37 protein-coding genes (1 of these 37 running past the window's edge) are annotated in these 52624 nt (G+C 42.8%); 30 read left to right on the top strand and 7 right to left on the bottom strand.

Annotation, left to right across the window (positions count from 1 at the left end):
• From G631_RS0110935 to pflB, 9 genes are all read left to right on the top strand, one after another.
• Positions 1 to 971: InlB B-repeat-containing protein (locus G631_RS0110935; RefSeq protein ID WP_026489484.1), on the top strand; the 971-nt coding region annotated here is incomplete at its 5' end.
• 146 nt (positions 972 to 1117) lie between these two features.
• Complete coding sequence (locus tag G631_RS0110930) at positions 1118 to 2014, top strand: GNAT family N-acetyltransferase (protein ID WP_026489483.1); 897 nt, start codon at positions 1118 to 1120, stop codon at positions 2012 to 2014.
• A gap of 48 nt (positions 2015 to 2062) precedes the next feature.
• Positions 2063 to 2596: a hypothetical protein gene (locus G631_RS0110925; RefSeq protein ID WP_026489482.1), complete on the top strand. Its 534-nt coding sequence runs from the start codon at positions 2063 to 2065 to the stop codon at positions 2594 to 2596.
• 139 nt (positions 2597 to 2735) lie between these two features.
• Positions 2736 to 4529: a Na/Pi cotransporter family protein gene (locus G631_RS0110920; RefSeq protein ID WP_026489481.1), complete on the top strand. Its 1794-nt coding sequence runs from the start codon at positions 2736 to 2738 to the stop codon at positions 4527 to 4529.
• Positions 4530 to 4732: 203 nt separating this feature from the next.
• A complete protein-coding gene (locus G631_RS18900) occupies positions 4733 to 5890 on the top strand; it encodes a serine hydrolase domain-containing protein (RefSeq protein ID WP_051197149.1) in 1158 nt (385 codons plus the stop codon).
• 105 nt (positions 5891 to 5995) lie between these two features.
• Positions 5996 to 6556 carry an NUDIX hydrolase gene (locus tag G631_RS0110910; RefSeq protein ID WP_026489480.1) on the top strand — a complete coding sequence of 187 codons (561 nt, stop codon included), beginning with the start codon at positions 5996 to 5998 and terminating at the stop codon, positions 6554 to 6556.
• Positions 6557 to 6634: 78 nt separating this feature from the next.
• Positions 6635 to 7417 (top strand): Crp/Fnr family transcriptional regulator, encoded by a 783-nt coding sequence (locus G631_RS0110905; protein ID WP_026489479.1) that lies wholly within the window; start codon positions 6635 to 6637, stop codon positions 7415 to 7417.
• Between the two features lie 18 nt (positions 7418 to 7435).
• The gene (gene pflA, locus G631_RS0110900) at positions 7436 to 8170 is read left to right on the top strand and encodes a pyruvate formate-lyase-activating protein (RefSeq protein ID WP_026489478.1); all 735 of its coding nucleotides are present in this window, start codon (positions 7436 to 7438) and stop codon (positions 8168 to 8170) included.
• A gap of 230 nt (positions 8171 to 8400) precedes the next feature.
• Complete coding sequence (gene pflB / locus G631_RS0110895) at positions 8401 to 10665, top strand: formate C-acetyltransferase (protein WP_026489477.1); 2265 nt, start codon at positions 8401 to 8403, stop codon at positions 10663 to 10665.
• A gap of 104 nt (positions 10666 to 10769) precedes the next feature.
• Here the strand turns inward: pflB and G631_RS0110890 are convergent, their stop codons facing one another.
• Positions 10770 to 12791 carry a right-handed parallel beta-helix repeat-containing protein gene (locus tag G631_RS0110890; RefSeq protein WP_026489476.1) on the bottom strand — a complete coding sequence of 674 codons (2022 nt, stop codon included), beginning with the start codon at positions 12789 to 12791 and terminating at the stop codon, positions 10770 to 10772.
• Positions 12792 to 13143: 352 nt separating this feature from the next.
• Here G631_RS0110890 and G631_RS0110880 point away from each other — a divergent pair, with 352 nt between their 5' ends.
• From G631_RS0110880 to G631_RS0110865, 4 genes are all read left to right on the top strand, one after another.
• On the top strand, positions 13144 to 14199 hold the full coding sequence (locus G631_RS0110880) for a LacI family DNA-binding transcriptional regulator (protein ID WP_026489474.1): 1056 nt from the start codon (positions 13144 to 13146) through the stop codon (positions 14197 to 14199).
• A 53-nt stretch (positions 14200 to 14252) separates the two neighbouring features.
• Positions 14253 to 15161 carry an ABC transporter permease subunit gene (locus G631_RS0110875; protein WP_026489473.1) on the top strand — a complete coding sequence of 303 codons (909 nt, stop codon included), beginning with the start codon at positions 14253 to 14255 and terminating at the stop codon, positions 15159 to 15161.
• On the top strand, positions 15158 to 16138 hold the full coding sequence (locus G631_RS0110870; RefSeq protein WP_330365699.1) for a carbohydrate ABC transporter permease: 981 nt from the start codon (positions 15158 to 15160) through the stop codon (positions 16136 to 16138). Before G631_RS0110875 ends, G631_RS0110870 begins: the two co-directional genes overlap by 4 nt.
• Before the next feature lie 168 nt (positions 16139 to 16306).
• The gene (locus tag G631_RS0110865) at positions 16307 to 18094 is read left to right on the top strand and encodes a sugar ABC transporter substrate-binding protein (protein WP_026489471.1); all 1788 of its coding nucleotides are present in this window, start codon (positions 16307 to 16309) and stop codon (positions 18092 to 18094) included.
• A gap of 92 nt (positions 18095 to 18186) precedes the next feature.
• Here G631_RS0110865 and G631_RS0110860 read toward each other — a convergent pair whose 3' ends face one another.
• Both G631_RS0110860 and G631_RS18895 read right to left on the bottom strand, forming a co-directional pair.
• A complete protein-coding gene (locus G631_RS0110860; RefSeq protein WP_026489470.1) occupies positions 18187 to 20037 on the bottom strand; it encodes a cellulase family glycosylhydrolase in 1851 nt (616 codons plus the stop codon).
• A 98-nt stretch (positions 20038 to 20135) separates the two neighbouring features.
• Complete coding sequence (locus G631_RS18895; RefSeq protein WP_051197147.1) at positions 20136 to 22580, bottom strand: glycoside hydrolase family 9 protein; 2445 nt, start codon at positions 22578 to 22580, stop codon at positions 20136 to 20138.
• Positions 22581 to 23013: 433 nt separating this feature from the next.
• Between G631_RS18895 and G631_RS0110850 the strand changes: the two genes are divergently transcribed.
• The 8 genes from G631_RS0110850 to G631_RS0110815 all read left to right on the top strand — a co-directional run bounded on the left by G631_RS0110850 (position 23014) and on the right by G631_RS0110815 (position 38004).
• Complete coding sequence (locus tag G631_RS0110850) at positions 23014 to 24360, top strand: MATE family efflux transporter (protein WP_026489469.1); 1347 nt, start codon at positions 23014 to 23016, stop codon at positions 24358 to 24360.
• A gap of 256 nt (positions 24361 to 24616) precedes the next feature.
• Positions 24617 to 26386, top strand: a complete 1770-nt coding sequence (locus G631_RS0110845; protein ID WP_026489468.1) for an ammonium transporter — start codon at positions 24617 to 24619, stop codon at positions 26384 to 26386.
• Between the two features lie 204 nt (positions 26387 to 26590).
• Complete coding sequence (gene asnB / locus G631_RS0110840) at positions 26591 to 28210, top strand: asparagine synthase B (protein WP_026489467.1); 1620 nt, start codon at positions 26591 to 26593, stop codon at positions 28208 to 28210.
• 100 nt (positions 28211 to 28310) lie between these two features.
• Positions 28311 to 30419, top strand: a complete 2109-nt coding sequence (locus G631_RS0110835; protein WP_035789704.1) for a glutamine synthetase III family protein — start codon at positions 28311 to 28313, stop codon at positions 30417 to 30419.
• 41 nt (positions 30420 to 30460) lie between these two features.
• Positions 30461 to 35020, top strand: coding sequence for a glutamate synthase large subunit (gene gltB / locus G631_RS0110830; protein ID WP_051197150.1), 4560 nt, complete (start codon positions 30461 to 30463; stop codon positions 35018 to 35020).
• Positions 35021 to 35031: 11 nt separating this feature from the next.
• Positions 35032 to 36621, top strand: coding sequence for a glutamate synthase subunit beta (locus G631_RS0110825; protein ID WP_026489464.1), 1590 nt, complete (start codon positions 35032 to 35034; stop codon positions 36619 to 36621).
• A gap of 122 nt (positions 36622 to 36743) precedes the next feature.
• Complete coding sequence (locus G631_RS0110820; RefSeq protein WP_026489463.1) at positions 36744 to 37052, top strand: DUF4870 domain-containing protein; 309 nt, start codon at positions 36744 to 36746, stop codon at positions 37050 to 37052.
• Between the two features lie 133 nt (positions 37053 to 37185).
• Positions 37186 to 38004 carry a TrmH family RNA methyltransferase gene (locus tag G631_RS0110815; protein ID WP_026489462.1) on the top strand — a complete coding sequence of 273 codons (819 nt, stop codon included), beginning with the start codon at positions 37186 to 37188 and terminating at the stop codon, positions 38002 to 38004.
• Between the two features lie 14 nt (positions 38005 to 38018).
• Here the strand turns inward: G631_RS0110815 and G631_RS18890 are convergent, their stop codons facing one another.
• Positions 38019 to 38828, bottom strand: a complete 810-nt coding sequence (locus tag G631_RS18890; protein ID WP_051197145.1) for a PHP domain-containing protein — start codon at positions 38826 to 38828, stop codon at positions 38019 to 38021.
• Between the two features lie 426 nt (positions 38829 to 39254).
• On the opposite strand from G631_RS18890, the gene G631_RS0110805 reads away from it, so the two are divergent.
• From G631_RS0110805 to mgtE, 8 genes are all read left to right on the top strand, one after another.
• Positions 39255 to 40646: a GntP family permease gene (locus tag G631_RS0110805; RefSeq protein ID WP_026489461.1), complete on the top strand. Its 1392-nt coding sequence runs from the start codon at positions 39255 to 39257 to the stop codon at positions 40644 to 40646.
• A 170-nt stretch (positions 40647 to 40816) separates the two neighbouring features.
• Positions 40817 to 42052: a glycerate kinase type-2 family protein gene (locus tag G631_RS0110800; protein WP_026489460.1), complete on the top strand. Its 1236-nt coding sequence runs from the start codon at positions 40817 to 40819 to the stop codon at positions 42050 to 42052.
• A gap of 215 nt (positions 42053 to 42267) precedes the next feature.
• Complete coding sequence (locus G631_RS0110795) at positions 42268 to 43002, top strand: ion transporter (protein WP_026489459.1); 735 nt, start codon at positions 42268 to 42270, stop codon at positions 43000 to 43002.
• A gap of 88 nt (positions 43003 to 43090) precedes the next feature.
• A complete protein-coding gene (locus tag G631_RS0110790) occupies positions 43091 to 43597 on the top strand; it encodes a gamma carbonic anhydrase family protein (RefSeq protein WP_026489458.1) in 507 nt (168 codons plus the stop codon).
• Between the two features lie 27 nt (positions 43598 to 43624).
• Positions 43625 to 44707: a 16S rRNA (cytosine(1402)-N(4))-methyltransferase RsmH gene (gene rsmH, locus G631_RS0110785; RefSeq protein WP_026489457.1), complete on the top strand. Its 1083-nt coding sequence runs from the start codon at positions 43625 to 43627 to the stop codon at positions 44705 to 44707.
• Positions 44708 to 44722: 15 nt separating this feature from the next.
• Entirely contained in the window at positions 44723 to 45481 is a 759-nt protein-coding gene (locus G631_RS0110780) for a hypothetical protein (RefSeq protein WP_026489456.1), read from the top strand.
• A 216-nt stretch (positions 45482 to 45697) separates the two neighbouring features.
• Complete coding sequence (locus tag G631_RS21465) at positions 45698 to 45832, top strand: hypothetical protein (RefSeq protein ID WP_255345410.1); 135 nt, start codon at positions 45698 to 45700, stop codon at positions 45830 to 45832.
• Entirely contained in the window at positions 45801 to 47165 is a 1365-nt protein-coding gene (gene mgtE / locus G631_RS0110775; protein WP_026489455.1) for a magnesium transporter, read from the top strand. Before G631_RS21465 ends, mgtE begins: the two co-directional genes overlap by 32 nt.
• Positions 47166 to 47283: 118 nt before the next feature.
• Here mgtE and G631_RS0110770 read toward each other — a convergent pair whose 3' ends face one another.
• The 3 genes from G631_RS0110770 to G631_RS18885 are packed head-to-tail and all read right to left on the bottom strand — an operon-like array spanning position 47284 to position 52225.
• Positions 47284 to 48924 carry an RsiV family protein gene (locus tag G631_RS0110770; protein WP_026489454.1) on the bottom strand — a complete coding sequence of 547 codons (1641 nt, stop codon included), beginning with the start codon at positions 48922 to 48924 and terminating at the stop codon, positions 47284 to 47286.
• 43 nt (positions 48925 to 48967) lie between these two features.
• Entirely contained in the window at positions 48968 to 50695 is a 1728-nt protein-coding gene (locus tag G631_RS0110765; RefSeq protein WP_051197143.1) for an alpha-glucosidase, read from the bottom strand.
• Between the two features lie 57 nt (positions 50696 to 50752).
• Complete coding sequence (locus tag G631_RS18885; protein ID WP_051197141.1) at positions 50753 to 52225, bottom strand: glycosyltransferase; 1473 nt, start codon at positions 52223 to 52225, stop codon at positions 50753 to 50755.
• A 207-nt stretch (positions 52226 to 52432) separates the two neighbouring features.
• On the opposite strand from G631_RS18885, the gene G631_RS0110755 reads away from it, so the two are divergent.
• Positions 52433 to 52624: the beginning of a glycoside hydrolase family 3 protein gene (locus G631_RS0110755; protein ID WP_026489452.1), read on the top strand. It continues 2358 nt past the right edge of the window; the window shows 192 of its 2550 coding nt (coding positions 1-192); its start codon is at positions 52433 to 52435; its stop codon lies off the right edge, out of view.

Below are 52624 nucleotides of genomic sequence, written 5' to 3'. Positions count from 1 at the left end.
TAGACGGCTTTGAGTATGTCGAAGATGGAAATCAGTACTTTGCAGGAGAAGATGAGCTTGATGCAGCAATAGTACAGGGAGATGGAAGTCTTGTAATAAAGCTCTACTATGACAGAGAAGAGTATGAGGTTAAGTACACATTAGATGATAATGCTATTCCAGAAGGCGTAGAGGTTCCGGAAGCTAAATCTTACAAATATGGAGAAGAAGTAACTGTAGAAGCAGATCTGATAGCAAGCGGATATGTATTTAGCGGATGGGCAACAGCTGCAGATATAGCTATCGAAGACAATAAGTTTGAGATGCCAGCTGATGACGTAGAGTTTATTGGCGTATTTGAAGAAATAACATACATTGTAACCTTTGAATACAGATTAGCAAGCGGCGTAACAGCACCTGCAAATTGGGATAGCCTGTTAGAAGAACTTAAGACTCATAATGGAGAATTCCATGCAGGAGACATACTTGCACTTCCAGAAAGACCTAGTATTTCCGGTTATGTATTTGGAGCATGGCAGATAGAGAAGGTAGAGAATGCAGAAGGAGAAACTCCTTTTGACAGAGCACTGGCAAAAGCAAAAGAGCTTCTGGCATTAAAGGTAAGTGCGGCAGACAATGAAACAATTGAGGTTCCGGAGTACGATACAGTAGTATATTGCATCGTGGATAACGCGCCTACACCACCTACACCTCCAACACCTCCAACACCTACACCAGATCCTACACCAACAACACCAGTAACAATTCCTGATGCACCAGCTCCTACAGCACCTACACCAGCTGCACAGGCAGTACTTGGCGCTAGAAGAGAAGAGCCTACAAGTGGACAGGCAGTTCTCGGAGCAAGAAGAGCAAGGACAGAGGATACAACAAACGAGGCAACAAGAGTATTCGCAATCATTCTTGCTGCTGCTACAGCAGTAACTCTTTTACTCACTGGAAAAAAGAAAAAAGAGGAAGAAGAGGGCTGATATAGCAGAAAAGATAAATAATTAAACTTTAAGGGCGACAAGTCAGTAAATCTGGCTTGCCGCCCTTTAACATTTGTCATTATAATAAAGTTATGTTAAAAAACATTATTTTTTCAATAACTAAATCTGCAATAGAGGAAAAAGAGGTGCTGGCGCAAATAGTAAGCTGCGCCCAGTATCTGGAGGACTCTGGCTATAACATAAAGCTTCTTGAGATGGGAGAGGAGTCCTACTCTAAGATAAAGGCCGCAGGGAAAAAGAACACACTGATAATCTGCGACAGCTCAGAGGATGCGAAAACTCTTTCTGCAAAGGGCTATTACTGCATAGGAATGCTCCATGACCTTAATAGAGATGAGAAGTTTGACGGCCTTAAGTATATCTTTGATGATATAGATCAGGTTGAAGCTGATTCTTTTACCAAGGTTTACCAGAGATATGCAGGCGAGCCCTGGGAAGTCATCCGCACAGACAGACTCATTATCAGAGAGAGCACTGTGGATGATGTGGACGAGTTTTACAGACTATACAAAGAGCCTGAGATGACCAAGTACATGGAAGGCCTTTTCGAAAATCCTGAGGATGAGAAGCGCTACCAGAAGGATTATATCGAGAAAGTCTATGGCCTTATGGGCTTTGGAATATGGACAGTAGTAAGGAAGAGCGATGGCGAAGTCATTGGAAGAGCCGGGTATTCTATACGAAACGGCTTTGAAAATATAGAACTTGGATTCCTCATAGGAAAGGCCTATCAGGGACAAGGGTACGCTTATGAGGCGTGCGATGCCATCCTTAAATATGGCAAGGAAGTCCTGGGGCTTGAGACAGTTCAGACCCTGGTGAAAAAAGAAAACGAAGTGTCCATAAGACTTTGCGAAAAGCTGGGATTTATCAGGAACAAAACAGTATCCATAGAAGAAAATATATACGGACAAAAGTATCCTGGGGCTGACGATGCAGAAGCAGAGTCTGATGACCCAAGACAGGTACGAGTAAACAAATCCCACTTTGGGGAGTATATAAGGTTCGATAAAAAACTATAAGAAGACAATAGGAAGAAGACAAGACTATTATCAGGGAGGATTGGGGAAATGGCAGAGAATATTTTTCCGCTTGTAACAACGCATTTTAATATAACACCAGAGGACATAGAGAAGCTCTTTGACAGCGAATGGAAGGTTACTTTAAAAGAGGGGAGCGATGACAAGGTAGGCAGCATCCGCTTTGAGGAGGGCATGTTTCAGGACAATGTGAAAATGACTGTGGATTTAGAGCCAGCCTATGAGAAGACCAAGATCATTTCCGAAATATATTATTCCATGGCAGCTTTTGCCTTCCGCTTTAAGAACATAAGAGAGATCAGCACAGAGTGCAGACATGAGAATGATCATCGCGTGAAAGGCCTTGAAAAGGCTGGTTACGTCTATAGAGAAAACAAAGACGGTTCTGACTATTATTCAATTAAAAAGCAAAAGACTTCCTGGACAGGATTTTACATTTTTGTGGGACTTATTGCAGGTTTTATCATGGGTATAACCTTTTCAAACCTGTGGATGGGGACTCTTGCCGGAGTGCTGATAGGCGCGTTGATAGGTGTACTTCTTGATGGAAAAGAGAAAAAATAGGCCGGAAATTAAGTCTAAATCTTTTTTATGGCATTTTTTAAGTAAATACTGTAATATTATAGCTGTAACAAAAGAGTTTTTTAATTATAGGCATTGATAGCGCGCAGCTATCAGGGGAGAAATGCCTACAGGAGGAAAAATGAGTTCATTAGAAATGTTCAGCCTAGTTGCGGGATTGATCGGCGGTCTGGCGATGTTCCTTTATGGAATGAATGTCATGAGCGGCGGCCTTACCAAAATGGCAGGAGGCAAACTTGAAAGCGTCCTTGCCAAAGTGACCAAACATCCCGTGATAGCGTATCTCTTCGGAGTGGGTGTAACCGCTCTGGTCCAGTCTTCATCTGCATCAACCGTTATGGTTGTCGGCCTTGTTAACTCAGGTATCATGACCTTGAAGCAGGCAGTAAGCGTTATCCTTGGTGCTAACCTGGGAACAACCTTTACAGCATGGCTTTTGTCTTTAAATGCAATCAGCAGTGATAACTTTATAATAAACCTTTTAAAGCCAGCATCTTTTACACCATTTCTGGCTCTTATCGGTATCGCGCTTTACATGTTTGCTAAGACCGAGAAAAAGAAAAATGTAGGAACAATCCTTCTTGGATTCTCAGTTCTTATGTTTGGTATGCAGTCAATGTCCAGCGCAGTATCACCTCTTAAGGACGTTGATTCCTTCAAGGCAATTCTTACAACCTTCAGCAATCCTGTCATCGGATTTTTGGTAGGCATCATATTTACAATGGTAATCCAGAGCTCAGCCGGAACAATCGGTGTACTTCAGGCTCTTTCCCTTTCAGTTATGATCAACTATAGCATTGCAATCCCAGTAGTCATCGGTGCTGAGGTTGGTACCTGTATCACAGCAATCCTCTCATCCCTTGGAGCCAACAAGAATGGTAAGAGAACGGCTCTGATGCACCTTTATTTCAACGTGATCAAGGCATTATCCTTCATGATCATCTTCTATGCAGTTAATGCAATAGTTCATTTTAGTTTTATGGATGACAAGGCAGGAATGGTAGGCATTGCCGGAATCCACACACTGGTCAATCTTGTGGCTACACCACTTATGCTTCCATTTGCCCAGCTCCTTGTTAACCTTGCACTCAAGACAATTCCTATCGATGAGAAAGAGAAAAAGGAGCAGGAAGAACAGCAGGGTATCCGTACACTGGATCCAAGATTTCTTTCAAACCCTCCATTTGCTCTTGAGCAGGCCCGTCAGGCTGCGATCACTATGGCTCAGATGGCCCAGGATGGACTTAATAAAGCTATTGGCCTTATTACAGAATATGACAAGGAAGTTTCAGAGGAGGTTGAACATATAGAGCGTCAGATTGACAAATATGAAGACCAGCTTGGAACCTACCTCATGAAGATAAATAACCACCACCTCTCACCAGAGGATAGCCATACATTGTCACTTCTTCTTCACTGTATCACTGACTATGAGCGTATTTCAGACCATGCTCTCAACATTGCCCAGAAGGCTCAGAACATGGCAGATAATAAGAGAGAATTTTCTCCAAAGGCACAGTCAGAGATGGAGATCTTTGCAGCAGCGGTTAAAGAGATCATGGATCTTGCAATTAGATCTTTTACCCAGCAGGATGTGGACCTTGCCAAGACTATTGAACCTCTTGAAGAGACAATCGACGGAATCAACATGGAAGTTAAGCGCCGCCATGTCAGAAGACTTCGCAAGGGTAAATGTACTATTGAGCAAGGCTTTGACCTGAGCGATATCGGTACAGATTTCGAGAGAATAGCTGACCACTGCAGCAATATAGCTGTTGGTATCATAGAGGTTGAAGATGATCTTTATGAAGCACATGAGTATATTGAAACACTCAAGCACGAAAAGGCAGATGGTTTCGAGAAGGCTGTGGACTTCTATCAGAGAAAGTACATGCTGCCATCTGTAAAGTTCTAAGATAAAAAGAATATCATAAACAATGCTAAGGGCCGGAGCTGTCAAAGTTTCGGCCCTTTAATCACCTTATAAGTTAACGCTGTAAAGTGCAAAAAAATATAGTATACTAAAGGGGTTAGATAAATAATAGATGATCAGAATGCATGTATAGGATTAAGACCAGTACATGTTTTAATAAGTTTATATTGGACAGGAAGGATATTATGAACATTAGGAAACTTGGAAGGCTCGATACACTTATAGAGAGCCAGCGTGAAAAAGGCTTATTACAGGGTGCCACAATAGTTGTTGAGCACAATGGAAAAAGAGTATACGAAAATCACTATGAACCAGATAGAGAAGACAGCATTTATAAGATATTCAGTATGACCAAGCCAATTACAGCTATGGCAGCCATGATTTTATATGAGCGCGGCGAACTTGATCTTATGAGTAAGGTTTCAGATTATCTGCCAGCCTTTGCTGATTGCAAGGTGGCTTCACCAGAGGGAATTACCAAGGCTAGAAACCCTATCACAGTCAAGGACCTTCTCAATATGACCTCAGGAATCGTCTATTCAGGGGATTTCGGCGAGGCAGAAAGGTCTATGACCAAGATTTACAAAGAGGCCAAGACTCAGAGACAGTCTGGCATTCTTAGAAGCAACGTTGATGTCTGTAACAAGCTGGCAGAGGGATATCTTGCCTTTGAACCTGGAACAGGCTTTAGATACGGCCATTCTGCAGATATCTTGGCTGGTGTTATAGAAGTGATCACAGGCAAGAGATACTCAGACTTTTTGAAAAAGGAGATCTTTACTCCTCTCAACATGGAGGATACAGGTTTCTGGATTGATGAGAGCAAGGCTTTCAGACAGGCTGTTCTTTACAGACGTGACAAGACAGGCAAGGTAGTTCGCGCTGAGGACGATGTAAAGCGCCGCATGGAGATGGAGAACCCCACAGAAATGCCTTGGCTTGAAATGGGCGGATCTGGCCTTTATACCACAGCCAACGATTATGCTCACTTTGCCCAGATGCTCCTCAACAAGGGTGCATACCATGGCAAAGAGCTCATCGGCAAGAGAACCCTTGCCTTCATGACTTCTCCACAGCTTTCTGGAGATATACATGATCAGTTCCACGACATGAATGGCTGTCTTGGCTACAACTATGGCAACTACTTCCGCATTCTCACAGACCCGGCACAGGCATGCTCAAACGGCAGCATCGGTGAGTACGGCTGGGATGGCAAGGCAGGAACCTACTTCTTTGTAGATCCTAACGAGGAACTAATCGTAATCTACATGCAGCAGATCGAGGGCGGCCTTGATTACAGCTTCATCCGCGGCATCAGACAAATCGTATACGGAGCGTGCTGAGAATGGGGCAGCGATAATGGAATATTTATGGATAAATGGTGAATAGATAGAATAAAACCAGCGAAGGTGATTGCATTTAAAATAATAACAGGAGTAATACCATAAATGAAATTTGAATATTTAGAAAAGAAGGAGCAGGGCAAATTTATAACAAGATATGACCTGCACTACAGAACAGAAGATGACAAGGAAAAGACCTATGAGATCATCAGTAGAAATCCAGATCTCAAGGACTTTGGCGATATACATAATAAGAAACCGGATGCGGTGGTTCTTATCATGCATGATATGAGTGGTGAGAAGATACTCATAAATAAGGAATTCAGGATGGCTCCGGGAGCATGGGTTTATAACTTCCCGGCAGGTCTTATAGATCCGGGAGAAGTTCCGGAAGAAAGCGCAAGGCGCGAACTCAAGGAAGAGACAGGATTGGATCTCATTGCAATAGATGATTGGATTGGTGAGAGTTATAGCGCAGTGGGCTTTTCTAATGAAAAGAATGTGTGCTGTGTAGGAAGAGCAGATGGTTCTTTTGCCAAGAGCTCATCAACTCTCGAAGAGATAGAGCCAGGCTGGTATACAAAAGAGCAGGTAAGGGAACTGCTAAAAACTCAGCCCTTTGCGGCCAGAACTCAGGCATATTGTTATCTGTGGTCTCGTCAGTAAATGATCAATAACTATGAGTGATGCACGACACACATAGTAATCAGCAGCGATAAATACGGCATTCGTGGGTGAAATAATATGAAGGATAATAAAGAACAGACAAAGACAACTTCATATAAAGGAAAGGGTGTCTACCAGAATCAGGAAAGGGCAGAAGAACTAAAAAGAGGCATTATAGGCCTCAATATTTGTGAGGAGTGCGGCGGATTTTGCACTGAAAGCGTTCCTCTTATCGAGGGCCTTCCAGTAAATGCCCAGGTCAGCCTGATGGAGCACTCCAAGCATGCCAATCTCAAAAAAGGGAGCTATCTCTTTAACGAGGGTGAAGTGGTGGATTCGATCTGTATCATCAGGAAGGGCAGGGTTAAATTATGTCGCTACGATTCTCTTGGAAGAGAGCAGATCATAACAATCCTGGCAGATCATGATATCATCTGGGAAGGAATGTTTCTGGATGGCAGTGTTTATCCGTATTCTGCAGTTTGCCTGTCCAACGCATCCATTTGTCAGATCCACAGGGATGATTTCATCAAGGTGGTAAAAGATCCAACCGCTGCTATGAATATCATTATTATGCTTAGTAAAAAACTCCATGATGCCAATGAGAGAAACATGCTTCTTTCTACAAAGGACCCAATGGCACGTCTGGCGGGCTTTTTGATGTATAGGGTAGACAGAAGCCCATCAGATGATATAGTATTGAAACTCGATGACATTGCGGCGAGTGTAAGTCTTCGAATGGAAACAGTCAGTCGCAAGCTTCGGGAACTGGAGAAAATGGGCCTTATCGAGAGGCGTGGTCACGCCAAGATCAAGGTTATTGACAGAGATGCACTTAGAGAGATATATGTATCTCAGTAAGATTAAAAGAGGTATTAAATGTTAAAAGGAGCAATTCATTCCGTAGAAACTTTTGGTTCAGTCGATGGACCAGGAATCAGATTCATAGTATTTTTGAAAGGCTGCAAGCTTCGCTGCAAGTATTGCCACAACGCAGATACCTGGGATCCTCATTCAGATGATATGAGAACACCGCAGGAACTTCTGGACTTTGCAGAGAGATATCGTGGTTACTGGGGCGAAGATGGAGGAATAACTGTAAGTGGAGGAGAGCCACTTCTGCAGATAGATTTCCTTATCGAGTTTTTCAAGATGGCCAAGGAGCGTGGCATCAACACTTGTATAGATACAGCACTTCAGCCTTTTGATCCTGATAGGAACAGCGAATTCTTTGGCAAGTTCCAGGAACTTATGAAGTATACAGATCTTTTGCTGGTTGATATCAAGCATATAGATTGCAAGGAACATATAGAGCTCACAGGACTTCCAAATGACAACATTATCGAGGGAATGAAATATTTATCTGAGATTGGCAAGCCAATCTGGATCAGACACGTTTTAGTACCTGGAATTACAGATAATGATGATTATCTTCATCAGACAAGAGCCTTTATTGAGACCCTTTCAAATGTCCAGAAGATAGAGGTGCTTCCATATCACACCATGGGACAGCACAAATTTGAGGCACTTGGAATTCCTTATAAGCTTGAGGGTGTTCAGTCTCCAACAGCAGATCGTGTTCAGAACGCCACTAGAATTTTAAGAGGCGAGTGAGAAATATTTTCAAAACAGAGATAAAATGCTTAGAAACGAGATACCGAGTACGTTTGTACTTGATACCTCGTTTTTTTATCGAAAAAATATGTGTAGAAATTGTGAATTATTTACCAAATTTGATTACAATCAAGGTTTAGACTTTTCTATTTTGCTAATATACTCAACGGTAAATATAAGTGACAATATTTTAACAATTCATGTTAAATATTTGAGAAGGAGTTTATATTATGAACGAAGCATGGAGAGGGTTTAAAGGAACCCACTGGCTGGATGATGTAAACGTAAGAGATTTCATCCAGAACAACTACACACCATATGATGGAGATGAGAGCTTCCTTGCTGATGCTACAGATGCTACTAACAAGCTCTGGGGCAAGCTTCAGGAGCTTCAGAAGCAGGAGCGTGAAAAGGGCGGTGTCCTTGAGTGCGAGACAGAAGTTGTTTCTAGTCTTACAGCTTACGGTCCTGGATATATTGATGAGTCTATGAAGGATCTTGAGCAGATCGTTGGTCTTCAGACAGACAAGCCTCTTAAGAGAGCATTCATGCCTTACGGCGGAATCAAGATGGCTGAGGAAGCTGCTGAGACATACGGCTACAAGGTTAATGAGAAGTTCCACAAGATCTTCACAGAGTACCACAAGACACACAACCAGGCAGTATTTGATGCTTACACACCTGAGATGAGAGCTGCTAGACACAGCCACATCGTAACAGGTCTTCCAGATACATACGGACGTGGACGTATCGTAGGCGACTACAGAAGAGTTGCTCTTTACGGTATCGACTACCTCATTGCCAAGAAGCAGGAAGATTACAACAACTGCGGCGATGGAACAATGCTTGACCACATCATTCGTCAGAGAGAAGAGATCTCAGAGCAGATCAGAGCTCTTAAGGGAATGAAGGAAATGGCAGCTGTTTACGGCTTCGACATTTCACAGCCAGCTAAGAACGCTAAAGAGGCTGTTCAGTGGCTTTACTTTGGATATCTTGCAGCTATCAAGACTCAGAACGGTGCTGCTATGTCTGTTGGACGTGTTTCAACATTCCTTGATATCTATATTGAGAGAGATATTAAAGAGGGAACTCTTACAGAGTCAGAGGCTCAGGAGCTTATCGACCACATGACAATGAAGTTCAGAATGGTTAAGTTCGCTCGTATTCCTTCATACAACAACCTCTTCTCAGGTGACCCAGTATGGGCTACTCTTGAGGTTGGTGGACTTGGTATGGACGGACGTCACATGGTAACCAAGAACGACTTCAGATTCCTTCATACACTTGAGAACATGGGACCTTCACCAGAGCCTAACCTTACAGTTCTTTATACTTCAAAGCTTCCAGCTACATTCAAGAAGTATGCTGCTAAGATCTCTGTTACAACATCTTCAATCCAGTACGAGAACGATGATGTTATGAGACCTATCTGGGGCGATGACTACAGCATCTGCTGCTGCGTATCTGCTACACAGACTGGTAAAGAGATGCAGTTCTTCGGAGCTAGAGCAAACCTTGCTAAGTGTCTTCTTTACGCTATCAACGGTGGTAAGGATGAGAAGTTCCTTACAAAGGATGGCAAGCACATGCAGGTTGGACCTGAGATGGCACCTATTACATCAGAAGTTCTTGATTATAACGAAGTTATGCACAAGTATGACATCATGATGGATTGGCTTGCAGGACTTTATGTAAATATCCTCAACCTTATCCAGTACATGCATGACAAGTACTACTACGAAGCAGCTGAGATGGCTCTTATCGATACAAACGTAAGACGTACATTCGCTACTGGTATTGCTGGTTTCTCACACGTTGTAGATTCACTTTCAGCTATTAAATATGCTAAGGTTACAACAGTTCGTGATGAGTCAGGCCTTGTTGTTGATTACAAGGTAGAGGGAGACTTCCCAAGATATGGTAACGATGATGAGAGAGCTGATGAAATCGCTGTATGGCTTCTTAAGACATTCATGAAGAAGATTGAGAAGCATCACACATACCGTGATTCAGAGCCTACAACATCTATCCTTACAATCACATCAAACGTTGTTTATGGTAAGGCTACAGGTGCTACACCTGATGGAAGACCTGCTTACGCTTCATTCGCACCTGGTGCATCACCATCTTACGGTGCTGAGAAGAACGGCCTTCTTGCTTCACTTAACTCTGTTGCTAAGATTCCTTACGAGTACGCTCTCGACGGAATTTCAAATACACAGACAATGAACCCTAACGCTCTTGGTCATGACGACGAGGAGAGAGCTAACAAGCTCGTTAGCGTACTTGATGGTTACTTCAACCAGGGTTCACACCACCTTAACGTTAACGTATTTGGTAAGGAGAAGCTTATCGACGCTATGGAGCATCCTGATAAGCCTGAGTATGCTAACTTCACTATCCGTGTATCAGGATATGCTGTTAAGTTCATCAACCTTACTAAGGAGCAGCAGCTTGACGTTATCGCTCGTACATGCCACGAGGCACTTTGATCGATAATATCTATATATATTGATTTAATACTTCTACTAAAGAAAGAGATGAGACATTTGCATATTTGCAAATGTACTCATCTCTTTTTTTCTACTTTATTTGATCATTTAATTTCAAGCTTTTTGAAAACAAGGAATTCCTTGCTTCCTACTGATGACAGTGGCCCTGGAATTGTGTCAGATGATCTGTGATTGCCATAGAAATCCCTATCAAACGTGATTGGAGTTCCGTCTGTATTTTCAAATCTCTGCTCTGGCTCAAAGGCTTTTCCAAGGGTGTCAGTTGTGATGATGCCATCAAGTAGATCTCCAAGAGCTTTCTCGTAGTTGGTCTTCAGATACCAGTCTCCATCCTTTTCCTTGATTTCTACAGTGACCTTTGTTTTCTTATCTTCCAGATGATTCTTTTTCTTTTCATGCTTGGAAACAGTAGCGCCGCCAAAGTAAGCATTTCCTTCAATCCATACAGGGAGATGTCCAAAGTGTGCCTCTGCCAGGCCTCCCATATCAGGGTTCTTGGTAAAGTCAAACTGACTAATCCATTCCTCGTAGGAAGGGAATATGTCAAAAGGCTTGGTTCCAACTACTTCATATTCGGAGTCGGCTGGAGTTTTCTTCTTGTCTGTTATTGGATGCTGCTGAATAAACACATTGTTGTAAATTCTGTCATCACCGTGGAGGATTGTCATAAAGCCGGCAACCTCAGTCCTGTGGCGGATGTGGTAAGGAGTATAGCGAGGCTCTCTTTGACCGTTAACAACGCTGTCTACACCTGAGTTTACAAGAGCAAAGCCACCAAGGATCAGATTGTGGATAACTGCAATGCCTTCACTTGGAATAGTTACTGCTGTAGGTGACAGAAGTATGTTGTTATCAATAAGTGTAGGGCCATGGCCAACTTCAATGAATATGTCAGTTGAGAACATAGCGCCTTGTGCCTGTTTAAGGCCGCCATGTCTATAGTTGTCGTGCATAAGGTTCTGGCTGATGCGTGCTCCCTGAGCTTCCCAGTCGAGCCATACACCCTCTATACAGTGGTGAATGTGATTTCTTCTTATGGTTACATCAATTGCAGCATGGAGCTTGATTCCGGCGGTCTCTGCTCCGCCAAGCTGTTGTGAAGTGCAGATATCGTGAATCTCGCAATCCTCGATTGTTGAGAAAACACCACCCATTCGACCTACAATACCTGTCTGCTCGCAGTGATGTACATGACAGCGACGAATGATATGGTGGCCAACTTTTTCTTTTAACCAGCCGTGATACTGGCCTCTGCAGACAGCGTCACGCTCCATCTGAGTAGGGCTCTTTACATGGTTCTTGGTAAAATACATATCATTTTCAGGGTCCAGATATTTGCCAAGAGAAATTCCACAGCATCTGCTTCCATAAACTTCGCAGTCCTCGATTATCCACCCCATGCTCCAGTGAGGACCGATCATTCCGTCCTGATAAGCAGCGGGAGGAGCCCAGGTTGTAGCAGCTTTATTGATGTTAAAGCCGCTTACAGTGATGTAGTTGACGTGATTCTTGGTAGGCATAAAGACATTGCGCCTTACACTGATCTCGACCTTCTCCTTGTTTGGATCAAGCCCCTGGAAATTGGCATAAAGAACTGTCTCATTTGTCTTTTCATCCTGCTCTGTGTACCAGAGATATTTACAAGCTTCCTGATCCCAGGCAAGAGGATCACCCTTTCCCTTCTGGCATTCTTCCAGGGAAGAAGCTTCATACATCATGTTGTCATTAACAAAAACTGAGCCTGTATGTCTGATGATAGGAGAGAAGTACCAGTCGCCATAAACTCTTTCAACATATGGGTTGTAGGAACCAAACATTGTATTGCTAACGCGTGCAGTCCAGGTATTTCCCTTAACCTTCTTCCAGCCAGAAACAAGTTCTGCACCTGTGATAACAGCTCCCAAAGGCTCTTCTGAGCGGTAAACAATAGGGCTTTCCTTGGTGCCGGCATTAACAGGGATAACGTGCTCTCTGTACACACCTGGCTTAACTATGACTTCATCACCGGCTACAGCGATCTTTGCAGCATCGTTGATATGCTTAAAAGGCCTTTTTTCGCTTCCATCGCCATCTCTAAAAGCTGCGGAATCTACGTAATAAATCATGATGGTCCTCCGAAAATGTGCTTGGGTCCATAGGAATGTAGAGAATGAAGCCTGCACATATTAGTTTAACGATAAACATCACGTATTTAAGCACATTTGTTTATTATTATTGCAATATTTACGTGTTTATCGCTGTTATTAGTAACTTATTTCATATTATTGTTTTATTATTTTTGTGTCAAAGTCAAATTGCACAAAAGTTTCTGGCGAAAATTGTATTTGCTGTACAAATTGATAAAATGTATTGACAATTATGGCCCGAGGAAACTATAGTAAAATTAGTTTAACGATTTACCATTCATAACTAAACAACGCCGTTAATTTATATACGGCACAGTTTCAAGGAGAACTAATGGTAACCCTAAAAGAAATTGCAGAAGCATGCGGTGTTTCTGCAACTACAGTATCCAACGTAATAAACGGGAAAGCTAAGACTAGCGAGGAAACCAGACAGAGGATATTGGAAGTCATTAAGGAAACTGGATATAAGCCCAATATCATGGCAAAGGGCCTTAGGATCAAAAGAAGCAGAACTATTGCTCTTATTGCCGAAGATATTGCACAGTTCACATCTCCAGCCATTATCGAGAGCATAATGGAAACCTGCGAGAAAATGGACTACAGGGTTGTTGTTCACAATCTGCGATTGTATGACAGATGGCAGGATACCTGGTATGGGCGAGATGACGAGTATCATTCAGTTATTGATCCTGTCATCAAGGATGTAATGTCGGCTCAGGTTGACGGAATCATCTATGTGGCTGGACATGCCAGAATTATCAAGACTTTCAATAAAACCACTGAGCTGCCTGTTGTGATGTGCTATGCATACTCAGAAAGCCCAATGATTCCTTCGGTAGTCATAGACGATGAGCAGAGTGCCTATGAAATGGTGTCATATCTTATAAGACATGGACATGAGAAGATAGGCTTTGTTGGAGGCCGCATTGATAACATCCACACTGCTCAGAGACTTATGGGTTATCAGAAAGCTGTCTTTGAAAAAGGACTTTTGTTCGACCCTAAGTATATCTACTACGGGGACTGGTCTAGAAAGTCAGGTTATGAAGGTGCAGAGAAACTTGTACCGCAGGGGGTTACAGCTCTTTTTGGAATATCTGACATGATGACAGGCGGAATATATGACTACCTGTATGAGAAGGGGATCTCTATAGGAAAAGATATATCTGTAGTCGGATTTGATAATGAGAGTATATCAGCATTCTTCAGGCCACAGCTGACAACTACAGAACTTCCACTAAGAGAGATTGGCAAAAAGTCTGCGGAGCTACTTCTGGATAAACTAGAAAGTCATGCAAAAGGGGAATTGCATAATGGAGACAAGCCAGAGGTTTACAAGATTCCATGCAAAATGGTGATCAGACAATCCGTGTGTGAAAAAAAGTAAGAGCAATATTTTTTACCTGTTTAGTTTAACGTTAAACCAAAGGAGGAGTAAGGGTGTCAAAGAAAAAGGCGTATTCAATTCAGTTATTCTTAATGGTTTTACCATTCATTATTTTAGTTCTTTTATTCTGTTATTATCCTCTGTACGGATGGTTGTATGCATTCTATGATTACAAGCCACCAAAGACGCTGGCAAACAGCCCATTTGTAGGCTTTAAGTGGTTCGCATCACTTGTTAGCAGCCCTGTAAAAGTACAGCAGATCATTCAGGTTCTCAAAAACACATTTGCGATGAGCGGCATTACCCTTGGAACCAGCTGGCTTCCTATGATATTTGCGGTCTTTCTCAATGAGATCAGAGGTGTCAAGTTCCGCAAATTTGTTCAGACAGTAACCACACTTCCTAACTTTGTAAGCTGGGTAATGGTTTACTCAATTGCTTTTGCTCTTTTTAGCAGCACAGGTATGATGAATTCCCTTTTGATCAAGGCTGGATGGGTTGAGCAGCCAATTCTCTTTTTACAGCAATCAGAACATGTGTGGTTTACACAGTGGCTGTGGCTTACCTGGAAGAACCTGGGCTGGGCAGCAATCATGTATATCGCGGCAATTTCCAGCATTGATGATGAACTCCTTCAGGCAGCCAGAGTTGATGGCGCCAACAGAATGCAGATAATCTGGCATATTACAATACCAAGTCTTTTGCCTACATACTTTGTACTTCTGGTCATCAATGTAGCAAACTTCCTAAACAACGGTATGGAGCAATACTACGTATTCCAGAACGCTTTCAACAAAGAATTTATCCAGGTTCTGGACCTTTATGTTTACAACATGGCCATGGGCAGCGGCGGATATTCAGTTTCAGTAGCAATCAGTATGCTAAAGAGCCTTGTCAGTGTTGTTCTTCTGGTAATCGTCAACGGAGCATCTAAGTCAATCAGAGGGGAGAGCATCCTATGATTCTGAGAAAAGATTTAGAAATTCCAAAGGTAGTTACGGAGAAAAGAGCCATGAAAAAAGAAATAGAGCAGAAAACAAAAATAAAGGTTAGCGCAGGTGACAGAACCCTTGAGATCATATGCTACATAGTATTTACGATAGCTGCATTCCTGTGCCTTTATCCTTTTTACTATATCGTTATCAACACAATAAGTGCAAATGACCTGAGCGCAAAGGGAGATATCCTCTTTTGGCCACAGGGAATACACTTCCATAATTATTTATCAGCCTTTAGGATTGATGGCCTTTTTCAGGCCCTTAAGATATCACTTCTTCGTACAGTTCTAGGTACTGGCTTTACAGTATTTGCATCAGCTTACTTGGGATTTATGTTCACTCAGGAAAAGATGTGGCTTAGGAAGGTATGGTACAGGCTGATCGTAGCAACAATGTATTTCAATGCAGGAATTATTCCCTGGTATCTGGTCATGAAGAGCATGCACCTTACCAACAACTTCTGGGGATATATTCTGCCAGCAATTGTATCACCCTTTAACCTGATCCTGACCAAGACCTTCGTTGAGTCTGTGCCAAAAGAGCTGCAGGAAGCAGCAGAGATGGACGGCGCCGGAGTGCTTACAGTGTTCTTTAGGGTAATCATTCCAGTAATAAAGCCAATCATGGCTACAGTTGCTATCTTCTCAGCTGTAAATCAGTGGAATGCCTTTCAGGATACACTGCTACTTATGACAGATACAAAGCTCTATCCACTGCAGTTCGTGTTATACCAGTACCTGAATCAGGCCAGCTCCCTTGCATCCCTGGCTCAGAGTAATACAAGTACCTCTTCACTGGCGGCTGCAGCAGCAACCACTCAGACTACGACCAGTGTAAGAATGACAATTACAGTTATCGTAGTACTTCCTATCATGCTAGTGTACCCGATCTTCCAGAAATACTTCGTAAAGGGAATTATGATCGGAGCTGTAAAGGGCTGAGAACACTTGCCGAGGTATTATCGAGGCTAGTGTGAACGTCTACCGGATCACATGCTTGCATGTGATAGCGGTAGGTTCCTTGTAAAGAATCTCAGCCAAGTAAATCAAATGCGCACAAACCGGTGGCGACCGGTATTAAGTGTTTTAAAAGAAAAGGAGGAAATGAAAATGAAGTTTAAGAAAATTGCATCTCTTGCTCTTTCTACACTCATGGCAGCATCTATGCTGGCAGGCTGTGGTGAAACTGGCACAGAGAGCACAGGAGGGGCTGCTCAGACTGAAACTAAGACTGAAACAAATACAGAGACAGCTTCTACAGAGACAGCAGGAGGCGACACAGCCGCTGCTCCAGCTGCAGCTGACCACTCATCAGAATACACCGTAGATTTCTACGATGTAGCAGCTAATTTCCAGGGCGTTCAGTCCGGATGGTATGGAAAGATTGTAAAAGATAAGTTCAACATGGATCTTAACATTATCGCACCACAGGTTTCTGGTGATGGCGCAGCTCTTTATCAGACACGTTGCGCTGCTGGTGCTCTTGGAGATCTTATTATTCTCGACAATGCAGATGCTCAGGAGTGCGTAGAGTCAGGACTTATCCATGACCTTACAGATGTTATCGAGCAGTATCCAAATCTTTCAAAGTTTATGCCTCAGATTAAGCAGTTCAATTCAATGATGGGAGACGGAACCAAGATTTATGCTATTCCTCTTGAGATGAACAACAATGGCCCTACAGCATACAAACAGCTTCATGTTTATTCATATCCTCGTATCGGATGGGATATGTACAAAGAAGCTGGTTCACCAAAGCTTAATAACCTTGATGACCTTCTGAGCGTACTTAAGGACATTCAGACAGCACATCCAAAGAATGATAAGGGTGATCCTGCATTTGCTATCAGCCTTTGGAAAGACTGGGATAGTCAGTATATGGAGTGTGTAGCTCAGCTTACAAAGTGGTATGGACAGGAAGTTAACGGATCAGTTCTTATTGGAACAGATAATTCTATCACTCCTCTTACAGACAAGAACGGCGCATACTACAAGATGCTTAAATTCTTCTATCAGGCTAACCAGATGGGACTTGTAGATCCTGACTCAGCTACACAGGACTGGAACTCAATGGTTTCCAAGATGCAGGATAAGAGAGTATACCTGTATTGGTACAGCTGGCAGTATGGTTTCTGGAACACACCAGCAAAGGGTAACGAAGGAACAAACTACATCGAGATTCCTGTAGCAGATACAAACCTTTACCAGGCTTCTGACACATACTACGGCGATGGTCGTGTTCTCTGTGTTGGTTCACAGGTTTCAGATGAGAACTTTGCAAGACTTATGGAGTTCCTTGACTGGTACGCTTCTCCAGAGGGAGTTCAGATCCAGCATGGCGGTACAGAAGGACTTATCTACACAGTAGAAAATGGTAAGTACAAACTTACAGAAGATGGTATCAACAGATTCTCAGCAGAAGTTGCTGTTCCTGAAGATCAGGGCGGCGGAAACTGGAATGATGGTAACAACCAGATCAACCAGTGGATCGTAGCTTCTTGTGATGTTAACCCAGATACAAACGAGCCTTATGGAACAGATATGTGGTCATCAACAATCGAGATGAACCAGACAACAACCACCAAGGAGTGGACAGAAATGTATGGCGCAGCAGATGATGTTGAGTATCTTCTAAGCAACAAGATGATGACTGTTGTTCCTAGTATCAACATCGCTCTTGCTATCGATACAACAGATATCAGCCTTATCCGTAAGCAGTGCGGCGATACAATCAAGGATGCTTCCTGGAGAATGGTATTTGCCAAGGATGATGCTGATTTCGAAGCTCAGTGGGATGCTATGACAGCTCAGCTTGAAGGACTTGGATGGGCAGACCTTACAGCTTTCGATACAGAAAAGTATCAGCCAATGCTTGAGGCTAGAAAAGCAGCTCAGTAATATAAAAAGGACATTATAAACAGACATAATAAAGGGCAACTACGTGTGATGCGTAGTTGCCCTTTTAAAATATATATTAACTAAGGGGTATTTTATCTATAATAAGCAGTTACTGTTTCGCCCTTTGATCCAAGAGGAATTTCGTGATCAAGACCTACAAACTTGCCAGTCTTTGAATCGGACCAAAGAGTCTTTTTCATCATGTTGTACTTGGCGCTATCCCATGTTACCCAGTCGCCTTCAAGAAGTCCGCCTGTATCACCTGAGTTAGGATTGATGCACCAGAAGGTGTGGTTAATATGGTTCTTTGCGATGAATTCTGACATGATATTAAGGTATTTTTCATTGCTGCCGCCATCCATGAAGCCGCCCCACTCACCGATGAGAATAGGAGCGATTTCCTGATCCTGAAGGTAGAACCAGTTGTCATACCATACATCATCAAGAAGAGTCTTTTCTGAGAAGTCTTTCTTGAACCAGGACTGCTCATATACAAGTGGGCCGTAGTCATGAGGTGAATATACAAGCTGACTCTGATATCTGCCAAGATCTACTGGAAGGTCTCCGGCAAGTCTTAAGTTTCCGCCCCACCAGTCGCCATAGTACTTGAGCTGATCTTCTGTAGCGTTAGGATCCTGTGTGCCTGAGTTATAGTCATATCCAGGTCTTGGAGTCTCTTCAATACCTTCTACCATGATAAGGAGATTTGGATTCACATCAAGGATTGCCTTGCCGCAACGGCTTGCTGCGTATCTCCAGTTGTTTTCATCTGTTGAATCATCCCATTTTGCAGAAACCTTCTCTGACTGAGAAAATTTGCCATGAGGCTCGTTCTTAAGATCGCAGGCAACGATTGTATCATCGTTTTTGTATTCGCCTACAAACCAGGTCCATCCTTCAATCCAGTCTTCTGTTGTAAAGCCCTTAGGACCGTACCATACATTGTAGTTATGACCTGAGTTGTTAGCATCTGCGCTGTGGCAGTCAACCATAACTTTTATACCGTTTTCTTTGCACAGAGCAAGGAATACATCAAATACTTCTCTAGAACCCATATCTGAACCGTCAGCTCTCTTAAGCTCTGGGTTAGCATAGGAATTGATGTTTACTTTAACATTTTTTCCTGCCTTCCACTCTAAGAGAAGTTCAGTAGAAACCGGTACACGAACAAGGTTAATACCGTGATCAGCCATGCTCTCAACGGTTTCTTTCATGTTAGCACTCCAAAGGCCATGGAATACTTTTTCTGAACAGTTAAATCCAAACCAGTTAGCACCAGTCAAATATACTTCGTGGCCATATTTATCATATATTCTACCGCCTGAAGTATGGAGCCAGTCATCACCGACTACAGCCTCTGAATCTCCGGTGTGTGGATCTGGAGTAGGAGTTGGCTCAGGATCAGGCTGTGGTTCTGGATCAGGCTGTGGCTGTGGATCTGGTTGTGGCTGAGGGTCTGGCTGAGGCTCAGGATCTGGAGTAGGAGTTGGATCCTGCTGACCGCCGCTGGTAGAACCGCTTGTGATGATCTCAATTGTATTACCAACGTGACCAGTACCCTGGATACCAAATTCTACAGCCTGTCCGGCTTCTATTGTTTTATTCCAATCCATTGGAGTGATCTCGTAGTAACTGCCGCTTTCTACGATCTTCACATTCCAGCTAGAATCAATTCCAACATCATTTTTATTGATCTTAAGGGCCCATGAATCAGCTCTTTTACCGGTTTCGTTTTTAACCTTTATAAGAACCTGATAACCAGATCCCCAGTTATTTATTGTGTATTCAGTTGTTAAGCTTGTAGCAAGAGCAGAGCTGGCAGTTGTGCTATTATTTGCCGCATGAACATTAAGCGTTGCAAGGCCAGACCCTGTTAGGATCATAGCAGCTGATAATGTTCCAATAAGTGCTTTGCTACAAAGAAATCTTGTGGCTTTACGCATATTATTCTCCTAGAAAAACCTCTATTAGTTAAAACAATCCACAGCCTAAGTTGCAGTAGACTGTGGATCGTCCAGGTTTTGTGATTTTTTTATACTAATTATTTGCCTTCTGCAATGATTTCAATTGTATTTTCGATGTGGCTTGAGCCCTGAACACCGAATTCTGTGCTGCCAGATGCTTCAAGAGAAGCGTTCCATGACATTGGAGTAATTACATAGTAGTTACCCTCTTCCTTGACATTTACGCACCAGCTTGAATCGATACCAACATCGTTCTTGTTAACCTTAAGTGTCCAGCTGTTGATTCTGGAATCAGAATCGTTCTTAACCTTTATAAGAACCTGATAGCCTGAACCCCAGTTATTGATTGAATATTCAGCCTTAACTTCGCCTGATACTACAGGAGTTGGGTCTGGATCTACAGGAGTAGGATCAGGATCTACAGGAGTAGGATCTGGGTCAACAGGAGTTGGGTCTGGATCTACAGGGGTAGGATCTGGGTCAACAGGAGTAGGATCTGGATCAACAGGTGTAGGATCAACTACTGGATCTGGAGCAACAAAGCCTTCTCCAAGAACAAGTGTTGAGCCCTCAAAGAGCTGCATTCCACTTGGAGCTGTCATCTGATTGTTGCTTGTTCCGCCAAGACCCTTTACGCATGGGCTGTTTGAGAAATCCCACTTGCCAGGAGCTGTGAATCTGAGCTGAAGTTCGCACTTGCATTCGCTCTGTCCACCAGGATAGATGTTTGCGCCTGCGAGGTTAACGTCTACATAGTAGATACCAGCCTTATCAGACTCCTTGAACTCAGAAATCTGAGCCTTGTGCTGCTGATATGTTGTAGAAATCTTCATATCTGATGCACTGTATCCCTGTGCAAGAACATCACTAAGGTCAAAGAAGAGACGAAGTGTTAAGTTATCTGTTACTCTTGCTGGCCAAGCTGTGTGGTTCTCGATTACGGCCTTGATCTCAACGAAGTTGATCTTGTTGTTGCTGTCCTGAGCATTGATGCCAGCCTTGAGAACGAACTCAGCACCGTCTGTCTGCTCGATTGCTGTAGGAGTTGTAACAGCTCCAAAGCCTGTCTTTTCATACATGTAAGCGCAAGCGCCTGTGAATCCAGCGTTGTAGTCACAAGCTACTTCGTTTGCAATGTAATCACTACGATCATCCTTGTAGCTGTCGTTAGCTGCATTTGGTCCGCCTACAACAGCACCTACAAGTGTATGTCTTGATGTAGCTGGTTCTGCATTGAGGTTGTTTGACCAGCAACCATGAGCTGCTCTGTGATGAGGATTCTTTGGAGACTGTGCATTGTAGCCAACCATGAAGTTCTGGCCTGAGCTACCAAGTGTATAGTTAACAGTTCTCTCAATGTACTTATTAGCTTCTGCGATGTGCTGTGCATCAGCCTTCTCAAGTCCAACATAGATTGCATCTATGAAAGCCTGGTTGTTAGCATAACGAACTGAACCCCACTGACTGAGGAATGAAAGTCCGCCAGGGCTGATTGTTATAGGATTTGAACCAGGAAGTTTGCCATTCCAGCAGTCGATACTGTTCTCAATTGCTGTATAGTATTTATCTTTTCCTGTAAGCTCTGCAAGAAGAAGGCATGCGCCCATGTGAGTGTCATCCCATGACATTGTCCATGAATAAGCCATCTCTGTGCCGCCCTGGAACTCTGTTCCAAAGTTCTCAGCAAACTGCTCAGCCTTTTCAAGATAAGTCTCATCGCCTGTTGCCTTATAGAGCCAGCATCCAGCAAGCGCAAGTTCATCATAGAATCCGCTGTAAGATGTATAGAATCCGCTAGCTGCTGTATATCCAGCGTCACTCTTAGCTCTTTCTGCCATTCCGAAAAGAGTCTTGGCATGTGAAAGATATGTAGCGCTTCTTGCAGGATCTGTATCCTTTAATACGATAGAAGCAACTGCAAGAGAAGCAGCAGCTTCACCTGTAACACATGAACCACCATTTGCAGATGTGTCATCAACCTTGAAGGAAGGTCTGTCCATCTTGGCTTCTACAAGCTCAGGAGCGCCCCAGAAACCGTGATCCTTGCCGCCGTCACCTACCTGATAATAGTAGGTTCTTGAGTCAGGATTACATTTTACGAAATAGTCGTTTGCCCACTTGATATCGTGGAGCATCCACTTAGACTGGCCAGACTGGCTATAAGCCTGTGGATTATTAAGATATGACCATCCAAGGATCATTGAAGAATAAGCCATTGGAAGGTTGAACTTAACGTTGTCGCCTGCGTCATACCATCCGCCTGTAAGGTCGAGACCATTGTCCTGACCATCTTTAAGGCCTGAATCAGCTCTCCAGTTTGTTCTTGAAAGTGTTTCTTCTGAAAGCTTTCCAGATTCCTGAAGCTGATAGAACAAAAGAGATTTAGCAAGCGCATCACCATAATTATAGTTACCAGCTGCCTCAGCTGTTACTGAAGGAAAACTTAAGCCAGATACTACAAGCAGAGTAGAAAGTGCCCCCACAACCACTCTTTTGCAAAAAGATTTTGTACCTTTATGCATTTTTACACGTTCCTCCTTAAGAAAGATTAGTTATTTAAACGATATCGGCGCGCACGACATCGTAAAAAACCATTTAAAAGTTATCGTAGTTTCCTCAAGAATGGCTTTATTACGCATGATTACAAGTTTTGTAATATTTTGTAGTTTTCTGAATATATTGGATAATAGCTAGACAAAAGCTAAAAAAATCATGAATTGTCAGTTAATTCACTTATAATCATAGCTTAAACGTTTTAGTTTGTAAACATAATTTTAACAAAGATTTTATTTTTTATTATTTTTTTAATGGAATTGTGTCAAAAGATATTACGAGAAACTTAATAAATAGAAGGCTATCTTTTTACCTATATTGATGATAGAGTGAGAATTAGATAAGTACATGGCGTAGCGCCATCTATCAATAGAAATATGGATGATCAGGAAGGATTATCACATGGAAAAAAGATATGTAACCGATATGACAAAGGGCAATGAAATTGCTCTTTTGATCAAATTCACAGTCCCAATGCTTTTAGGAAACCTGTTCCAGCAGTTTTACAATCTGGCAGACAGCATTATTATAGGTCGATTTGGCAACGAATATAGTTTGCCGTCAATAGGCGCAGTAGGAAGTGTCAACTTTCTTTTCTTTTCCCTGTGCCTTGGTATGAGCGCTGGTGTCGGCATCATGATTTCTCAGAACTTTGGTGCAGGCAAGGATGATTATGTAAAAAAGATAGTAGGAAATGCCATCTACATCACATTGGCAGCAGGCATACTTATGAGCTTTGTCAGCGTCGTATTTGCAAGGCCTATTCTTACTCTTATGAAGACTCCGGCAGAATGTATGCCAGAGGCGCTTCTATATATGAGAATAGTATGCGGTGCCACTTTCCTTGTAGCGGGCTACAACATGATATCTTCAATCTTAAGGGCCCTTGGAGATAGTAAAACTCCGCTTGTTTTCCTGGTTGTAGCATGCCTTATCAATGTTGTTCTTGATATTGTCACTGTAGTTTTGCTTCACTGGGGAGTAGCAGGAGTTGCCGTAGCTACAGTCTTTTCCCAGACCATAGCGATGATAGGTTCTATCCTTGTGGGAGTAAAAAGAAATCCCTATCTACAGCTAAAGAAATATCATATGGACCTTAATACTGACATTGTGGATAAGGCAGTAAGACTCGGTATACCACTTGCCCTTCAGAACGCTCTTATTGCATTTTCCTGTCTGGCTCTCCAGACCGTTGTTAACAGCTTTGGAAGTGATGTAATGACAGCATATACAGTTACTGGAAGAGTTGAGCAGTTTGTTCAGCAGCCCTTTGGCTCACTTGGAACTGCTGTATCTACCTTTGCCGGACAGAATGCCGGTGCCAAGAAACTTGACAGGGTAAAGAGTGGATGCATAAAGAGTGTTATGCTGGTGGCTGTATTTAGTGTGATCATGATAGCTGTAATGTTTGCTTTTGGCGAAAATATTGTCTGGATATTTACCAAGAATGAGAAAGCGATTGAGATTGGAGCTGCAGGACTTAGGATCACCAGCATGTTCTATTTCTTCCTGGGACTTATCTATGTATTTAGGGGAATGCTAAATGGTGTAGGAGATGCGGCTTTTGCTCTTATCAACGGAATCATAGAAGTTGTAGGACGAATAGGTTTTGCAACAATTCTTATGGCAATTCCCGGAGTTGGTCTGTGGGGATGCTGGTATACAAACGGACTTACCTGGGCTATTACTGGAATAGGATGTGTAGTCAGATACATGCGTGGAAAGTGGAGAAAAAAGATTTTTGTATAATTTTGTATTATTGTATACAAAAAGTTCTTGACATGTTTTTTTATCTGTCTTAGAATTCATTAACATAAAGACAAGGGCGTCTTAGAGAATACTCTCTAAGGCGCTTTTTGTGTATATCAATATTTATGACCAGTAAGTCTCGGTCATACTTTCGTGCGCGATGCAATGGGGCATTAAACAGTCTTATTGCGTCGTTTTTTTTACATATTTTTACATTGGCCGTGTAAAGAAATCAAAAACTGGAGGAGAAAAGTGTATGAGTGGAGAAATCTTGAGTGAAATAAATGCAAGTGTGTTTGGCGTTTGGTTTCTAATAGGCGCGGCTTTGGTGTTCTGGATGCAGGCCGGCTTTGCAATGTGTGAGGCTGGCTTTACCAGGGCCAAGAATACAGGAAATATCATAATGAAAAACCTTATGGATTTCTGTATTGGAACTGTAGTTTTTATCCTGATCGGATTCGGGCTTTTACTTGGGGAAGATCTTGCAGGTGTGATCGGTAAGCCTGGGTTTGATATCTTTACAGGTTATGCAAATTTTGATTGGTCTAACTTTGTTTTTAACCTTGTGTTCTGTGCAACAACAGCAACAATAGTTTCAGGATCAATGGCTGAGAGAACTAAATTCATTTCTTATTGTGTGTACTCGGCAGTTATCTCAGCAGTCATTTATCCAATCGAAGCTCACTGGATCTGGGGCGGCGGATTTCTCTCACAGATAGGCTTCCATGATTTTGCAGGTTCTACAGCAATTCACATGGTTGGCGGTATCTCAGCCCTCATTGGTGCAGCATTCCTTGGACCACGTATTGGTAAGTTTGAAAAAGATAAGTCTGGCAAGGTTGTAAAGGTAAATGCTTTCCCTGGACACAATCTTGTAGCTGCAGCTCTTGGAGTTTTCATCCTCTGGCTTGGCTGGTATGGCTTCAACGGTGCCGCTGCAACCTCTATTGAGCAGCTTGGAAGCATCTTTGTAACTACAACTATTGCTCCAGCTCTTGCTACAGTAACCTGTATGATCTTTACATGGCTTAAGTATGGCAAGCCTGACGTTTCAATGTGTCTCAATGCTTCTCTTGCAGGACTTGTAGCTATCACAGCTCCCTGCGACGTAACAGATGCTTTTGGCGCAATTGTGATTGGTATTGTTGCAGGTCTTCTTGTTTGCTTTGGCGTATGGTTCCTTGATTACAAGCTTCATGTTGATGATCCTGTTGGAGCAGTTGCAGTTCACTGCCTCAATGGTATCTGGGGTACTTTTGCAGTAGGTCTTTTTGCTACAAATTCAGCTCCTGGTTATTCAATCGCAGATAGTACTGGAGCTGAGATGACAGGTCTTTTCTACGGCGGCGGATTTAAACTTCTTGGAATACAGCTTGTTGGTTTCCTTGCTGTAGCTGCATGGACAGTAGTTACCATCACAATTACATTCTTTGTAATAAAGAAAGTACTGGGACTTAGAGTTTCAGAGGAAGAGGAAATTCTTGGCCTTGATTCTACAGAGCACGGCCTTGCATCAGCTTATTCAGGATTTGCCATCATGGATGTTTCAAATACACTTCAGATGTCCGTTAACGAAAATACCGACCTTGGTGTAAGTGATTATGAAGAAGCTTCAGTATTTCAGAAGAATGCTGCAGTTCCAGTTGTATCTGCACCAGTTCATACAGAAACAGGTATTCATAAAGTTGTTATTATCGCCAAGTTATCCCGCTACGACAAGCTTAGAAAAGCTATGAACGAGCTTGGAGTTACCGGAATGACTGTTACTCAAGTCATGGGATGTGGCGTCCAGAAAGGTTCTGGAGATATGTATCGAGGAGTCGAGATGGATGCCACTCTCCTTCCCAAGATAAAGCTTGAGGTAGTAGTAAGTAAGATTCCTGTTGAGGATGTGATAGAGGCTGCCAAGAAGACTCTTTACACTGGTCACATCGGCGATGGAAAAATCTTTGTATACACACTTGATAACGTAGTTAAGATTCGTACCGGTGAAGAAGGTGCGGCTGCTTTGGCGGATGTTGAGTGATATAGGGACGAAAAGTGACATTTATGACTGCTTGCAGGCATATATATGTCACCTTGAGGACCGAACATACATAAGGAAAAAAGATGTACGAAAGAATTGAGTACATCGATTTCCGAATGTATGTAGGATTGTGAGAGTACGAAGTACGGAACAATCCGTATATCACGGAGTAAATATTTGGAGTAAATATTTGGAGGAAAAAACATGTGCGCAATCCTTACATATGCACGGAGCGATCTCTCCCAAAGCTTTTTTGAAGAGATGCTTGCAAAAACAATATCCAGGGGCCCTGACATGAGCAGGGTCCAAAAAGTGAGAGGCGGCTATATAGGCTTTAACCGCCTCTCGATAATGGGCCTTACTGAAAGCGGAATGCAGCCCTTTAACCTTAATGGAAATACAGTGGTGTGCAATGGGGAGCTATATGGTTTTAAGGCATTAAAAAAATATCTGGAAGGCCTTGGATATTCTTTTAAAAGTGAAAGTGATTGCGAAATCCTTCTTCCTTTATATGAAAAGCTTGGCACGAAAATGTTTGCCCTTCTCGATGCAGAATTTGCCTGCGTCATATATGACGGAGAAAAAGATAAATTCATTGCCGCAAGAGACCCTATAGGAATAAGGCCTCTGTACTATGGCTATGACAGTGATAGTTATATTGTTTTTGCCTCTGAGCCCAAGAATCTTGTAGGCGTTTGCCAAAAGATAATGCCCTTTCCACCGGGACACTACTACGAGGATGGCAAGTTTATCTGCTACAGGGACGTGACAAAAACTAAAGATTTATCTATGAGTGATGCGCAAAACTCAGAACACACTTACAAAAAAGAGTCTCTCGAAGACATCACAAAGAACATTCACGACAAGCTATTTAGAGGAATACAAAAGCGTCTAGATGCAGATGCGCCTGTGGGATTTCTTTTGTCAGGAGGTCTTGATTCATCGCTTGTATGCGGAGTCGCTGCAAAGCTTTCAGATAAGCCGATAGAGACATTTGCCATAGGGATGGACATTGATGCTATTGATCTTAAATATGCAAGAGAAGTAGCAGATTACATTCACAGTAATCACCATGAGGTGATAATCACAAAAGATGATGTAGTAAACGCATTGGAGCCAGTAATTGAGGCGCTTGGTACATATGACATAACCACTATAAGGGCATCCATTGGAATGTATCTTTTGTGCAAATGGATCCATGAAAATACCGACATCAAGGTAATTCTCACAGGAGAAATATCAGATGAACTCCTGGGATATAAGTACACTGATTTTGCACCAAACGCTGAGGCTTTTCAGCAGGAAGCAGTAAAAAGAATCAGTGAGATCCACATGTACGATGTGCTCAGGGCAGACAGATGTATAAGCGTTAACTCCTTAGAAGCTAGAGTTCCATTTGGAGATCTGGATTTTGCTTCTTATGTTATGGGCATAGATCCTGAAAGGAAGCTAAATACCTACGGCATTGGCAAATTTCTTTTGCGAAAGGCCTTTGAGGAGGATCAGGTAATACCACATTCAATCCTGATGAGAGAAAAGGCGGCCTTCTCAGATGCAGTTGGACACTCCCTTAGAGATGACCTTATGGATCATGCAGACAAGACTTATACCTATGCAGAATATGAAATAGCCAGAAAAAAGTATACTCATGCGACACCTTTTACCAAAGAGTCGCTTTTATATAGAGAGATTTTTGAAAAGTATTACCCAGGGCAGTCAGAAATGGTTGTGGATTTCTGGATGCCAAATAAGAGCTGGAAGGGCTGTAACGTAACAGATCCTTCAGCGAGAGTACTTAGTAATTACGGGGCTTCGGGAGAGTGAGTGCTTAGCGAGGTATTTTCGAGTCTAGTGAGAGTCCCAAGAGTAGAGTACTTAGAACAAATACAAGATTCAGAATATAAAGAAATCGGAGGAAAAAAGTATGATAGAAGCAAGTAAGCTTACAGAAGAATTTGGAAGCCTTGTCTTTAACGACAAGATCATGAGAGAGCGCCTTCCCAAGGATATCTACAAGGCAGTACATAAGACAATTGAAAAAGGAACACATCTTGAGCTTGAGGTTGCAAACTGCGTCGCAGCAACCATGAAAGAATGGGCTGTGGAAAACGGTGCTACACATTTTACACACTGGTTCCAGCCAATGACAGGACTTACAGCTGAAAAGCATGATAGCTTCATTTCACCAACAGGTGATGGCAGAGTGATCATGGAATTTTCAGGAAAAGAGCTGGTAAAGGGCGAGCCTGATGCATCAAGCTTCCCAAGTGGTGGCCTTAGAGCAACCTTTGAGGCAAGAGGCTATACAGCCTGGGATCCGTCATCACCAGCTTTCATCAAGGATGGTTCACTTTACATTCCGACAGCCTTCTGCTCATATGGCGGAGAGGCACTTGATAAAAAGACACCCCTTTTAAGATCGATGGAGGCTCTTTCAAATGAGGCTGTTAAGCTCATGCATCTTCTGGGATATGAGGATGTAAACAGAGTAAATACCACTATAGGTTCAGAACAGGAATATTTCCTTATCGACAAGGATTTCTACAAAAAGAGAAAGGATCTTCTTTTTACAGGAAGAACACTTATTGGTGCTCCTGCATCCAAGGGTCAGGAGATGGAAGATCACTATTTTGGCGTGATCAAACCCAAGGTATCTGCTTACATGCATGATCTTGATGAAGAACTCTGGAAGCTTGGAATCCCAGCCAAGACCAAGCACAACGAGGTTGCTCCTTCACAGCATGAGCTTGCACCAGTGTTTGAGACAGCAAATATAGCAGTAGACCACAATCAGCTCACTATGGAAGTTATGAAAAAAGTTGCTGACAAGCACAACTTTGCATGTCTTCTTCATGAGAAGCCATTTGAAGGAATCAATGGATCAGGTAAGCACAACAACTGGTCAATCTGCACAGATACAGGAATCAACCTTCTTGATCCAGGCAAGAACCCTGGGGAGAACCTTCCTTTTCTTGTGTTCCTTATGGCTGTTATTGCAGCAGTTGATGAGTATGCACCAATCCTCAGACTTTCAGTAGCTTCTGCTGGAAACGATCACAGACTTGGTGGTAATGAGGCACCTCCAGCAATCATCTCAATTTTCGTTGGTGATGAGCTTGCTGAGGTTCTAAAGGGAGTAGAGGCAGGATCAGCTTATAAGAGCACAGGCAAGGTTCAGATGACTATGGGTGCTACAGTTCTTCCTCACTTTACCAAGGATAACACCGACAGAAACAGAACATCACCATTTGCTTTCACAGGAAACAAGTTTGAATTCCGTATGCCAGGCAGTGCAGTTTCAGTAGCTAACGCCAACATCGTTCTCAATACAGCAGTAGCAGAAGAGGTGGCAAGGATTTATGACAAGCTTTCTTCCTACAAGGGTAAAGACCTTAAGGGAGAGGTTATGAAGCTTCTTAAAAAGATACTTGCAGACCATAAGAGAGTTCTCTTTAACGGAAACGGATATACAGACGAGTGGGTAGAAGAAGCTGCAAAGCGCGGTCTTCCAAATCTTAAGTCACTTCCAGATGCTATGCCATATTGGATTTCCAAGGAGTCTATAGATCTTTTCACCAAGCATCAGATCTTTACCAAGGAAGAAATCCATTCAAGATATGAGATCCTCCTTGAGAACTACTCCAAGTCAATTCATATTGAAGCTCTGACTTTGCAGGAGATGATCAGAAAAGACTTAACAGAAGGACTTGTAGCATATCAGAAGGACCTTAGCAGAGAAGCTTCTCAGAAGATGAGCCTTCTTGATAAGAATAGCTGCAAGCTTGAGATTGGAATACTTAAATCACTTGATAAGTCCAGCGAAGCAATGGACAAGGCCCTTGATAAACTCGATAAAGATACCAAGAAGGCCGAGAAGATGACAGAAGCTTTAAAGACAGCAGCTTTCTATCAGAAGACAGTTCTTTCTGATATGGATGAAGTGAGAAAATATGCGGATGAGGCAGAGGCACTTATTCCTGAGAAGTATCTCAGCTATCCAACTTATGGAGAGATGCTGTTCTCACTTAGATAACTTTTTTTAAAGGGGAAGGAGAACCAAACGTGGACCAGTGGATGAGGGAAAGAGACGCCTGCGGAATAGGCGCAGTTATAAACATAGATGGCAGACCAGATAACAAGGTTTTAGACGATGCCCTGAGTATTGTGGAAAAGTTAGAGCACAGGGCGGGAAAAGATGCTACAGGAAAAGTTGGAGATGGTGTAGGAATACTCACACAGGTTTCTCACAAATTCTTTAAAAAGGCAGCAGCAAAGTGTGGAATAAGTCTTGGAAATGCAGGGGACTATGGCATTGGTATGTTTTTTTTGCCACAGGATTCCATGAAGCGCATGTTTGCAAAAAGACTTCTTGAGGTTATTGCCGGCAAGGAAAACTTAAAGGTCCTGGGGTGGAGAGAGGTAGAAATTCATCCGGAGATCCTGGGCGAAGTAGCAAGAAACTGCATGCCCTATATTGCTCAGTGCTTTATCGAAAGACCAGAAGAAGTATCTCGTGGTATCGAATTTGACAGGCGCCTTTACTGCCTTAGAAGAGAGTATGAGAAATCTTCAGAAGATACCTACATCTGCTCTTTTTCATCCAGAACTATTGTATATAAGGGGATGTTTTTGGTAGGACAGCTTCGAAAGTTCTATCAGGACCTGCTTTCTCCTGAATACACTACGGCTATTGCCATGGTCCACAGTAGATTCTCCACAAATACAACACCATCCTGGCAAAGGGCTCATCCTTACAGGATGATAGCTCACAACGGTGAGATCAATACTATCCGCGGTAACAGCGACAGAATGCTTGCTAGAGAAGAAACCATGTCTTCAGATGTGCTAGGTGATGACCTTTTAAAGGTATATCCTGTCATTTCTTCCTCTGGCTCAGATTCTGCAATGCTTGATAATACCCTGGAATTTCTTTATATGAATGGCATGGACCTTCCTCTTGCCATGATGTTGACAATTCCTGAGCCCTGGAAGCATAACGACTTCATGGCCCAGGGACGCAAAGACTTCTATCATTACTACGCTACAATGATGGAACCATGGGACGGCCCGGCAGCAGTTCTTTTTACTGATGGAGAGGTATTTGGGGCAACCCTTGATAGAAACGGCCTTCGTCCATCCAGATATTATGTGACCAAGGACAATAAGCTCATCCTCTCATCAGAGGTGGGCGTTCTTGATATCCCTGAGGAGAATATTAAAAAGAAATCCCGTCTTTCACCAGGACATATGCTCCTTGTTGATACTAGAGAAGGACGCATTATTTCAGATGATGAGTGTAAGGAAAAATATTCATCCTCAAAGCCTTATGGAGAGTGGCTTGACAGATATCTTTTGCATCTAGGAGAGCTTGCGATTCCTAATAAAAAGATTCCTACTAACACCCAGGAAATGCGTGATAAGCTCTACAAAGTATTTGGATACTCCTATGAGGATGTCAAGGATCAGATCATGCCCATGGCAACAAGCGGCATAGAGCCTACGGTTTCCATGGGTACTGATGTACCTCTTGCCATGCTCTCAACTCACCACCAGCTCCTTTTTTGTTATTTCAAGCAGCTCTTTGCCCAGGTTACAAATCCGCCTATTGACTCGCTTAGAGAGAAGGTTGTAACCGATACAACAGTTTATATCGGATCTGATGGTAATCTGTTAAAAGAAAAAAGCGACAACTGCAGGGTTTTGGAGATCAACAACCCAATTCTTACAGGGGTTGATCTAATGAAGATAGAGGCTCTTGATCAGCCTGGATTTAAAGTAAGAAAGATTTCTCTTTTGTATTATAAGAACACATCAGTTGAAAAGGCCCTTGAACAGCTGGATGTGTCTGTGGACAAAGCAGTAGCAGATGGTGTGAACATCATCATTTTGTCCGACAGAGGAGTTGATGAAAACCATATGCCAATCCCATCTCTCTTGGCTGTATCTTCTGTAGAGCAGCACCTGGTCAGAACCAAGAGACGCACCGCAGTATCTATTATTCTTGAAAGCGGTGAGCCAAGGGATGTTCATCAGATAGCAACCCTCCTGGGCTTTGGCGCACGCGCCATCCACCCTTACCTGGCCCAGGAGTGTATTGCTGAACTTATAGATATTGGAATCCTTGATAAGGACTATCACACTGCAATTGCAGATTATAACAAGGCACTTCTCGGCGGTGTAGTCAAGATTGCGGCAAAAATGGGCATTTCAACTCTTCAGTCCTATCAGTCTGCAAGAATATTTGAGGCTATAGGTCTGTCTAAAGAGTTTGTGGATAAGTATTTTACTGGAACAACAAGCAGAGTAGGCGGAATTGGAATAGAGGAAATTGGAAGAGACGTTGAGCTTAGGCATAACAAGGCTTTTGATCCTCTTGGACTTTCTGCAGATACAAGCCTTGACTCAATAGGTTTCCACTCTCTTAGAAGCGGAGCGGACAAAGAAGATCACATGTATAATCCAAAGACCATCGTGACTCTCCAACGAGCAGTACGAGAGGGAGATTACGAGAGATTTAAGGAATACACCCAGATGGTGGATGACGAGGACAGGCCCCATACCTTGAGAGCTCTTTTATCCTTCGTTCCAGCCAAAGAGCCTGTGCCACTTTCAGAAGTTGAAAGTGAGGAGGAAATTGTAAAGCGCTTCCAGACTGGTGCTATGAGCTATGGCTCACTTTCAAAGGAAGCCCATGAGACTCTTGCTATTGCCATGAACAGACTTGGAGGAAAGTCCAATACTGGTGAGGGTGGCGAAAATATAGCCCGTTTTGGAACTGAAAGAAATAGTGCAGTCAAGCAGGTTGCCTCAGGAAGGTTTGGCGTTACAAGCCAGTATCTTTTGAGTGCACAGGAAATACAGATAAAGATGGCCCAGGGAGCAAAGCCCGGAGAAGGCGGACATCTTCCAGGCAAAAAAGTTTACCCCTGGGTTGCAAAGACTCGTTACTCAACCCCGGGAGTTGCCCTGATATCACCACCTCCTCATCATGATATTTACTCTATTGAGGATCTGGCGCAGCTTATCTATGACCTGAAAAATGCCAATGATAAGGCAAGGATTTCAGTTAAGCTTGTTTCTGAGGCTGGAGTAGGAACTATAAGTTCTGGTGTTGCCAAGGCAGGAGCACAGGTGATACTGATCTCAGGCTATGACGGAGGAACAGGTGCTGCGCCTTCTTCATCAGTTCATCACGCTGGCCTTCCATGGGAGCTTGGTGTTAGCGAGGCTCACCAGTCGCTTTTGGATAATGGCCTTAGAAGCCGTGTTGTCCTGGAGACAGACGGTAAGCTCATGTCCGGACGAGACGTGGCAATTGCTGCGCTTCTCGGCGCAGAGGAATTTGGTTTTGCTACAGCGCCACTTGTTTGCATGGGGTGCATGATGATGCGTGTCTGCAATAAGGACACTTGCCCTGTTGGCATAGCAACTCAGAATGAAGAACTCAGGAAAAGATTTAAAGGAAAGCCAGAGTATGTCATGAACTTCATGCTCTTTGTGGCAAGGCAGCTGCGAGAGATCATGAGCCAGCTGGGATTTAGGACTGTGGCTGAAATGGTGGGCAGAACGGATAAGCTCATTATGAGAAGCTATGAAGGAAGTGCTCCTGATATAAGACGCAGAAAAGAGGCAGCAGATCTTTCAAGGATTCTTGACAGGGCTTATGTAGAAAGGACTGACAACCACTTTGATCCCAAGGAAGTCTTTGATTTTGGTCTTGAAAAGACTTTGGATGCAAAGGTTCTTATTCCCGAGTACGAGAAAAATATAGGCAGACTCAGCCTTAGCCAGAGTACGAAAAATATTACTACTGGCAGAAAGAATAAGCCTGAAAAAGATGGAATTGTAAATATCAAGGTGGATGTATCCAGTACTGACAGGAGCTTTGGCACACTTCTTGGAAGCAGAGTTACAGCAGGGTTTCAGAATTCTCTTCCTGATGATTCCATAACAGTAGAAGCCCACGGCGGCGGCGGACAGTCCTTTGGTGCATTCCTTCCAAAGGGCGTTACAATAAGGCTTTTTGGAGATGCCAATGACGGCTTTGGCAAGGGATTATCTGGAGGAAAGGTTGTAGTAAGACCTTCTGGAAAGGCGACATACAAGGCCCATGAGAATATCATTATAGGCAACGTGGCTCTCTATGGAGCAACTGCCGGAAAGGCTTATATCTGCGGCATTGCAGGAGAGAGATTCTGTGTCCGTAATTCAGGCGCAGTAGCCGTAGCTGAAGGTTGTGGCGACCATGGCCTTGAGTATATGACAGGTGGAAGAGCAGTTATCCTTGGAATGACTGGCAAGAACTTTGCAGCAGGTATGAGCGGCGGAATAGCCTATGTTCTTGATAGGGAGCACACTCTTTACCTTAGAATGAATAAAGACATGGCTTCTTTGTGCGAAGTAACTGAGAAATATGATATTGCAGAATTAAAGAGTATTCTTGAAGACTATGTAAACGAGACAGATTCAGAATTTGCAAAAGAGATCCTGTCGGATTTTGACAGCTTTATTCCGGACTTTAAAAAGATTGTTCCTAATGATTATCAAAAGATGATCACAGCAATCGGAAGGCTTGAAGAGCAGGGAATAGATCACGATACTGCTGTGCTTGAAGCCTTTAAGGAACTGGCATAAGGAGGATGACGATGGGAAAAGAAACAGGTTTTCTTGAATATAAAAGAGTTAATAATGGAGATGTTCCTCCAGAAGAAAGAATAAAGACATTTGCTGAGTTTCATAAAGCACTGATCCCAGAAAAGCGAAGGCAGCAGGCAGCAAGGTGCATGAACTGCGGAGTTCCCTTTTGCCAGTCTGCAATGAACCTTGGCGGAATGGTGACAGGATGTCCCCTTCACAATCTGATCCCAGAGTGGAATGACGAGATTTATAAAGGACATGACAAGCATGCTTTTGCAAGACTTCACAAGACCAGCAATTTTCCAGAGTTTACCGGAAGAGTCTGCCCGGCACTTTGCGAAAAGGCCTGTATGTGTGGACAAAACGGGGATGCAGTAACTGTTCATGACAATGAGCTGTATCTTGTGGAAACAGCCTTTGCAAATGGCTATATTAAGCCAGTTGTCCCTGCTATCAGAAGCGGCAAGAAGGTTGCGGTTGTAGGAAGTGGCCCATCCGGTCTTGCTGTTGCTGATGAATTAAATCACAGAGGGCACAGCGTAGAGGTATTTGAAAGAGAAGATGAAATAGGCGGTCTTCTTATGTTTGGAATTCCCAATATGAAGCTTGATAAGAGCGTTATAAAGCGCAGGAGAAAGCTTATGGAGGATGAGGGAGTTCTTTTCCGAACTGGAGTAAATATTGGGACTAGATCAGATGAAAAGATTTCTGATAGAAAAGGCAGTAGCGGGCTAGAATGGACTTCACAGAAACTACTTGAGGATTATGATGCAGTGGTTCTATGCTGCGGAGCCAAGAAGGCAAGGCCTCTAGCGGTTGCTGACCCTGAAAAGGTCAAGGGAGTTTACTATGCGGTTGACTTTTTGACACAGACTACCAGGGCTCTGATAAAGGCATCTGAGAGCGGTGTGGAAAACAGCAGTGATCAACAGTCTAGTGATGTGGAAAAAGATAGAGTCTCCGTGGAAAAGTTAAGGCGTCAGGGGGGATATATTGACGCCGCAGGCAAGAATGTTGTAATTGTAGGCGGTGGAGATACAGGAAATGACTGTATCGGAACAGTCATAAGAATGGGGGCAAAGAGTGTTACTGCTCTTGAGATGATGCCAAAGCCGCCTGTAGAAAGGCTTGAGTCAAACCCATGGCCTGAATGGCCCAAAATCCTTAAGACTGACTATGGCCATGAAGAAGCTATATGCGTTTATGGAAATGACCCAAGAGTATTTGAAACAACTGTAAAAAGCGTTGCTACTGATAAGAAGGGAAATTTAAAGAGCATTGAGACAGTGAAGGTAGCCTTTAAGGATGGGAAACTTACAGAAGTTTCTGGAACAGAAAAGACTATAAAGTGCGACCTTCTTCTCATTGCGGCAGGTTTTGTTGGCTGCGAAGATTACACCGCTGAAGCTTTTGGCGTAAAGAGAAGCCCAAGGGGAGTGGTGGTAACTTCTGATGACAGCTATCATATAACGGGAACTAAGCTCTTTTCCGCAGGAGATATGCATAGGGGACAATCCCTTGTTGTATGGGCAATTGCAGAGGGCAGAGCCTGTGCAAAAGAGGTGGATGAGTTCCTTATGGGTTATTCGAACCTGTAATGGAAACTGCAATTCTTTTATAGAACAATTATTGAGGTGTTATTCGTCTAATTTGAGGTGGAAAAATCTATAATATCGTTGTATGATATAACCTAGTATTGTTTATATAGGAGGATGAAAGTATGGAAACCAATACAAATACAAAGTCTCATTCAATTCTTAGCTACATCACATGGATTGGCTGGATTGTAGTTCTTTGCATCCGTGACAAGGAAGACGAAGTTGTTAAGCATCACCTCAATCAGTCTCTTGTTATCAACCTCGCAGCTACAATCGTTAACATCATTTCCAGAGTTGGTGGCGTTGTAGGAACTATTTGTGGAATTCTTAGCCTTTGCATTTTTGTATTCTGGATCATCGGCATTGTTAGAGCTGCTAAGCTCAGCACAGAGCCCCTTCCAGTACTCGGCGGAATTCAGCTTATCAAATAATTGATTTGAGTTGATAGGATAAGGTCTGTTCATTTGAGCAGGCCTTTTTCTTTTTGTAGTACAATACCGGCAAGCGAATGGATGCCTGTATACATATTTATATGCCGGTCCCAAGAACATGGAGCACTGAGAAATGAATTATAACTATAAAGAAGTAACAACACTTGATATTCCGGAGCTTTCTATTTACCATCAGCTTTCGGAGAATCAGCTGTTTCACATAAATGAGCCAGAACTTGGGATTTTTATTGCTGAAAGTCCCAAGGTTATAGGGCGTGCTTTGGATGCAGGCTATGAGCCTATATCTCTTTTGATTGAAAAGGGACAGACCCAGAAGGACGCCGCAGAAATAATTGACAGATGCAGAGAAAATGGTGAGATTCCAGTGTATATAGGAGAGCCGGATATTCTCTCTAAGATAACCGGATTTCATTTAACTCGCGGAGTTCTCTGCGCCATGAAGAGAAAAGAACTGCCGTCTGTAGCGGAGGTGGCTGGAAATGCCAGGAGAATAGCGGTTCTTGAAAATGTGACAAATCCAACTAACCTTGGAGCTATTGTCAGAAGCGCAGCTGCACTTGGAATGGATGCAGTTCTTTTTACCAGTGGCTGTACAGACCCACTGTATAGAAGGGCTGCGAGAGTCAGCATGGGAACTGTATTTCGGGTGCCCTGGACATTTCTTCCAGAAGGCAGAGAGTTTAGTTCACTTAAGGAACTAGGCTTTAAGACTGTGGCTCTTGCTCTTAGAAATGATACCAAGGTTTTAGATGACCCGGAACTAAAAAACACCGGGAAACTTGCTGTTTTCCTCGGTGCTGAAGGTGATGGACTTCTGCCTGAAACTATTGCGGCCTGTGACTATTGCGTCAAGATTCCTATGGCCCATGGCGTTGACTCTTTAAATGTTGCCGCCTGCAGCGCAGTGGCATTCTGGGAACTTGCAAAATAAGCCGCTGACTTAGGCTAGTGAATAACTACAGGTAGCGTCGGTGGCAGAGAGACTTCTGTTAGTTGTTTTTCCTCAGATACAGGATGATAAAAGGCTGAAATATCAAGGCCCTTATTCTCATCAAGTGTCATATCAGGGATAGTGTCTATATCTCTTACAAATACGGGGGTTCCATCTCCACCTAAGAATCCTTTAATGTAATCTTTGATAGAACTAAGTCTATATGGGAAGAGCATTCCTCCCATGTGCTTCTGAGTGAGATGGTGGATATCTGATCCGCCGCTCATCAAAAAGCCATGTTCCTTGCCATATCTAAACCCTAGAGAATTCTGATGATCAGGATTCTCGGCGTTAAAGCCTTCAATTCCATCCACATCATTTGGAGCAAGATGGATAGTGTTTAGATATCCCCTTTCTCTGTAGGGATGAGCCTGCAGCATGATTCCGCCAACAGCATTAACGGCCTTGTGAAGTTCAGGCCTTGTCATGTGGATTATCTCAGGAGTCTTTAGAAGCCATTCTTTATCAATTCCATATAAAAGATATTCATCACCTTCAAAGTTTATCTCAATTCCAAAAAACACATCAAAGTCCTGGCCTTTTGCTGCTTCATAAGCATGCTCGTAGCCAAGGCAATAATTTTCTACCCATTCATTCCAGGGGAGAGTTCTGGGAACAGCGGTGTTTCCATTGTAGAAATGGTCTGTGACAATAATTCCGCTGTAGCCAATTCTTTTCATGTGCGCTATGTACTCTTTTCCCGGAGTATCAGAGCAGGCGCTGCCTTCTATTGTGTGCAAGTGAGTCTCGTATAAGTATGCCATCGTTTATTAATTTCCCTTATTGATTATCTAGTTGTATTGTGTATTCTCAAGGATTTGCAAGGCGTTGCGATTCATGTGTTGCTAATAGACTGCTTTTTACCTTCTGTTACCCTTTTACTCGCATTTTAGCCTGTTTTTTTGAGGCATTTTTAACTATATTAGCATAAAAATGAAATTGTTATCCCTTATTTGCAAAAAAAGGGTAACAAAAATACTGTAAAGACTAATTATTGTAAATGACCGGATAAATAGGTAAGGATGACAAAATTAGCATATGAATAAATAAGAGTAGAAAACATCAGAAAAATTGCACAATTATCAGTCATTAAAATCATCATATACAACATATACATAAATTATAGCGGTGGTATACTAAATATAGTGATAAATGAATTATCACACAAAAATATTCGGGAGGACAATTGTATGACAGGATTTCCACTAATTATCATCTTTATTCTTGCAATCGTGCTTATGATTGTAATGATCTCTAAGTTCAAAACCCATCCATTTATTTCAATTATGTGTATTTCACTGATATTGGGACTCCTTGCTGGAATCCCGATTGCTGATGTAAAGCTTGATGATGGATCAACCAAGGCAGGTATTGCTACTGTTATCGGCCAGGGCTTTTCAGGAACCTTTACATCAATTGGTATTGTAATTATCCTGGGAGCACTTATTGGAAGCATTCTGGAGCAGACGGGCGCTGCACTTAAGCTTGCTGACATAGTTATCAAGATAGTTGGCAAAAAGCATCCGGTGCTTGCAATGGAGCTTATGGGCTGGGTTGTTTCTATCCCAGTATTCTGCGATTCCGGATTTGTTATCTTAAATCCAATCCGTAAAGCCCTTGTAAAAAGAACTGCAGCTTCCTCAGTTGCTATGTCTGTAGGCCTTGCAGCAGGTCTTTTCACATCACATGTATTCATTCCTCCTACACCTGGACCAATCGCAGCAGCCAACACACTTGGCATCGGTAACAATCTATTACTTGTAATGGGACTTGGTGCTCTTTGCTCTATTTTCCCAATCATAGCAGCATATTTCTATGCATTGGCAGTAGGCAAAAAGATAAAGGCAGATGATGAGGTAGATAAGGACGAGGTTTCTAAGACCTATGAGGAACTTGTAGCTGAATTTGGCAAGCTTCCAAACGGCTTTTCTGCCCTTGCTCCTATCATCGTTCCGATTATCCTCATGGCCCTTTCAACAATAGCATCTATGGCCAAGATGACCGGCTTTGCACTTCAGATATTTACATTCCTTGGAACACCTATCATCGCTCTTGCAGTTGGTACAATCTGCGCAATATTGCAGCTTGTAGGCGCAGGCAAGATCCAGAAGTTCTACGATATTACTAATGACACCTTAAAGACTGTAGGCCCAATCCTCTTTGTAACTGCAGCAGGCGGTGTTCTTGGTAAAGTAATAGCATCTTCAGATATGGTCAACTATATTTCAGAGCATGCGACAGTTCTTTCTACAGTTGGAATTTTCTTCCCATTCCTTCTTGCAGCAATTCTTAAGTCAGCGCAAGGCTCTTCAACAGTTGCACTTACGACCACAGCTGGTATTGTAGCTCCGCTCCTTCCGGTTCTTGGATTTACAACACCTGTACAGGTTACACTAGTTTGCATGGCAATCGGCGCCGGCGCTATGACAGTATCACATGCTAATGACTCATATTTCTGGGTAGTTACAAACTTTGGTTCAATGACACCTGATAAGGGCTATAGGGCATGGACTCTAGGCTCACTCATCATGGGTATCGCAGCAATTGCCGAGATAGCAATCCTGAGTCTCTTCCTTCACTGATCAGGTGATAGAGTCCAGATGACTTGATGAGTATTGCGCTAAACTCATGACACAATAGTGAAAATATTTTGAAATTATGATGGGGCGGCGGGTAGCATATCTATGTGCCGCTCCATCCTTTGTATTGTAGGCTCGATTTCATATTTGAAATAAAAAGGGAGAGGGTATATATGATCAGTTCACTTAGAAAAGACGCAGATATTATCATAAAAAAATCCATAGACGCGGTTCTTCCGGATGAAGCAGTTAAAAGAGCTCTAAAGGGCTTTAAAAAAGGCACTGGTAAGGTGGTTTTAGTGGCTGCAGGTAAGGCGGCCTGGCAGATGGCAAATGCTGCTGTAAAAGAAATGCCGGATATTTCAGAAGGAATTGTTGTAACAAAATATGATCACGTAAAAGGAGACATTCCTGGTATTACTTGCTGCGAGGCAGGGCATCCGGTTCCTGATGAGAATAGCTTTAGCGCAACCAGGAAAGCGCTTGATCTGGTAAGGCCACTTGGAGCGGATGATACAGTTCTTTTCCTATTATCAGGAGGCGGAAGCGCATTATTTGAATCACCGCTTATTTCCGGAGAGGAACTTCAAGACATTACCAAGCAGCTTCTTGCCTGTGGCGCAGATATTGTGGAAATAAACACCATCAGAAAGCGCCTTAGCGGAGTAAAGGGCGGAAGATTTGCTGAGGTTGCTGCGCCTGCCAAGGTTTATAGCATTGTTCTAAGCGATATTCTAGGCGACCCTCTTGACATGATAGCTAGCGGCCCGGCGGTTCCGGATTCTTCAACATGTCAGCAGGCTCAGGAAATTGCAGCAAGGTACAATCTCAAATTATCAGATGAGGCTAGAAATCTCCTTGGAAAAGAGACACCAAAGGAATTAAGTAATGTAACTTCAGTTATTACCGGTTCAGTCAGGGAACTTTGCACTGCTGCATCAAATGCTGCAAAAGACCTTGGCTATGAACCTATTATTCTTACAGATATGCTCTCCTGTGAAGCCAGGGATGCAGGTAGCTTTTTGGCAAGTATTGCAATAAGCAACAGTAGAAAGGGCGATAAGAAACTTGCCTATATTGCTGGAGGTGAGACGGTGGTTCACTTAAAAGGCACAGGTAAAGGCGGCCGCAATCAGGAGCTTGCCTTATCTGCAGCAATAGGACTAAACGGCCTTTCTAACGCAGCAGTGTTCTCTGTTGGAAGTGATGGAACGGATGGCCCAACGGATGCAGCAGGTGGATATGCTGATGGACAAACAGTATCAGATCTTTGTGAAAAGGGGATGAATGTCAATTCCTATCTTGATAATAATGATGCTTATAATGCACTTAAGGCTGTGGATGGGCTTATTATCACGGGCCCGACAGGAACAAACGTTAACGATGTGGCGGTTTTGCTGATTTCTTAAAGAGGGGCAGGGTAGGAATTTATGACAAACAAGCATGGGAAAGACGTATACATAGACGACTTGGGCGTAAAAAAGTCTAAAGTCGGCATATACTCCAGAATATTTGTAACCTTATGTCGGATCTTCAGCATTATACTTGCAGCCTTGGGGATTCTTGCATTTGTAACAGGTAATTTTGGCAGCTAAAGAAAAGACTGTGAGAGGGCCAGAAAGATATGCAGAAAGAGCAGATCAAGAAAAGGGTTTACGAGGTTATCGAAGTATCGAGTATCGGAGATGCTTCCAGCAGAGCTTATGATGTACTTATGACCACTGCTGTAATTGTTGGAATGATTCCACTGACTTTAAAGTCGGATAATTCTTACACTTATGCAATTGAAGTGCTGACGACACTGATTTTTGTTATTGATTATGTATCACGTGTCTGGACTGCGGATTACAAGATGGGCTACAAGAGCTTTAAAGCTTATATCGCTTACATTCTCTCACCGATGGCTCTTTTTGATTTCCTGTCAATTGTGCCGATCGTTTATCTTTTTACGCCGGTGGGAGCATCTATCGGGTTACTAAAGCTTTTTAGAGCATTCAGAGTGCTCAAACTGATCAGGTATTCGAAAACTGCTGTTGTCATTGCAAATGTCCTTAGAAAAGTAAAAAAAGAGCTCTTGGCAGTACTGATACTTATAATCATTTACATTTTTGTATCGGCGATGCTTATTTTCCAACTAGAGCCGGATCTTTTTGCAAATTTCTTTGATGCACTCTATTGGGCGACTATTTCTATAACAACAATTGGATATGGCGATATTTATCCAACAACCAATGTGGGACGCCTGATAACAATGGTATCTGCACTGGTAGGAGTGGCTGTGATCGCTCTTCCGTCTGGTATGATAACAGCTGCGTATATTAGTGAGATCAGCAGGAAAAAATCCAAGTACGAGCTATAATATTTTTGGAAAAAAACAAGTCTTTTTTTGCAATAACATAAGAGATAAAATGAGTTAGTTTTGAAAAGATTTGCAGTGAGGGGATCGTATGAGAAAGATTGACAATAGTGTATTTATTGCACCAGGAGCACAGGTTGTGGGAGATGTAACAGTGGGAAGTGACTGTGGCATCTGGTACAACTCTGTAATAAGAGGAGATTCCAGAGAAATCCACATCGGAAACCGCACAAATATACAGGATCTTGCGGTTCTTCATGTGGACAAGGATTATAAGCTTTCTGTAGGTGACAACGTGACAATCGGCCACAGCGCCATAGTTCATGGATGCAGCGTTGGCAACAACGTTCTGATCGGCATGGGAGCTATCATTATGAATGGCGCTCAGATTGGAAATGACTGTATCATAGGAGCGGGAGCCCTTGTTACAGAGAATACAGTAATTCCTGACGGCATGATGGCTTTTGGAAGCCCTGCCAAGGTTGTAAGACCTATCAGTGATAAAGAGAAACACGGAATCACAGAAAATGCAGATATATACGTCCAGCACGCAATGGAAGCCAAGATGCATTCCAGAAGAAGGGCTATGCCGCTGTAATTGTGATAATACGCGAAAGGTTTTTTTATGGAAGAAAAGCAGCACAAGAGAAGAGTGCATTATTCAGGTAAATATCCCAAAAAGTTTGAAGAAAAATATAAAGAGCAGAACCCGGAGAAGTACGCTGACACCGTGGCTCACGTAATATCCAAGGGCTCAACCCCAGCTGGAATGCATATTTCCATCATGGTAAAAGAAATACTGGATGTGCTTAAGATACAGCCAGGAGAGCAGGGACTTGATTGCACTTTAGGTTATGGTGGCCATACCAGGAAGATGCTGGAGCAGTTAACGGGAAAGGCAAATGAAGCGCCAGATAGTGGGGAAGGAAGCTCCGGTGGCTGTATTTATGGCCTTGATGTTGATCCAATAGAATCAAAAAAGACAGTGGAGCGCCTTAGAAACGCTGGATATGGCGAGGATGTCTTTAAATTCAGGCTTACTAATTTTGCCAACATAGATCAGGTGGCCAAGGAGGCAGGGAAGTTCGACTTTGTCCTTGCTGATCTTGGGGTGTCTTCAATGCAGATCGATGATCCAAGTCGAGGGTTTTCCTATAAAATAGATGGGCCACTGGATCTAAGACTTGATCCGGAGCACGGAGAATCAGCAGCACAGCGCCTTCATAATATTACAAGAGATGAGTTTGTGGGCATGATGGTTGAAAACTCTGATGAGCCTTATGCTGAGGAAATTGCTGATAAGGTTTTTAACCTTATGAAAAAGGGAAATCCCATGGATACCACAACAGCTCTTAGAGAGGCCATTGAATCAGCCCTTTGGAAGGTTCCCAAGGAAGAGAAGGCCGATGCCATCAAGAAGAGCTGCGCTAGAGTTTTCCAGGCTCTTAGAATAGATGTTAACAGTGAGTTTGAGGTTTTGTATGCATTTTTGGAAAAGCTTCCTGGAATATTAAAGCCAGGAGCGAGGGTAGCAATTCTGACTTTCCATTCAGGAGAGGACAGACTTGTTAAAAAGGCCTTTAAAGAGGGCAAGAAGGCTGGACTCTACAGCGATATTTCTGATGATGTGACAAGGCCATCTGCTGAGGAATGCAGAGTAAATCCTAGAAGTAAATCAACCAAGATGAGATGGGCAATACGGGCGTGACGTGAGGATTCATATATGTACGTAAATAGAAAAGAACATTTCCTGTCAAATTCACTTTTCTGGGCAGCAGGAATACATGTTTTATCCAATATTGCATTGTTTTTAGTAAGAAGGTTTGTTCCGAAGGCAAACGCAAGTCAGCCTGATCTTGCAAATCCTGCAATTCTGGTAGGGCAGATTGCAGTGGCAGCAGCGCAGGTCATTCTCATGGCCATTGTGTTTATATCGGCCTATGACAGGCTTAAAAAGGCCCTATCGGTGGTGGATGAAGCTGATCGTCTTAAAATGGCCGTCCTTCAGAAAGAAGCTATGGGCAACAAAGTGCCGGCTCTTACTGGAAATTCCATATTAAGACTCCTTGAGCTGTGGGGAGTTATTCTTGTAGCTGTCAGAATGGTTTACGATATATGTTCTTTGGTTTACAGAAGATTCATAGCAGATCTTATTGATTTTAGCAGCGATTCTATTTCAAATGAGGATTTTATTGCTATTTACAATAACACTCATGGATTTAAGTATATTGGTATCCTCATAGCTCTTTTGCTGGGAAGTCTGATGACCGGAATATTTCTTAATGACAAGCTTATAAAGGTTCTGACCATGATACTTATGGCATTTTTCCTATTATCTTTTGTCCTTCTTGAAATGCAGACCATAACAGTTGGAGGATATAGGATCGGAATCGTATGGACTTCCGTTATTTTTCACTTGATAGAGACTCTTGGACTTATAGTTTTAGGGTTATATTTGAGAAAAAAATACATTGGACTGTAAAGGTCATTGGGTAATATGTAGAAAATTGGTGCTGATATAAAATTATGTACCAACTAATTGGATTCTGTGCTAAAGTAATATTGCGCAGAAAAAAGTTTCCGGCAATTCTTTTGCCATATATAAATTTCTGATGCGTTTTCGTATTCATTCGAGAAAGCCCACTATTCCGGGCATTCCATGGTGAATAAATCTCCGAAGGAAAGGAAGGTGGTTTTTATGAAGTCAAGTTCACATTTATATGCTAGTAGTAGTGATCCTGCTCCTGGTCGAAGTACCAAGTTAAAAACCACCAAACTTAATATAATAGGAGATTATTACAATGGAATTACAAGAAGAGAAGACAATCGCTGAAATCTTGCAAGAACTTCTTGAGTCCAGGCAATACACTAAGCTTCGCCAGACTATCGCAGAGATGAACACTACTGATATCGCTGCCGCAATGGGAGAGATGGAGGACGAGGATTCCCTTAAAATGTTCAGAATCCTGCCCAAGGACATGGCTGCTGATGTATTTGCCGATCTGGAACTGGATAACCAGCAATATATTATCCGTTCACTGTCGGACCGAGAAGCTTCCAACGTTATTGAAAATCTGATGGCCGATGATGCTACTGACCTGTTGGAGGAGATGCCTGCCAACGTTGTTAAGCGTATTCTGGCCAATGCCAGCCCAGAGACAAGGGCTGATATTAACCACCTTCTTCAGTACCCTGAGGATTCCGCCGGCAGTATCATGACTGTGGAGTACGTGGACCTTAGAGAGAACATGACTGTAGCAGATGCTATAGAGCGTATTCGTAAAAAGGGCCTTGATTCAGAGACTATCAACATTTGTTACGTTGTTACAAACCAAAAGGTTCTGGTCGGAACCGTTGCTCTTAGATATCTACTCATAATGAAGCCGGATGAAGTCATTGGCGATATCATGAACACCAATGTCATCAGTATAGGAACCCTTACTGACCAGGAAGAAGCTGCCAGAATGTTCCAGAAATACGGTTTCACAGCCATGCCTGTTGTAGATCAGGAAACACGTATGGTTGGTATCATCACTATCGATGACGTAGTTGACATTTTGGAAGAAGAGGCTACCGAGGATATCGAGAAGATGGCTGCTATCATGCCATCCGACAAGCCATATCCCAAGGTTGGAATATTTGAAACCTACAAAAACAGAATACCCTGGCTCTTATTCCTCATGATCAGTGCTACCTTTACAGGGGCCATTATTACAGGCTTTGAGGATGCCCTGTCTGCCTATGTTGTACTGACAGCATACATTCCAATGCTGATGGATACAGGTGGTAACGCCGGAGGACAGGCTAGTGTATCTATTATCCGTGCCTTGTCACTTAAAGAGATCGAGTTTTCAGATCTTTTAAGGATAATATGGAAAGAGGCACGTGTAGCAGTGCTCTGCGGACTTACACTATCTGTTGCAAACTTTATAAAGCTGCTTTTGTTTGATAAGCTTGCAATCACAGTGGCAGCAGTAATCTGCCTGACACTGCTGATAGTAGTTCTGATCGCCAAGATGGTTGGATGCTGTCTTCCTATGCTGGCATCCAAGGTGGGCTTTGACCCGGCAGTAATGGCTAGTCCATTTATCACAACTATTGTTGATGCACTTTCACTTCTCGTGTACTTCAACATAGCAACAAACTTGCTTCACCTTGCTACGTGATGAATATCCCGCGATATGCAAATTGCTAGATACGCATTCATCTTAGTGTGAAAGCTAGTCCAATACGAATATAAAAAGCGCTCCAAGACATTTGTCCTGGAGCGCTTTTTTCTTTTAGTCAGTGCGAAATAGTAAATTCGTAAGCCGTATTGTAGGTTGCAACGTAAAGAGTGTCGCCCTTTATCTGGAACTGGTCTGCAGCAGAGTTTATCTGGATTGAGTCATATTTTTCTCCGGTAAATCTATCAAGAAGATAGATATGATCAGGTTCTGAAGTAAATCCATAGCCGCAGATGATTGTGTCATCAACTATTTTAAAGTTGCTGCCATTTGCTACAAGGGGTTCACTTCTAAATACAAGCTCATTTGTTGCAAGGTTTATAGCTACAATATAGCTGGAATCTGACTCTTCAGAGGCATAGCCAAGGTGACCGATTTCTGCATATAGAATATTGTCAACGATTGTGGCATAACGGATGAACTGGTGAACTGCAGAGGTTTTCTCCTCCTCGTAGTCAGGGCCATCACAGAGCTCAGACAGATCAAAGCTGTAATACATGGTATTCATCTCAGTATCATAGATATCAATCCCCTGGTAGGAGTTTGCATATTCTACTTCATTTGTTCCGACATAAAAATAGTTGTCATCCTCGTGGGTCAGCATCTCTGTTTGCAGATCATTGGCCTCAGCCCATGCGTAGGTGTCGAGATAGTCTGATTTTTCTTCCTTGGTCTTGGTCAGCGTCAAGTGGCTGCTGGCCGGAACTGTAGCTTCCGATGCTTTATAATATTTCCAGGTCGGATTTGAAATAGATACGCTTTCTGGATCTGGTTCTTTTTCGGTTGGTGCAACTTCTATAGTGTCAGCATCTGTGCGGCTTACTATGGAAGTAAGATCCTGAGGCTTATCCAACAGGTAATCTGCTTTTACAAGATTAGGATAGTCTTTTGCGGATAGGGTTATATCAAGATCCCCTGCTGCATATGAAGCAATCTCGTAGGGTGAAAAGAAAATGTTTAGTCCCTTTTCATCTATTGTCCAGGTATAGGTATCGTCCTTAAGTTTCTGAACAAACTGATCAGGATCCTGACCTTCTTCTTGGAAGTAGAAACTGTCTACCTCTTCCATGATTCCTGGATAAGCCTTTTCAAGCTCTGTTCTGATGCCATCATAAAGTATTGATGAATCATCTAAAACCTGATCAAGTCTTAATATTTCACCAGTTACAGGATCATAATTTGTAGAATATGAATAATGATTTGGGTGAGCACCACCAGTAAAACTACTACTAATTTCAAATACAGTAAAAAGCTTATCGTCAAATCTTACTATGTCAGCTGATTTAGAGTCGTAATAGCCTTCAGTGTTGTAGTCATCTTCCATGGCCCATGAGGCATATTCGGAAATGTTATTAGTTGACCCGAAACTATTGGTTTCATTGTAATTATTTATGTTTTCAGAAAGCTTAGGATATTTTTCTTTACACTCATCAGAAAGGACAATCTCAGGGTAGCTGCCAGTGCAGAGAACCTTCCCGTCCTGGGATGAAGAAATTGGGTGGTTAACCACAGTTACCTGGTAGCCTGTGGTTATTGCGCCGTCTGATACAGTACCTGAATTAGTGGCATCTTCAATTGCCGGGGTTGAAACTCCGGTTGCACCATCGTTATTTATTACATTTCCAGTGCTGGTGCATGCACTTAGGCACATGATCATTGCTATAGAAGCAGCGATAGTTTTAACAGATTTTCTTTTCATAATAATTCTCCTCATATTTGTACATCGAAAGAAGGTAATATCTTTATCTTCGACGTATATATCTATACACCCTGGTTTCATAAGGACGAAGATATCCCTTTTTAAGCTCCTGTTCATTAAGGCCCAGATGGATATTACCGACTATTCCTGCGTGAGGATCTGTCTTCATATCTGGATAGTTGCATAGAACCAGCTCTCCGTGGCATCCGGAAAACTTTGGGGGCTTATGGGCCTTGACCGGGAACCTAGAGAAAGAGCATATAACCAAATAGCTTTCATCGTCAAGGCTTCGCTCATACATATAGATATTCTTGTCCTTTGGAAAATGTTCTGTGTAGTCGCCGTAGATCAGGGTCTCAGAACTCTTTCTGAGGGCAAGACATTTTCTGTAGAAGTTTAAAATGCTCAGCTTATCAGGCTCCTCTTTTGCCACGTTCACACGCTTGTAATTGGGATTTACGTAGAACCAGGGCTTAACCTTGGAAAAACCTGCGTTGTCAGTAGCGTTCCACTGCATTGGAGTTCTGGCTGAATCCCTGCTAGATAAGTGGATGCGGTGGAGACGCCTTTCTGGGTCTTCTTTTAGGTGGTAGGTGTGGTAATTGGTAATGGATGAAACGTCTACATACTGGTCAATTGACATGAGCTTTATGTTAGTCATGCCAATTTCCTGTCCCTGGTAGATAAAAGGCGTTCCCTGCTGAAAGATGTAGCTGGCAGCCAGCATGGTTCCGCTTTCTCTCCAGAAGTACTCGCTTCCGTACCTGCTGATGATCCTGGGATGGTCGTGATTCTCAAGATATAGCGCATTCCAGGCCTTGCCACCAAGGGCGTTTTGCCATTTGGTGAAAGCCTTTTTTAGCTTCACAAGGGAAAAAGGCCTGTGAAGATATTCTGTATACAGACAGTCTGCCATCATATGATCAAAGGAAAACATCATATCCAGGGACTTGGTCTTGCCTGTAAGGTACTTCATGGCAGAAGAAACCGTTGTCATGGGGCCCTCGCCTAACTGGAAGCAGTCGTACTCATTGCAAACCTTCCTGAATTCTGACAGATACTCATGAATATGAGGACCGTCCTTGTAATGGGACATTCCGGTTGCTGCTGGTAAAAAAGATAATCCATCAGGAAGACCTTCTTTTTTGGAAATGAAGTTGATCACGTCTTCTCTAAAACCGTCCACGCCCATATCCAGCCAGAATCGCATGATATCCTTTACTTCCTGGCGAACCTTGGGGTTATCCATGTTAAGGTCAGGCTGTTTCTTGGCAAAGATGTGAAGGTAGTACTGACCTCTTACTGGATCATACTCCCAGGCTTCACCTTCAAAAAGACTCTTCCAGTTGTTGGGCTTATCTCTCCAAATATAGTAGTCGCTATAGGGATTATCCTTGCCCTTCCTTGATTCTAAGAACCAGGGATGCTCATCTGAAGTGTGGTTTATGACAAGATCCATTACTACCTTAAGTCCGAGACTATGAGCCTTGCGTAACACTCTTTTAAACTGGTCAAGATCTCCGAAATCAGGATGGATGTCCTTGTAATCTGAAATGTCATATCCAAAATCCGCATTGGGGGATGGGTAAATTGGAGAAAACCATATGCCATCTACTCCAAGGGACTTTACATATTCAAGCTTGTCATAGACTCCGTACAGATCTCCAATTCCGTCTCCATTTCCATCACAGAAGCTTCTGACCCAGATCTGGTAGAAGCTCATGGGTTTGTACCAATCATGATTATTTTGACTGATGTTTTCTTTCTTCATAGTAGCCTTCTTTACTGATTAGGATAGATACAGAAAATGTGTTATTAGTGCGATGTTTCAGGTATCATCATATTTATCATCTGAGAAGTCGCCTGTTATGTTGTCTTTAAGTCTGTCGATACCATCGTTTATATCACTCTTGATACTTTCGACATTATCTCGGAAGTCTTGCTTAAAATCTTCCATGTTGCCTTTCATCTCTTGGAGGTTATCGCTGACTCTTCCCTTGAATTCCTCGTAGTTCTCCCGCATGCCTTCGTGAATCTCTTTTGGGATATCAACGAAAACCTTCTGTGTTCCATTGAGAATATCAGCAGCTGAGCTCATAAGATATTCAAAGCTCTGATGTTTTCTGATTCCAAGTTCTCCACTTTTGGCCATTTCATGGATTTCCTTGTATCTGTCATAGGCTATTCGAACAGCCTGATCCCAGGAAATGTAGATTTCATCCATGGCTTTTTGCCCAACCTGGTGCATTCTATCAAGGTTTCCTGATAGCTGCTCAAGGAGAGCTGCCATTGACTGGGCATTTTCTTCTATGAGATAACCGTTCCTGTCATGGGTTATGCCTTCTGCAGCGCAGGATCCTTTTATCAGAACACTGGCAAGTCCGCAGGCTGCAGCTTCTCTAACTACAATACCGTTGGTGTCATAGGTGGATGGGAACAGGAAGAGGTCTGCTCTGGTGTTCCATGCACGCAGTTTTTCCCTGTCGCGAACCGGGCCTGTAAAGATGACTTTGTCAGATATCCCGTACTCTTTTGCAAGTGCCTGCATCTCCTCAGCATCAGCACCTCCGCCCACGAAGACCATTCTGTAATCGATACCTTTTGTAGATAATTCCTTCATGGCATCGATGATTATAGGAAGACCTTTATACTTCATGAGACGGCCGACGAATAGGAATAGTGGAATTCCTTCTGGAATGTCATATGAATTCTGAAGCTCTTTTACCGCATCTAAGCTTGCGCGGCCTTTAGGAAAATCAACGCCGTTTGGCATTACCCTATACTCGCCCTGAAAGCCCAGTGAACGCAAGTTTTCTCCGGCTCCCTCTGATACTACCCAGACATCATCGCAGGCTTCGATGTTTTTAACCATTGTTTTGATTGTTTCCTTTTTTAGTAAGCCATCGCCTACAGCCCTTGCGATATCTACATCAAATTTGGTGTGGTAGGTGAAGATAAGAGGAGCACCGGTCTCTCTTCTAAGAATCCTTCCCATGATTGTAGAGGCAGCAGGACAGTGAGTGTGTATGATATCAGGCTTCATATCAGCCATCTGGTCAATTTCCCTTATGGATAGTGGATAACCTGTCCTATAGCCCTTTACAAAATCCGTTGTATCAAAGCTTGGATAGGCAACAACCTTGTAAGGATATCCATCATAACTTGTATCAGGATATCTTGGCGTCCCTACAATTACATTTGACTCAAGTTCTGTAGTCAGGATATTTCCGTAATTCATAACCACGTTGGCAACGCCGTCTATGACAGGCGGAAAGGAATCGTTAAGAAGGCATATGTTCATAGCGCAAATTCTCCCTGGTAATTCATATATACTTTATAGGTCATTTTATCTACTTTAAAACTTGCAATAATAAAATCTACATATAAGTTTACCACAGTTAAATTTGTGTTAAATAGCGCCCGCGAGAATTGTTTCCAATGCAGCTATATGCTATGATTTCAAGTGCAAACGCATGAAAAATGTATTAGAGGTTTAGCGAGGTATATTATGGAAAAATGGGCAAGAATCAAATACACACCAAATCTTCCTTTGGGCGCAAATGGTGAGAGAGTTACAGCCAGCAAGGAGCACATCGCTCTTTCCTGTGATGCAGCCTGTGAAGGAATGGTTCTTCTTAAGAACGAGAGAAATGTTCTTCCTATAAGGAAAGGTACAAGGGTAGCACTTTTTGGAAAGGGA

The sequence above is a fragment of the Butyrivibrio sp. XBB1001 genome (assembly GCF_000424505.1).
In the GTDB taxonomy this organism is placed as follows: domain Bacteria; phylum Bacillota; class Clostridia; order Lachnospirales; family Lachnospiraceae; genus Butyrivibrio.
The sequence above is the reverse complement of the archived record's forward strand: the minus strand, read 5'-3'. Positions and strand labels throughout refer to the sequence as shown.

What these genes read in the sequence shown, in the direction of transcription:
- G631_RS0110925 (WP_026489482.1), top strand. Translation starts at nt 2,063, where the DNA reads ATGGCAGAGAATATTTTTCCGCTTGTAACAACGCATTTTAATATAACA.
- G631_RS0110920 (WP_026489481.1), top strand. Translation starts at nt 2,736, where the DNA reads ATGAGTTCATTAGAAATGTTCAGCCTAGTTGCGGGATTGATCGGCGGT.
- G631_RS18900 (WP_051197149.1), top strand. Translation starts at nt 4,733, where the DNA reads ATGAACATTAGGAAACTTGGAAGGCTCGATACACTTATAGAGAGCCAG.
- G631_RS0110910 (WP_026489480.1), top strand. Translation starts at nt 5,996, where the DNA reads ATGAAATTTGAATATTTAGAAAAGAAGGAGCAGGGCAAATTTATAACA.
- G631_RS0110905 (WP_026489479.1), top strand. Translation starts at nt 6,635, where the DNA reads ATGAAGGATAATAAAGAACAGACAAAGACAACTTCATATAAAGGAAAG.
- pflA (WP_026489478.1), top strand. Translation starts at nt 7,436, where the DNA reads ATGTTAAAAGGAGCAATTCATTCCGTAGAAACTTTTGGTTCAGTCGAT.
- pflB (WP_026489477.1), top strand. Translation starts at nt 8,401, where the DNA reads ATGAACGAAGCATGGAGAGGGTTTAAAGGAACCCACTGGCTGGATGAT.
- G631_RS0110890 (WP_026489476.1), bottom strand. Translation starts at nt 12,791, where the DNA reads ATGATTTATTACGTAGATTCCGCAGCTTTTAGAGATGGCGATGGAAGC.
- G631_RS0110880 (WP_026489474.1), top strand. Translation starts at nt 13,144, where the DNA reads ATGGTAACCCTAAAAGAAATTGCAGAAGCATGCGGTGTTTCTGCAACT.
- G631_RS0110870 (WP_330365699.1), top strand. Translation starts at nt 15,158, where the DNA reads ATGATTCTGAGAAAAGATTTAGAAATTCCAAAGGTAGTTACGGAGAAA.
- G631_RS0110865 (WP_026489471.1), top strand. Translation starts at nt 16,307, where the DNA reads ATGAAGTTTAAGAAAATTGCATCTCTTGCTCTTTCTACACTCATGGCA.
- G631_RS0110860 (WP_026489470.1), bottom strand. Translation starts at nt 20,037, where the DNA reads ATGCGTAAAGCCACAAGATTTCTTTGTAGCAAAGCACTTATTGGAACA.
- G631_RS18895 (WP_051197147.1), bottom strand. Translation starts at nt 22,580, where the DNA reads ATGCATAAAGGTACAAAATCTTTTTGCAAAAGAGTGGTTGTGGGGGCA.
- G631_RS0110850 (WP_026489469.1), top strand. Translation starts at nt 23,014, where the DNA reads ATGGAAAAAAGATATGTAACCGATATGACAAAGGGCAATGAAATTGCT.
- G631_RS0110845 (WP_026489468.1), top strand. Translation starts at nt 24,617, where the DNA reads ATGAGTGGAGAAATCTTGAGTGAAATAAATGCAAGTGTGTTTGGCGTT.
- asnB (WP_026489467.1), top strand. Translation starts at nt 26,591, where the DNA reads ATGTGCGCAATCCTTACATATGCACGGAGCGATCTCTCCCAAAGCTTT.
- G631_RS0110835 (WP_035789704.1), top strand. Translation starts at nt 28,311, where the DNA reads ATGATAGAAGCAAGTAAGCTTACAGAAGAATTTGGAAGCCTTGTCTTT.
- gltB (WP_051197150.1), top strand. Translation starts at nt 30,461, where the DNA reads ATGAGGGAAAGAGACGCCTGCGGAATAGGCGCAGTTATAAACATAGAT.
- G631_RS0110825 (WP_026489464.1), top strand. Translation starts at nt 35,032, where the DNA reads ATGGGAAAAGAAACAGGTTTTCTTGAATATAAAAGAGTTAATAATGGA.
- G631_RS0110820 (WP_026489463.1), top strand. Translation starts at nt 36,744, where the DNA reads ATGGAAACCAATACAAATACAAAGTCTCATTCAATTCTTAGCTACATC.
- G631_RS0110815 (WP_026489462.1), top strand. Translation starts at nt 37,186, where the DNA reads ATGAATTATAACTATAAAGAAGTAACAACACTTGATATTCCGGAGCTT.
- G631_RS18890 (WP_051197145.1), bottom strand. Translation starts at nt 38,828, where the DNA reads ATGGCATACTTATACGAGACTCACTTGCACACAATAGAAGGCAGCGCC.
- G631_RS0110805 (WP_026489461.1), top strand. Translation starts at nt 39,255, where the DNA reads ATGACAGGATTTCCACTAATTATCATCTTTATTCTTGCAATCGTGCTT.
- G631_RS0110800 (WP_026489460.1), top strand. Translation starts at nt 40,817, where the DNA reads ATGATCAGTTCACTTAGAAAAGACGCAGATATTATCATAAAAAAATCC.
- G631_RS0110795 (WP_026489459.1), top strand. Translation starts at nt 42,268, where the DNA reads ATGCAGAAAGAGCAGATCAAGAAAAGGGTTTACGAGGTTATCGAAGTA.
- G631_RS0110790 (WP_026489458.1), top strand. Translation starts at nt 43,091, where the DNA reads ATGAGAAAGATTGACAATAGTGTATTTATTGCACCAGGAGCACAGGTT.
- rsmH (WP_026489457.1), top strand. Translation starts at nt 43,625, where the DNA reads ATGGAAGAAAAGCAGCACAAGAGAAGAGTGCATTATTCAGGTAAATAT.
- G631_RS0110780 (WP_026489456.1), top strand. Translation starts at nt 44,723, where the DNA reads ATGTACGTAAATAGAAAAGAACATTTCCTGTCAAATTCACTTTTCTGG.
- G631_RS21465 (WP_255345410.1), top strand. Translation starts at nt 45,698, where the DNA reads ATGAAGTCAAGTTCACATTTATATGCTAGTAGTAGTGATCCTGCTCCT.
- mgtE (WP_026489455.1), top strand. Translation starts at nt 45,801, where the DNA reads ATGGAATTACAAGAAGAGAAGACAATCGCTGAAATCTTGCAAGAACTT.
- G631_RS0110770 (WP_026489454.1), bottom strand. Translation starts at nt 48,924, where the DNA reads ATGAAAAGAAAATCTGTTAAAACTATCGCTGCTTCTATAGCAATGATC.
- G631_RS0110765 (WP_051197143.1), bottom strand. Translation starts at nt 50,695, where the DNA reads ATGAAGAAAGAAAACATCAGTCAAAATAATCATGATTGGTACAAACCC.
- G631_RS18885 (WP_051197141.1), bottom strand. Translation starts at nt 52,225, where the DNA reads ATGAACATATGCCTTCTTAACGATTCCTTTCCGCCTGTCATAGACGGC.